This window comes from Natrinema sp. CGMCC1.2065, from assembly GCF_051225675.1.
Classification (GTDB): domain Archaea; phylum Halobacteriota; class Halobacteria; order Halobacteriales; family Natrialbaceae; genus Natrinema; species Natrinema thermotolerans.
Genome location: NZ_JBPJSJ010000008.1, coordinates 55161 through 109589, shown reverse-complemented (window position 1 = coordinate 109589; position 54429 = coordinate 55161). Strand labels below are relative to the sequence as shown.

Below are 54429 nucleotides of genomic sequence, written 5' to 3'. Positions count from 1 at the left end.
ACCAGCGTCCCGAACAGGATCAAGAGTGGGTTGTACGACAGCGCCGCCGGGAGCAGCCCTTCCGCGCTGGCGACCAGCGTCACCGCACCGATCACGGGGAAGACGACCGCGATGGTAAACCGGTTCTCGCGGATCAGCGCCTCGAGGCGGCGCTGGACGGTCGCCCGGGTCGAATCGTCGAGGGTCGCGTCGCCGGAACGCGGACTCGAGGTCTCGGCGTCCGACCCCGGCGGGGTCGGCTCGCCGCTATCCATACAGCAGCCTCCAGAGCCCGCCCATAGTCAACGCCGCGCCGACGACGGTGTTGATCGCCGGGAACCACCAGTACGCGCGGTCGACGGCGACGCTCGCGGTCGCGATGGCGGCCACGAGCGCGGGATAGACGAGGAGCAACGCGCCCAGTCGAACGTCGATCGCGCCGAAGGCGACGGCGCTGGCGAGCCAGCACGCGCCGCAGTAGGCGTAGGTCCGCGGTTCGCCGAGGATCGTCGCGGTCGTACGAATCCCCGTCTCGCGGTCCGGTTCGATGTCGGGGATCGCGGAGAAGGTGTGCATTCCCATGGCCCAGAGCCAGCCGCCGCCGATCGCGAGGAGGGGCGGTCCGGTGCCGGCGACAGCCGCGTACGCGGCGATCCCGGGCGTGACGTAGAGCCCGTTCGAGACCGAATCGAGCAGCGGCGTCGTCTTGAGTCGCGCCGGCGGGGCGCTGTAGGCCGCCCCGAGGACGAGGAAGGCCGCGAGCCAGGGCACCGCGGCCGCCCCGACTAGCGGGACGAGCAGGATCGCCAGCGCCGCACAGAGCCCGACGGCCGCCGGGACGTACCCCTGTCCTCGATAGCGCGTCTCCCGATCCTCCTTTTTCGGGTTCGCGGCGTCGATCTCCCGGTCGTAGAGGTCGTTGATGCCGTAGAGGAAGACGTTGGCCGGCAGGAGAAAGTAGACGAACAGCGCGACCGTGGCCGGCGTGAACAGCTCGTCGGGGGCGTCGGCGGCGTAGGCGACGCCGACGACGACCGGCCCCGCGAGATAGAGCCAGAACCGCGGCCGCGAAAGCGACAGCAGGTACGACAGCTGCTCGCCGCGGTCGGTCTCGCCCGCTGCGGTCGGTTCCGAGGTCATCGATGCGGTCTCGAGGCTGTCCCGCGCCGACGTCCGCGGCGCGGTCGGTCGTCTCGCTCCGGGGAGCGTCGGTCGCGTCGCCCGGTGCGTTCGGTCCGCCGGACCGCTCGAGCGGCCGTCACGGCGTGTGTGCGGTCCCGTGATCGTCGAGGACCGCGTCGGCGGTCAGTTCGCCGCTGATGAGACACATGGGCATGCCGATTCCGGGCGTGGTATCGCCGCCGACGAAGTAGAGTCCGTCGACTTCTTTCGAGCGGTGTGGCGGCCTGAAAAGCGCCGTCTGGCGGAGGGTGTGGGCCATCCCCAGTGCCGTCCCGTCGTGGCTGTTGTACCGGTTCGCGAAGTCGGAGACGGTGAACCGTTCCTCGAGGACGATCCGGTCCCGGAGGTCGGTGCCCGTGTTCGCGGCGATGTCCGCGAGGACCCGATCGCGGTACTCGTCGCGGATTTCGGGTGTGTCCTCGAGGCCGGGTGCGATCGGGACGAGGGCAAAGAGGGTGCTATGGCCCTCGGGCGCGACGGTGTCGTCCGTTTCGGAGGGGACACACAGGTAGTAGGCGGGGTCGTCGGGCCACTGTGGGTCCTCGAAGATCTTGTCGAAGTGGTCCTGCCAGTCGGTCGGCAGCACGAGCGTGTGATGTGCGAGTTCGTCGACCTCACCCTCGACGCCCAGATAGAGCAGGAAGGCGGAGGGCGCGTAGGTCCGGTCCTCCCAGTAGTCGGCGTCGTAGCCGCGCCGTTCGGGGGTGAGAAGCTCCTGTTCGGTGTGAGCGTAGTCGGCGTTGCTGACGACCAGATCCGCCGGGATCGGTCCCGAGGCGGTCTCGACCTCGAACCCGCCCGTACGTCCCTTGATCTCCGTCGCCGGGCGACCTGTCTCGTACTCGACGCCGAGTTCCCGGCCGAGGTCCGTGATCCCGTCGATGACCGCGCCGATCCCGCCCTCGGGGTACCAGACGCCGAGGTTGAAATCGACGTGGCTCATCAGGTTGTACAGCGCCGGCGTGTTCGTCGGCGAACCGCCCAGAAACACCAGCGTGTACTGCATGATCTGCTGGAGTTTCGGGTGGTCGAAGTAGCCCTCGACGTGGCCCTGCATCGAACCCAGCAGGGAGAGGCCGCGAGCCTGTCGGGCGACGTCGAGATCGAGGTAGTCCCGCAGCCGCGGCCGGTCCTCGTAGACGAAGTGTTCCATCCCGACCTCGTAGTTCTCTTTGGACTTCTCGAGGTATCGCTCCAGGGCCTCGCCCGCCCCCCGTTCGTACTCCTCGAAGACGTCTTTCGTCCGCTCCAAGTCCGGCGTGACGTCGACCCGGTCTCCGTCCTTGAAGAAGATCCGATAGTGTGGATCGAGGTGTTCGAGGTCGTAATACTCACTCGGCGTCCGGCCGAACTCGGCGAAAAAGCGCTCGAAGACGTCGGGCATCAGATACCACGAGGGCCCCATATCGAACCGGAACCCGTCTTTCTCGAGTCGGCTCGCCCGGCCGCCGAGCTGTTCGTTCTTTTCGATGACGCGTACGTCGGCACCCGCATCGGCGAGATAACAGGCCGTCGAGAGCCCACCGATCCCGCTCCCGATCACGACGACCGACTCACCGGCCAGCGATTGCATGGTCGACATGAGTAGCTGACCTGTGTTAAACGTGGTTCACACATAGGTAGGGAACCCGACCGGTTATCGGGGAGGGTGAGCGATGGACGGCTTCCGTCCGCCGGCAGCCGTGCGTTCCCCGGGGATTCCTGTGGCTGGCTCGCGTAGCGGACGTATGGACGGAACGACAGCCGTCGTGACCGGCGGTACGCGCGGCATCGGCCGTGCCGTCGCCGAAGCGTTCACGACCGAGGGAGCGACCGTCGTCGTCGGCGCTCGAGACGCCGACGGCGTCGCGGCGACCATCGACGACCTCGAGCGGGCGGGCGGGACCGCCGACGGGCACCGGACCGACGTCCGGGACGAGTACGACGTGGAACGGCTGACCGAGACCGCCGCGCGAGCGGGCTCGGAGGGCGGAATCGATGTCGTCGTTCCCGCGGCAGGGGTCTATCACGGCGAACCGGGGCGGACGCCGATGGACGACGAGTCGTACTCGGCGTTCGACGACCACTGGCGGACGAACGGGCGCGGCGCGTACGCGACCATCCGCGAGTCGCTGCCCCATCTGAACGACGGCGCGCGGACCCTCGTTCCGACGGGTGCGATCGCTCGAGACGGGGACGCGGGCTACGGCTCCTATGCGGTCTCGAAGGCGACGGCGGAGGCGGTAGCTCGCGGGTTCGCCGCGGACACCGAGTACGTCGTCGGCTGTCTGGATCCCGGTACCGTCGCGACGGACCTCTCGGGCGGGACCGGCCGCGATCCGGACTCCGTCGCGCCGATGTTCGTCTGGGCGGCGACCGAGGCGGACCCGACGGCGCTCGACGGGGAGACCGTCGGGCTCCGAGAGTGGAAACAGGCGACCCGGTGACACGGGGCCTCGGTCGGCGATTCGAGGTGGAACCGATCTCAATGTGAGTAGCGAACGTCCCGCTCAGATCCCGCCGGAGGCCATCAGGAACAGCGCGACGGCGATGATCGCGAACAGGCCGCCGACGCCTTTCTTGATGGTACTCGTATCGAGCGCCGCCGAGACGTAGGGGGCGATCTGTCCGCCCAGCGTCGTCGCGGGAACCGTCCAGACGACCATATTCCACGGCGTCGAGGCGAGGTCCATCGTGTGTCCGCCGGGCACGAGCCCGCCGCCGAAGACGTGAACGAGCGAGGCCAACACGGCCGTCGTTGCGACGACGATGTGGTTGGTCCCGATCGCGACGCGAACGGGAACGTCGGTCCGGAGCATCGAGATAATGCCCAGTTCACCGATTCCGAACCCGGCGAGGCCCTGAAAGACGCCGCCGACGCTGTAGTTGGCGAACCGCTCGAGGTAGCCGCTCCGGGAGTAGCGGTAGTCGTTGCCGTCGCGGTCGACCCGCGTCACGGTCCCCGCGTCGTTCGTTTCGACCCCCGCGGGACCGAGCTTGTTCGCGTCGTTTGGCAACTCGGCGGCGCCACCGTCGGCCGCCACCGCCTCGTCGCCGCCGCCACCGCCGGGCTCCTCGTGACTGAGGTTCGCCTTGAGCAGGAGGTACGCCGCGGCCAGGAGCGCGACCCCGAGCAGGGCGTGAAACAGCGGTTCCGGGATGACGAACGACAGCAGGGCTCCGGCGACGACGAACGGAACGCCACCGAGGATCAGCGCCGTCCCGAGCCGTCGATCGACCAGCCCGTACTGGATAAACGCCAGCGCGGAACTCGAGAGGCCAAAGGACTCGCTGATGAGGCCGATCTTCACCAGTGTGTTCGGCTCGAGCGGATACGCGACCAGCGGGAAGACGAAGATGAGGAAGGGAACGAACAGCGCGGAGCCGCTGATCCCGACGGTGTTGACGATGGTCGCGCCGATGAGAAATGCGACGAACAGCCACCAGTACTCGAGCCAGTAGCCAGTCCCGGCATCCGCCGGGGTCGGTGCGACAAAGTAGACGCCGACGACGAACAAAAGCGGCGCGAGAAACACGAACACGTGTTGGTACTTGAGGAGCGTCTTTTGGATGCTCGGCGACGTTGACGTATCGGTCATTGAGGCGTGAACGCTGCTATCGGAGGTCCGAAACAAGAGTATTTTCGTCTGTCCCGTCCATGTGACCCGTTCATATGGCGGCAAGTGCGGCTGAAGACAGTGGAGCGCGCTCGTGGGCTCCCGCGTGGCGGAAATATCCTCAATCTTTATCACACTAACTACGGTACGTACTAGCACGATGAGTTTTCCAGAAGGGCCACGGAAGCCGGGCGAGCAGTCCGCACTCGAGGACGACGCCGATCACGTCGATCACGCCCCGACGGACGGACTCATCTCGACCGTCCGCGAGTCCATCCGGCGGCACGTCCGGACGTGGGCGGATCGGTACGTCGAAATGCGCGTCGAGGCACGGACCGACGGTCGAACGTAACGGCGTTCGCCGTCCGGTAGATCAGTTTCGCCGCGACACGCGTCGACCGCGAGCGATCGGACCGCGACGAACAGTTATGCTCCCTCGTGCCATACTATACCACGGGGAACGACAATGCAAGCAATCGCGACGAAAGCGGTCACCTGTCCGCACTGCGGGGAGAGCGCGACGGTCTCCCTTCCACGTGAGGAGGTCGATGTGAAGATACGGCAGTCGGTCGCGGCGTTTGGCGACCACACGACGGTTACCTGTTCGGACGGCCACACCTACTGGGTGTACTTCTGTTAACACAGTCGGCCTCGTCGTCCGATTTTTCACGGCTCGAGGAGGAGCTGTTGCTAGGTAGGTCGTCGTCTCGAGAGAAAGCTAGTAGTTGTCGGACCCGGTCGCGTGGTTCAATCGATGTGGCCTTCGCGACGCAGTTGATCCGCGTCCTGGCCGGTGTAGCGCCACTCGATCGTGGCCTTCTCGTCCTGCCAGTCCCACGGCTCGGCGACGACGATGTCGTCTGGCTCGATCCAGGTGCGGTATTTCATGCGCCCGGGGATGCGGCCGAGCCGTTCCTTGCCGTCTTCACACCGCAGTTGGACGTGATTGCCACCGAGGTGTTCGGTTACGACGGCGAATACTTCGTCGCTGTTGGGCATACGGAGGTTCCGCCGCCCGGAGTCTTCTGTCACAGTTTAACTACGTGCGGCAGCCCTTTAAACGCTTGGAGAGTCGTGGTATCTCCCCCCACGATACTGTTCATCTATTTATCTGTCACGGGAAAATAGCTGACGGCCGTTTGCCATTTACGGGAGGTTCGGTGGGGGCACCGCTACAGTTCCCGGTCCGAGTCGGGGTTCTCGAGGTCCCACAGCACTTCCGGGAGGAACGCATCGAGGTTGTCGATGACCGACCGCTCGCTGACGTTCAGTCCCTCGCAGTGGTCGTGGGCCGAGTCCCGAATGTCGACGTGGAGGTCACCGTCCTCGAGCCGGACGGCGAGTGGAAAGACCGAACACCGGGTGGGTTTCCAGTCCTCCTCGAGATGGAGCGTACAGAGGCCGTCCTCGCGCAGGAAGGCACAGGCGTGGCCGTCCTCGGCGACGTGGTCGTCGCGCTCTTTGGGCTCGCGGGTGACGAACTTCTCGCCGCGGAAGTCGGTCGTCGTCTCCGAGAGGTTCGCCCGCTGGGCCAACTCGAGGAGGTCCCGATCGTACAGCAACACGCCATGGTGACAGCACCACGTGCAGTCGTCGACGCACTCGAAGGTGAGTTCGGGGTCGAACTCGACGACGACCTCGCGGCCGGGGTAGACCTCGACGCGTCGGGTGTCGGCGCTCACGTGTCGTCGGTGGGCGGTCGCCGTGAAGTGCCTTTCTACCCGGCGGTTCGGTCTCTCGTCGAGCGGCGGTCGACCGGTCACGTCCCGTCACGCACGCCGTTCGGCGCTGCGGAGTGTCACTCTAGAACGCGACTTTTTCGGACCCGACGCCCGTAATCACATTCGAGTCGCTTCCTTCGCTTCTTCGGCGTGTTCGAGTGCGAACTCCAGTTGCCGGCGGTGAACCGCTTCCAGTTCGTCCGCATCCGCATCGGTGAGTTTCGTCGTCACGACCACGCCGGGGAGACTCGTCTTCAGTTGTGACCCGCCTGTCTCGAGCAGTTCCTCTAGGTCGAATTCGTCCATCGACATCGGTCCAATTAGGGGCGCTTGAGGCATCCGTGTTTGCCCTTCGATGATAGGGGTTCGGGGAGACGGTCGTAGGACCGGCCGGTGCGTTCGCGCGACGAACTATGCTCGAACGGACTCTCCCTCGAGCGGCAGGGTCTCGCGCTCGCTCGAGTTCACGACGGTATTCCGGAGCGTGCCGACGCCCTCGTAGGTAATCTCGACGGTGTCGCCGGGGTCGACGAGGCCGGGGTTGGCCGGACTGCCGAACGAGACCACGTCGCCGGGCCGGAAGGTGACCCGTTGGGAGAGATACGCGATGATCTCGTCGGGATCGAACAGCATCAGTTCGGTGTTGGCCTCCTGGCGGCGCTCGCCGGCCACGTCGGTGTACATGTCGATCCCGGTCGGGTCGACGGCGGTTTCGATCCACGGGCCCAGCGGGCCAGAGGCGTCGAAGGCCTTCCTGGGTGTGCGCCCACCCTGATCGAGCGCGTCCACATCGTTCATGATCGTGTAGCCCCGGACGACTTCGGGGACCTCGTCCTCGGAGAGGTTCCGGCAGGGTTCGTCAATGACGGCCGCGAGTTCGCCGGCGTAGGTCACCTCGTCGCTGAACGACGGATAGGGAACCGGATCCCGGTGGCCGACCAGCGACGCCGGCGGCTTGATGAAGAAGTCCGGTTCCTCGGGGCGTTCGTACTCCATCTGGTCGATGGTCGCCGCGAAGTTTCGGCCGATACAGTACAGCGCCGAGGGCTCGCAGGGCGGCAGGAAGTCGGCGTCCGTCCCCACCTCGTAGACCCCGTCGTCGGCGTGAACGACGCCGTCCTCGTACCGTCCCGATACCGGTCCGTCGTCGGTCGCGATCCGCGCGAGTTTCATTACCGGCGGTGTCGGTTCCTGCCGATTAGTCGTACCGGTTCCATTGCGGAGCGGGTCGGGTCGATCGACTCGGCGAGGCCCGGGGTCAGCGCTCCCGGGCCGGAACTGCGGACTCGAGCGCAGTTCCCGGCCGAGAATCCACCGCCGGCGAGTTCGCCGCGACCGCCGGGCAGATGCAGGGCCAGTCTATACCCTTCCCCCCGGCGGAGGGGAACGTGCATGTCCGCACACTTCACCGACGACGACGAGGGAAAACGGGTCGTCAACGCCAACGGCGACGAGATCGGGATCGTCCAGTCCGTCAGCGGCGGGACCGCCCACATCGACCCCGATCCGGGAATGACCGACACGATCAAATCGAAACTCGGTTGGGGCGACCGCGACGAGGACACCTACCCGCTCGACGACGACCACGTCGAGTCGATTTCCGACGACGAGGTCCGCCTGCAGCGCCTCTAAGGAGTCTTCTTCCGGTCACGCCGAGACTATTTATACGGGGCGACAGCGGCCGCTCGAGCGACGCGGGTCGCGACTCCCCGAGGTCAGTCCTCGAGCAGCAGGTAGGTCCGACCGCCGCGGTGTTCGAGCGAGACGGCGTCGGTGTCGACGTTCGTCCGGACGAACTCCTCGAGGCCCGCCGCGCGGCGGTCGGTGACGTCGATGCGCCGTCGCTGCCGGCCGGCCGGGTCCGCGGCCGCAGTGACGGCGGTGTCGGCCTCGCTGCGCTCGGTTCGGTCGTCGGTCCGCTCGAGTGTCAGTTGCATACCGTACAGTGAGACCGACTGTTCATCAAACCGATCCGTCCGGAGTGGAAGTGAAAGTGCGGGACGGAGCGACGCTCGAGGCCGAAGGCCGCGCCTCGAGTCGGACCGGTCGGCGGACGCGGTCGCGCCGCGTCACCCCACCGTCTTGATCTCGACCCGCCGCGACCCCTCGTCGGTCTCGAGGGCGACCGTCTCGACGATCGCCTCGCGGGCGCGCTCTCGCCACGCCGCGACCGACTCGGCGTGTCGCTTTCGGATCCGCTCGGCCGCGTCGGAGTCGGGGTCGGCGTCCGCGTCGGCGAGCGCCGACTCGAGGTCTGGGTAGTCGGCGACGACGTCGTCGGCGATGACGGCGGCCGGCGAGAGGTGTACTGCACCGGTCAGTTCGGCGTCGTCGCGGCGGTAGACGTGAATTCGGGCCCGCATCCGGCCGTGGAACGGCGGCGTGACTCGGAGGACGGCGTCACCGGGGTTCTCCCGGCCGTAGACGTAGGCATCGACGGCGTCCTCCGGCGACAGCGCGATCGACCGGATGGCCCTCGGGTCGTCCTCGCCCGGTTGGTCGTCGGTCCCTGACGGATCGTCCATCGGCCGACGGTTGGGCTCGAGACGGGTTAACTGTCGGGTTGGAACCGCCGCGGTGTGGCGAACCGACGTCGTGGGTTCGCGCTCGGAACCCGACCGAAGATTGTTGTGACTAGAATCACATTTTCCTGCATGGACTGGGCCCTCCGAATCCGGAAGGACGTTCCGCCCTGGCTGTTCAAACTCGTCTTAGTCGTCGCGATCGTGCTGATCGCGGGCCTGCAGTACGTCGGCGTTCTGTAGCCGTCGCCGAACCGTCGATGACCGTCGCTCGAGAGGTCACTCGAGCGGGGGCCGAAAGACCGCGGCACGGCCGTCGGTGGAGACGCCGTAGGTGGCGTCGATGACCGAGTCCGGGGCGTCCGCGTCGCGGTCGGCGTAGTGGGCCCGGAGCGACGCCCGAACGGCGTCTCGAACGCAGGCGCGGGTCGCGGCGCCGACCTCGGTCCCGCTGCCGGAGAACTCGGCCGGCCGGCCTTCGGGGTCGTGGCCGACGACGATCGCGTCGGTCGTAGTCCCCGGAAACCCGGTTTCTGCTAGCAAGGTCGCGGCCTTGGCCTCCGCGGCGACGGCGATCAGGTTCTCGAGCGCGCCCGGCGCGAGCGACCGGGTCGTACCGACGACGACGTTGACGGTCCCCCGACCCTGTCCCTGGGCCGCCTCGTCGGGTGCGAGGGGGTCTGCATCGCCCCCGTCGGTTCGGTCCGCCGCCTCGCGTGACCGCTCGATCGGTAACGCGGCTGGGTTCGAGATCCCGGCAGTCGCGTAGACCGTGACCGGCCCGCGGCACGCGCCGCGCGCGTCGTCGATATCGACGCCGGTCAGCAGAGCCGGCCCGCGGCGCATCGTACCCGCCGGGTCAAAGCCCGCTCGCTCGAGGCGTTCCCCGACGTAGGCGGCCAGATCCGTCCGTTCCCAGCCCTCGGGCACCGAGATGTTGTAGGCGTGATCGGCCGTTTGACGCCCGCCGTTCGGCCCGGTCGAGAGCCACTCGGTGGCCGGCCGCCCCACGCGGAGGACGCCGTCGCGTCGGATCGCGCCGTAGGCCGGGTCGGGGTCGGACATCGTCAGTCGTCGCCGCCCTCGTCGGCGTCGCGAACGCCCAGCGCGGAGAGCAGTTGGTCGTTCGCCGCGCGGTCCTTGACGGCGACGCGGACGTGTGAATCCAGCCCACGGAACGTCGTCGCGTCCCGGACGGCGACGCCGGCGGCCCGCGCGTCGGCGATCACCGTCGCCACGTCGCGGTCGCCGACATCACACAGCAGGTACGGGGCCTCCGAGGGGTGGACGTCGAACCGAGTCTCGAGGGCCTCACGAAGCCGATCACGCTCGTCCGCGACCCGCTCGCGCGTGTCTCGGACGAAGTCGTCCTGTCGAAGGCAATGCGTCCCGACGCGAGCCGCCGGCGTGCCGAGCGACCACGATCGGCGGGCGGTCTCGAGCGCGTCGCGTCGGTCCCCGCTCGCCACGGCGAACCCGGCTCGTAGCCCCGGCAGGCCGAAGAGCTTGGTGAGCGAGCGGGCGACGACGACGTTTGCGCGGTCCAGCCGACCCATCGACGGCCGGTCGGTGAAGCCGAGGAACGCCTCGTCGACGAGCAGCGTCGTGTTCGCGTCGGCACAGCGGGCCGCGAACGCCTCGAGCGCGTCCGGGTCGACGGCGTCGCCGGTCGGGTTGTTCGGCGTACAGACGACCGCCAGCGCGCACGGCTCGAGGGTGGTCGGTCCGAGGTCGAGCAGGTCGTCGTAGCGGACGAACCGCGGCGTGGCCCCCTGCAGCCGGATCTCCCGGGCGTACTCGCCGAAGCTCGGGTACGGCACCAGCGCCTCGTCGCCCGACTCGAGGACGGACTCCATGGCCAGCCGGATCGCGGCGAGCCCGCCGGGGGACGGGATCACCCGCTCGGGGGCACAGCCGACGAATTCGGCCGCGGCGGCCCGGAACTCGGGATAGTCGTCGTCCGGATAGCGTCTGGAGTCCTCGAGCGCGGCCGTGTAGACGTCCGCGACCCCGTCGGGAGTCCGCGGGTTGGTGTTGGCCGAGAAGTCGAGCAGGTCCCGGTCGGTCTCGCCGCCGTGAGGGACCCGCTCCCCGCGTCGGATCGCGTCAGGCTCCACGGGGCTCCTCCGTCGCTTGACGCTCTTCACCCGACCCGTCGATTCCGAGCCGGGCACAGACCGCCTCGAGCCGGTCCCTGACCGCAGCCATCTCATCGTCGGGGACCAGCGAGAGCGCGCCGCCCATGGCGACGCCCTCCTTGGCCTCGCCGGCGCAGTAGCGTTCCATCGCGACGTGGTCGCGTCCGTCGAAGCCGGGATCGGTGACGGTGAGATCGCACCCGACCTGCTCACAGGCCGCCTCGAGCCGGTCGCCCTGCTCGTCGGCCACGAACGACGTGGTCGCGATCGATAGCGGGGCGTCGATCCCGGCGTGACGCAGGACGGCGGCGACGGCGATCATCTGCGTGCCGCCGGCCAGCGTCACCGCGGTGCCGGCCTCGAGCGCGCCGGCGGCGATCCCGGCCACCGTCGGCTGGACGGGGTCCCCGACCGCTTCGATCGCCGCGAGCGGGCGGCCCTCGCAGTCGCCGGGCTCGAGGTCGCTCGCGGCCAGTGCCTCGTCGACGACGCGGCGCTTGCGCTCGATCGGATTCTCCGGCAGCGACGATGAGACGGCGGTCGGCTCGCCGAGCGCGGTGAGGACGCCGAGCGCGGTCGTCGTGCCGCCGGGGACCGTCTCGCCGATCAGCAGTTCGTCGTCGGGGAGGCTCACGCCGTAGTCGTAGGCGCGGTCGAAGACCGCGTCCGCCGACGGCACGGCGACGGCCTCACGTACGTCGGTCCCGGGTTCGACGCCCAGATCGACCGTCGGCGCGGCCGTCGACTGGGTGAGCCCCGCGTCGACGACCGCGACGTCGAAGTCGATGACCTCGCGAACGGCGCGGGTCACGGCCGCGGGCGTCGGACAGCCGTTCGGGCTCACCGGCGTCACCGGCGACATGACGGGTTCCCCGTACGCGAGGATCTCGACGTCCGCGGAGGGCGTGTGTTCCATCAGCTCCGGGGCGGCCCCGGCGGCGCTGATGCCGTCGATCAGGGCAGTCTCGGTCGTTCCGGCGGGGAGGACCACACGCATGGTCAGCGACCCTCTCCGTCCCGGGTCCGCAGCCGGCCGGCCGCGAGCCGTGCGTCTTCGCGTCGGTTCACGTTCACTGCGAGTCGTGGATCGTAGTGGATGTCGGTCATGGATGGTGAATCGTCGGTCGCGCCGACCACGTTGACGCCGGTCGGCGAGAGGTGGTCCTCGGGCTCGAGCCGCGAGTCGATGCTGACGCCCAGCCGGCGCTTGAGCGCCGCGGGGACGCAGACGGTCCGCGAACCGCAGTCGTCGCCGTGGGCCGCGAGGACCCGGTCGAGGACCGGTGGCTCGAGCAGCGGCAGATCGGCGGCGACGGTCAGGATCGGCGCCTCGAGGGCGGGTCGATCGAGGACGGTCATCAAATCAGCCACGTAGCCGTCGCCGGCCGTCTCGATCGTCCGGATGCCATCGCGGTTCTCGAGGTGTGCCCGGGTTTCGGGTGCGTTCGGCGAGACGGCGGCGTAGACGGTCTCTATCCGGCTCCCGCTAAGCGCCGACAGGACGCGATCGATCATGGGAGTCCCGGCGATCGGGTGCAGGGGCTTCTCGTGGGGGCTCTCGAGGCGGGTCCCCTTCCCGCCACACATCACGACAGCGTCCACGCGATCACCCCCAGATGGACGCCGGCGACGCGGCCGATCTCGTTGGCCGCGCCGAAGATATCGCCGTTGATGCCGCCGAGGTGGCGATCGGCCCAGTACCACGGGAGCGCGAGGCCGGCGACGGCACCGGCCAGCGCGACCGCGACGGGGAGCGGCCGGGCGAGCGCAGTGCCGACGCCGGCGGCCGCTGCGACGGCGATCGTGAGGGGAAGCAGGAACGATCCCGGCGCGGCGGCGTCAGTGAACCCCTTGCCCATCCCCTCGTACGCGGCACGGCCGAAACAGGCCATCGCGGCCATCCCGAGTTTCGTGCCGATCTCCGCACCGATCGCGACGCCGACCGCCGCGGGGACCGACAGTCCGGCCAGCCCGAGACCGCCGAGCGCCAGTACAGCGACGGTGATCGCGACCGCGAGCAGCGCGCCCACGCCAGTCGTCGTGTCCTTCAGCACCTCGCGGCGGCGCTCGGCATCGCCGTGGACGACCAGCGCGTCGCCCAGGTCCGCGATCCCGTCGAGGTGATGGATCCCCGTCACGGCGTAGACCGAGAGCAGATACCCCACCGCGACGGTCGGTGCCGCGAGCGTCCCAACGGCAAGCAGCGGCAGCGCCGCGAGCGTTCCGGCCACGAGGCCGACGACCGGGAACGCCGCCGGCGTCGTCCGGAAGGCCGTCCAGTCCCCGTCGCGGTAGCCGACCGGCAACCGGGTCAGAAAGCCCAGCCCGCCACGGAGGGCACCGATCCAACGACCGATCAGGCCCATCGGACCACCTCCGCCGGGGCGGCGTCGCCGGTCGTCAGTATCGCTCGCAGCGGCTCGAGTCCGGGGGCAAACGGTGTCAGCACAGTCGTGACGATGGCCGCCAGCGCGACCGCGACGGCGATCGCGACGACGGCCGCGCGGCCGACGACGGCGACGGCCCGCTCGCCCTCGGCCAGCGTCGGGAGGTCGGCGTCGGGGTTGAGGTCGTAGACACCGACCTTCTCGAGGCGAACGCCGAGCGCACAGGCTAGCGTCGCCATCGGCCAGCCGGAGTTGGGCGACGGCGGAGTTTGCGCCCACGCTCGAGCGCGGGCGAGCGAGAGCGGGTCGACCGCGGCGACGGCGATCGAGACGGCCGCGAGACGTGCGGGAAGGAACATGACGAGATCGTCCAGTCGGGCGCTCGCGGTCCCGATCGGCTTCGAGGGATAGCCAAGCATCGAGTCGAGCGTGTTGATGCCCTTGACCCACGCGGCGGCCGCCGCGGCGGCCGGCAGCGACACCGGCGCGAGGACGGCGAAGGGGACCAGCGTCGCGACCAGCCCGTCGGCGAGGTTCTCGGCCGCGCTCTCGACGGCCGCGCTACGGAGCCCCGCCGGCGAGAGGGTGGACGTGTCCCGGCCCACCAGCCCGCGGACCCGCTCGCGGGCTCGATCAGGGTCCCCGTCGGTCGCCGCCACCACGTCCCGGGTCAGCTCGAGCAGCGAGCGCAGGCTGGTCGTCAGAAAGAGGACGAGCGCGGCGGTGACGGGACCGGCCATCGGATGCAGCGGCGTCGCCACGAGGACGAGACCGCCCGCGACGGCGGCGGGGACCAGCGGTGTGAGGACGGCGACGGCGACTCCGACCAGCCGCTGTCCCCGCTCGCTGCCGGCCCAGTTCCGGTCCGCGACGTCGACGAGTCGGCCGAACCAGGCCACCGGGTGGACGGCCGTCGGCGGCTCCCCGATCAGCAGGTCGAGGCTGAACGCCAGCCCGAGGACCGCAAGCGTCGTCAGCACACCGGCGTCGCCTCCATGCTAGTCGGAGCGGGGCAGCGTTCAGTCATTACTGCTGTGTTCGTCGGCCGACACCGTGGCCAGCCGGTCGGGAACGTCCGCGAGCGACACTTCCTCGAGGAGCAACGCCATGCCGCCGACGGCCTCGACCCCGCCGTCGGTGCCGGGGTCGTCGCCGACGTGGACGAGGTCGGCAGGCGCGACGCCCAGTTCGTCGGCGGTCAACTCGAAGATCTCGGGGGCTGGCTTGCGCCAGCCACAGCCCACGCTCGAGACGACGGCGTCGAAATCGTCGCGGTCGAACGCCGAGCGGACGAGCGTGCGACCGACGAGTTCCGGGACGCTGCAGTTCGAACAGATCGCGACGGGACCGCGCTCGCGGGCGGCCGCGACCGCCTCGCGTGCGCCGGGTCTGGTCTCGACGTCCGGATCGAACGCCGCGACGACGGCCCGTCTGGCCGCGTTCCCCTCGTAGTCGACGCCGCGGCTTGCAAGCGCCCGCGAGACGTGGGCCGGTAACGGGATCTCCGCACCCTCGGGTGCATCGATGTGTGGCTCCGCGTAGGCGTCGGCCCAGTCGTCGGGCACTCGAACGTCCCGCTTCTCGAGTTCGGCCGCGACCGCGGCGGCCGGGTCGGTCGGTCTGTCGGCGTCTACCAAGGTCCCGAAGAGGTCGAACGATACTCCCACAGTGGTGTGACTAGCACAATCTGACTTTAATTTCGCGGTCCGTCGGTGATGGGTCACGACCTTTTGGATGGTTTTGTGCATACCCCTTTGAAACCGTCGCGGCCAGTCGGACGTACGATGTCCCAACGACATGTGCCGATCCGATCCCAGATCACGACGGCCGTGGGCCGGACCGTTCGAGCCTGTACCGACGCGTTCAGTGCGACCGGGATCGTCGACCCCGACGATGGGCCGACCAGCAGGGGCGACCTCGTCGCGTACGGTCTCACGCCCGCCGAATACGTCAGGGCGGTGCTGGTCGAACACGGCGGTCGGATCAAACAGCACCGATTCGCCGACCGGTACGGCTGGTCGGCGGCGTCGCTCAGCCGCCTCCTGACCGAACTCGAGGACGAAGGCGTGATCGCCCGCTACCGGGTCGGCCGCGAAAAGGTCGTCTGTCTGCCGGAGGCGGTCCCCGAGTCGGCCCGCTGACTATCGTCACGCTGGGTCGTGTCGTCGAAACCGCGAGTGCGGCGAAAAAGGGGTACTCAGTCGAGCCGAGCGAACGCGAGGTTCCCGGAGATGTTCTTGATGTAGATATCGACCACGTCGCCCTCCTCGGCACCGGGGACGAAGATGGTGTACTCGCCTTTCTCCGCGACGCCGTCGCCCTTGCGGCCGGTGCCGGTGATCTCGACGGTGTAGGTCTTGCCCTCCTCGACTGCCTCCTGTTGTTGTTGCTGCTGGCTGGCCGTCGAGCGCTTGGTCACCGGCCGGAAGGCACCACAGGCGTCACAGCGCAGCATCGGCGTGCGGTCCTCGCGGACGAGGCGGGTGTCCGGCAGGCCACACTCCGAACAGAGGACGTACTCGTCGACGTAGGCGTCGATGGCCGCATCGAAGTCCTGCTGGGAGAAGGTGCCGTTGTACCGGCCTCGGCCGTCGTCGAGCTTGCCGCTGGTACCGAGTTCGCGCTGGATGAACCGGTGGACGTGTTCGGTGTCCCGCGAGAGGACGTCCGCGATCTCGTCGAGGTTCGTGACGCGGGTGAACGCACCGTCTTTCTGTGGCTCGGGATCGGGGATCTGCAGTCGCTGTTCGTCGCCCCCGATATCGGGGACGTCCTCCATCGCGCGGTCGAGGCTCGATTCGTAATCCATACGCGAAAACAGGCGACGCGAACGTAAATCCGTTCTGCTATCGCAGCCACTGACCGTCAGTGGACACCCTGATCGCACGACCGTATCGCGGTCGGCGTGTCCATCCTTTCAGCGGCTACTATCTCTCATGATCCGACCGACGGCGCGGCGGTCCGTCGATCGGCCCGCGACGGGGCACGATCCCGCCGTCGGGTCAGTGGTCGTCCCCGCCGCTCTCGGTCAGCGAGTCCCCCTTCCCCTCGTCGAGTTCTCGGAGGTCGCGTTCGGGGTTGGCTTCGTTCGGGCCGCCGGCCTCGCCGGTGATCTCGCCGTAGGCCGCCTCCCGGACCGCTTCGGGGGAGTCGAACTGCTCGCCCGCCAGCCGGTCGAAGACGCTCCCCAGCGACTCCGTCTCGTTTGGCATGTCGATCGGCTCGTCGGCGTACTCCGTCGCCAACTCCTCGCTGGTGACCGGATACTCCAGCTCCCCGAGATCGCGTTCGACGGCCTCGAGGATCGACTCCGTGTTGTCGGCCCGCTCGGCTTTCCGTCGTTCCGCGCTGTCCTGTGCCCGGTCGCGGCTGGGTCCGTCGCTCATGGCTCGAGCTATCGCTACCCGACCCAAAAGCGGCGGGCCGGCGATGGCGTGGCGGACGTGTGTGATCCGTACTCATTACTGACCGTCTATAGTGCTGTATTGGTCACTTATACACGGCTAAGTCGTCCCGTTCCCGACGATCAATCGGCGTGTCACTCACCCCTCGTGCCAACTCTACAGCCACCCGGGCACGCCCCCGTTCCTTTCGGTCGACGCCGTCGGCTCAGGCGGCCGTCTCGAGCGCGGCACGGAGTTCGTCGACGGCGTACTGCAACTGGTCGCGCGAGATGGTCAGCGGCGGCTGGAACCGCATGACGTTCTTGTAGTAGCCGCCGACCCCCATCACGACGTTCGATTCGTCGCGGAGGTAGTCGCTGACGGCGGCCGCGAGGTCGCTGTCCGGGGCCGGCGACACGTTCTGTGGTCCCGTCGTTTCCGGATCGACGAGTTCGACGCCCCACATCAGCCCGAGCCCGCGGGTCTGACCGACGACGTCGTACTCGTCCTCGAGCGCGCCGAGTTCGTCGGCGAGCCACTGGCCCTGCTCGCGGGCGTCGTCGACGATCCCGTCCTGCAGTTCGTCGATCGTCGCCAGCGCGGCCGCACAGGCGACCGGATTCCCGCCGAACGTCGAGAGGTGGTCGCCGGACTCGAAGGCGTCCGCGATCTCCGCGGTGGCGGTAAAGGCCCCGAGCGGCAGCCCGTTCGCGATCCCCTTGGCCTGGGTCAGGATATCGGGTTCGACGTCGAAGTGGCTGCTCGCGAACAGTTCGCCGGTCCGACCGTAGCCGGTCTGGACCTCGTCGGCGATCAGCAACGCGCCGTGGTCGTGAGCGATCTCTTGGACCCGCTCGAGCCAGCCCTCCGGCGGCACGACGATCCCAGCTTCGCCCATGACCGGCTCGACGACGATCGCCGCGAGGTCGCCGCTCGTATGCGAGCCGATCACGCGCTCGAGTTCGTCGGCACACCCCGAGTTACACTCCCCGCCCTCACAGCGTGGACACCGGTAGCCGTAGGGCGGCGCGGTGTGGGCGACGTCGTTGAGCGTCGGGGCCATCCCCTGCTTGTAGGACTTGTTGCCCGTCAGTGCCAGACTACCAAGCGTCCGGCCGTGAAAGCCCATCTCGAGGGAAATGACCTCCTTCGATCCGGTGTACTTCCGCGCGAGCTTGACCGCGCCCTCGACGGCCTCCGTCCCGGAGTTACAGAAGAACGTCTTCTCGAGATCGCCCGGCGTTACGTCGGCGATCCGCTCTGCGAGATCGGCGACCGGCTCGTTGGGATGAACGTACGAACAGCCGTGGACGAACTCCTCGAGCTGGTCTTTGGCGGCGTCGACGACGGCCTCGTTCCCGTGGCCGACGTTCGTCACCGCGATCCCCGCGAAGACGTCCAGATACTCGTTGCCCTCGACGTCCTCGAGCGTACAGCCCGAGGCCCGTTTGACGGGGACATCGAGCGACTTCCAGATCGGCATCATGTGGTCTTCGTAGGCCGAAACGACGGCCGCGTTCGATTCGCGATTGGCCGCTCTCCTGGGCTCTTGTTCGGACATACTACATACTTCTAGACTGGGTCCTAATAAACTATAGTATCTAGAACTCAATACACAGATCTGGCCCCGCCTCCGCGACGCCGTCGGAGCGATCGGACTCTGCGCCGGGCCGAGCCATCGAACGCCATCCGATTTTCGTCCGGTGACGGACCCGATATTCGAATGTTGTTTATCGGAGTGGACGAATATCCGTGACATGGACGAGCGAAACGTTCGCATTCTACAGGCCGTCGCGGAACTCGGAACGGGAAGCCCCGACGAGATCTCGGAGTACACCGATATCCCGAAATCGACCGTCCACTACCGGCTCACGAAACTCAAGGAGGACGGCGTCGTGACCAACGACCTGTTGGACGTCAACCTCGAGGCGTTGGGACTGGAGATCACGGTCGTCACGGAAGTCATCGCGGAGTACGACGAACAGTATCACGAGGACGTCGGGGAGCAACTCGCCGCCATCGAAGGGGCCAATCAGGTGTATTTCACGATGGGGGACACCGATTTCATCGTCATCGCACATCTGGCGGACCGGGAGATGGTCAACCGTCTCATCAGCGATTACGAGGCGATCGACGAGGTCGTTCGCACGAGTTCGCAGTTCGTGGTCGAAACGGTCAAGGACGAACCGCATCCGCTGAACGACTTCGAACTCGAGACGTTAGTCGAGTCGACCGCGGACGAGGACTGACTCCCGACGGACTGTCGCAGCACTCACTCGAGTTCGCTCGGCTCCAGATCGGCCAGTTCGATCTCCGAGTCCGTCGAGGTGATTCCATACAGCACCACGCCGAGCAGCGTCCAGCAGAGGACGATCGCCCACTCGTAGGGCCAGACGAGCGCCGACGGCCCGCCCGGGAGATAGAGGCCGATGAAGCCGAGCGTCAGGACCAGCCCCGCGGCCCCGAACGCGTATCCGAACGGGAGCTTCAGCGGGCGGTTCAGGCCGGGCTCTCGGTAGCGGAGAACGAGGAACGAGACGACGACGAGGAACCAGGCGACGACGAGGCCGAGCCCGCTCGCGTTGACGATCCAGACCAGCATCTGTTCGCCGAACAGCGGCGCGAAGATCGAGAGTCCGCCGATGAGGACGATCGCCGTCGAGGGCGTGTTGTACTCGGGGTGGAGCGCGTTGATCCGTCGCGGGATCATCCCCGAATCGGCGAGCGCGAAGACGGCGCGACTGGCCCCCAGCAGGAAGGAGTTCCAGCTCGTGAGGATACCCGCGATGCCGGCCAGTGCCATGATGCGGCCGATCAACTGACTGCTGAAGATCGTTTCCATGGCCGCGGCAGCCGGCAGCGGGCTCTCGACGAGTTCGACGCCGGGCATGGCCTGCCCGGACGCCCAGATCACGCCGACGTAGAACAGCGCGGCCAGCGAGACCGCCGCCGGAATGAGAAGCCCGATGACACGGGGCGGGACGTCCGCTTCCTCGGCGGATTGGGGAATGACGTCGAAGCCGACGAACATGAACGGCGTCATGATCGCGACCGTGGCGACGCCTGCCGTCCCGACGTCCGACAGCGGCGGGTTCGGCTGGGTCTGTCCGTTGAACAGGGACCCAATGACGAGCATGACGCCCGCGAGGGCGATGACGAGCGTTAGCAGCGTCTGGAACTGTGCCGCGGGTTTCACGCCGCGGTAGTTGAGCCCCGTCATCACGATCGCGCCGATCCCGCCGACGAGGATCCAGGACGCGTACACCGGTTCGCCGGCGACCGTCCAGAGTTCGAGGACGTTGAACCCGGGCACGATAAACGCCATTGCGGACGGCAGCGCCACGACCTCGAAGACGACGACGCCGACGTAGCCGAGGACGAGCGACCACGTACACACGAACGACCAGAGCGGGCCGAGCGCCCGGAAACTGTACACGTGTTCGCCGCCGACGAACGGCATCGCGGACGTGAGTTCACCGTAGATCAGTCCGACGACGCATACCATGACCGCGCCCACGACGAAGCCGAGTACCGACCCGGCCACACCCGCTTCGTCGATCCAGAACCCGGTCTGGATGATCCATCCCCAGCCGATCATCGCGCCGAACGCGAGGACGAAGAGGTCTTTTTTCGTCAGGATCCGCTCGAAGTCACTGTCGTTTCCTGCCATACCACGCAGTGCCAAATGATGGGTGTTAAGTCTAACCATTCAAAAACGATCAAAATAATATCCTATATGATCACCAAATATTGGCTAATCTATGACTTCTATCGATCGTACCGGCAATCGAAGGCGACGGACCGGCCGTCGTCTCGCCAGCAAAGTCGTGGCCGTCCGGCTCGGGTGTCGGAGCCAGCAGTAGGTGTCGGTTTCGACGGCCACCGATCATTCAAACGACCGCCTACGCCTCGTAACGACCTGCTACCGCTCGAGTACGCGGCTCATATATAGGATAGCCGATCCGGTACGGCAGGTCGATGACATATAGAAGTAAACGACAGTCGTCGACGCTGATCGATCGCCCGCTCGACGCCCGGAGAATCGAGCCGGAGAGGGGTGCATAACCATGGCCGACGCACGCGGTACGGACGGCCCGAAGCGGTGGCAAACGCTCCTCGCGCTCGGGCTCGGATTGGCCGTGATCGGCAGCCTCGTCGCGGCGGGTTCCGGGGCGGTCGCCGCGCAGGCCGATCCGGACGACAACGGGACCGTTTCGGAGGCGGCATACGTCGACCCCGCACCCGAGAAGGGAGATCCCTACTTCGAGGCGGCGGCCGACGACGGCAGCTGGGTCAGTTACGAGAACCCGCGCGACGAGTACCGGAGCCCCTATCTCGGGGACGGCTCCGGGAAAGTCTGCGTCTCGCTGGTCAACGAAAACGGCGAGCCGGTCATCGGCGAGTCGGTGCCGAACACGTCCGTGACCGTCCCGACCGGCGGCGCGACGACGTGGCACTCCGACGCCGATCCGATGACCGTCCAGTTCCCCATGGACGACCACTACGAGTTCCCGCTCGACGGCGATCAGTTCGGAACCAGTCCGGACGTCGCACAGGGCGACGGCTATATGGACTCCCACTGCCTCGAGTTCCACGGGAACCCCGAAGACGCGACCCTCACCTACGGCGAAGCCGAGATCAGCGGCGAATACGCCGACCGAATCGACGTCGCCGGCTATATCCAACAGGAACCGGCGGGCGACGGCTGGGACACCGATATCGACCCGGTCGCCGCCGCGGAGTCCTACGAAGAGGCGGGCGGCGGCTGGACATACAACGCGGCCGAGAACTCGACCCACGGCCAGGTGGTCGTCGTCCTGCAACTCGACGCCCCCGCCGACGAGCGGTTCGACCCCGACAACTCGAGCGATCCACCGAACGGGTCCGACCCGGCATCGGACGGCGAAACTGGTGACGACAACGGGGATGCCGAGAGCAATGACAGGATGCCCGGCTTCGGCGTCGTCAGTGCGCTCGTCGCGCTGTCCGTTGCCGTCCTCGCTCGCCGTCGCGGTTAAGGCGGGCGGTTACCGGGATGCGTCGCTTTCGAACCCGAGGAGACGAAAGACAGGGAACGGCTACCGGATGTAGCCGGGAACCATGGAGCTCCGTTGTGTGACGACGGGGTGACGATCGAGTGGGTGGCCCCACCGACAGACTGTCGTACCCCCGTCTATCGGACGATTGGTTCGAACCACAATAATTCTGCTGGCCAACGCGTCGGGAACGACGCGAAAATCGCCGGTAGAATCCGTCGAACGGCCGATATGGTATGGTATTCCATGACGGTCGACTACCCGATCCCGACGCCTGTCGTTTCGGGGTGGCGGCCTCGCGACGCAGTCGGTCCCGAGTGACGGGTTATAGTCGGCCGCCGGAACCAATTAGGTTTTGACGGTCGACGCGAGACACCCGGGAAATGACGACCGCGAACGATTCGGACGAGACCCCCCGCGTTCCCATCGTCTGTCCCGACTGCGAGACGACCTCCCGCGTCCCGCTCTCGGACGTGGCCGACGCGATCGAACGACACAACGACCAACTTCACGACGGCGATGCCGTCGCGGAAGTCGACCCGGAAATCGCCGATCGGATCGCGGACCTGGTCGCGGACGAACTCGGACTGCTCGAGAACACGGAGTGACGGCCGGTGTCGTCACCGGCCGAAGAATCGGCGGAGTCTGTCGACGAGTGAACCGGACGATCCCTCGTGTTTCCGTGCGGTAACGCGTCCTTCTTCGTCGGGCGCGTCGTCGAGTCGAACGTCGGGTCGTTTCGAGTCCATCCCTCTCGAGTACGGCGGCTGGTATCACAGTCGTTCCCCCTGCACGTTCACCCCGATGCGCCGACCGCCGACGGCGTCCCGTTCCGGTAGCCACACCGACGCGCCCGATCACAAAACGCCGCTCGTTTCCGGCTCGAGCGGTTATATTTCGTCTTTGCTTACCGTTAGTTCAGTGGGAAGGTTTATGCGTCCATCCTCGACTGCGTTCACTAGATGACACGCCAGAACGCGACGGTCGACCAAGAGGGACGTCCCACCGAGACGGACGAGGGAACGCGGCTGCCGGCCGAAACCGAACCGGCCGCGACGATCGCGGCGACGCGAACGCCGTCGGACGCCGGCGCAGTCGGTCATCCGAACACGCTGACGATCATCGGGCAGGGAACCCCCTCGAGTTTCGAGATCACCGTCGACGGCGGGATCGAACTGGCCGCCGAATCCGGAACGGCGGACGTGACCGTCCGCTCCGGCACGAGCGTCGAAGGGACCGTCGAGTCCGAGACGGTGACGGTTCGGTTCTCCGGCGACCTGACCGACGTCACGTTCGTCGATCGCGGGATCACGGGCCGGGAACCGGCGGCGACCCCGAACGTCCACGTCGATTACGGCGTGCCCGACGGGCGCGGGTCGTAGCCTGCGGTCCGTCGATCCCGTCGCCGATGCGGACGGACCGGCGGGGCCGATCCCGTCCGAACCGGTGGGACGGCGCGATCCGGTCGATCGATACGCAAACATACTCCCGGACTGGAACCGTCACGTACGCACATGGACGACGCAACTCCCGACGCCGACGCCGACCCGTCGGTCGAGACCGAGAGTGACGCGTCCGGCGCGGCCGACGAGGAGACCGAGCCGGACGAGGCGGAAACCGACGCCGAGTGGATGGACCCCGCCGACGAGCGGATCCTCGAGTTCATGCAGTCCGAAGACGTGTTCGAACCGAACCAGTTCGACGAGGCAGGGATCTGTCCGGCGAACTTCGCCGCCTATCGGTGCCGGGAACTGGCCAAATACGGCCTCCTGAAGCGGCACATGCCCGGTGTCTACGAGGTTACCGACGCCGGTGAACGCTACCTCGCGGGCGAACTCGACCCCAGCGAGTTAGCGCCCGAGGAGTAGCCGCTACGAGATCGACGCGGGCGGGCGGCGCTCGTCGCGGTCCTCGTCCGCGAGGTCGGAGCGGTAGTCGGCGCTGCCCTCGTCCAGCAGCGCCTCGAACACGTCCCGCGCGGCGGGGCCGTACAGGGGCCGGTTGTCGTTCCCACAGCGATCGCTCATGAGACAGGCGGGACAGCCCTCGTCGCGACCGCAGTCGCAGTCGACCCAGAGATCGCGGGCCCGCCGTGCGACCGCCTCGTACTCCTCGTAGATGCGCCGGGAAAAGCCCAGCCCGCCCTCGATCCCGTCGTAGATGAACCAGCCGCTCGCGTCGGTCCCATCGGGGAGCCGGTTGGTCGCGAGCCCGCCGAGATCCGCCGCATCGACGGTCAACTCGAGCGGGGTCACGGCGATCATCGCGTGTTCGACGGCGTGGATCCCCCCGAGGTAGCCGTGGAGCCGCGGGGGCAGCTCCTCGCACTCATCGTTGTGATAGTCGCTGTGGGCGGCCGTCACCGCTCGTTCCACGTCCGCGGGGACTTCGGCCCAGCACAGCTGGGTGCGCATCTCCAGGGGTGGAACGCCGGTCTCGAGGCCGACCGCGCGGACGTCGCCCGACTCGAGGTCGCGTTTCGAGAACGTCTCGTGGTGGACCGTGACCGTCCCGTACCCCCAGTTGAGCCGGAAGTCCCCAACGTCGCGGGATTCCCGAATCTCCGTGTCGTAGATCGTCGTCCGGCGCTGGGACTGGGTGTAGTAGTCGAGGTCGGCTGCCTCGAGTTCCACGTACGGCCGGGGGCGGTCCTCGCGGAGTTCGACCACCTCGTACTGGTCGCCACGGTATAGCACCGTCGCGCCTTCGTGATAGTCCCGGTACGCGCGTGCGCGGCCGATCGGCTGATGGTCGATCGAGCCCTCGCCGGCCAGTCGGACCTCGAAGGAATCCCCGCCCGAGGCGTAGAGGCTGATCTCGTCCTGTGGCCGGTCGCGGTGGGCGTAGGTGATCCCACCCGCGAGCGAGCCCTCGAAGTCGCCCGTCCGGCGGCCGTACTCGACGGCCTGCTCGAGCCGATCGCGCCCGCCGAACCGGGCCGCGTCCGCGCGGCGCAGGGGTAGCTCCTGGGCCGAACACCGCAGGTGCTGCAGGTAGACCGGGTTGTTCTCGAGGTCGACGACCGCGCTTTCCGGTTCCTCCTCGAGCAGGTATTCGGGGTGATTGCGAACGTACTGATCGAGCGTCGAGTGGCTCGGGACGAACACGGACAGGGCCTCGCGCTCGCCACGTCCCGAGCGGCCGATCCGCTGCCAGAACGACTGTCTCGAGCCGGGATACCCCAGCAGGACGGTGCCGTCGATCCCGCCGACGTCGATGCCGACCTCGAGCGCGCTGGTCGTCGCGACGCCGTCGAGGTCACCGCTCTTGAGGCGGTTTTCGGTACCTCGCCGCGATCGTTTGCCGTGGCCGGCGTTGTACGCGGCGAAATCGGCGATGCCGCTGTAGGGAAGCGACGGCGTCTCGAGGAACTCCTGTGCGCGACCGACGGCGAGTTCCGTCCCCTTCCGCGAGTCACAGAACAGCAGCGAGGGAACGCCGTGATAACAGCAGTGGGCCCACACCTCGGGGGCCTCGACGGTGGCGGGGCGTTTGCTCGGTCGCCGGGCGGCCCCCTCGTCGTTCCCGTCGCCACTGCCCTCGCTGGCGTCGTCGGCCGGCGGATCCCAGAAGACGAGGTGGCGGCGGCCGCTCGGGGAGCCGTCCTCGTCGATCACCGTCGCCGGCTCGCCCGTCAGCGCCTCGGCGTGGTCGGCCGGGTTGCCGATCGTCGCGCTCGTCAGGACGTACTGGGGGTCGCCGCCGTACCATTCGATCACCCGCTGGGCCCGCCGAAGGATCCAGGCGGCGTGCATCCCGCTGATCCCGGTCCACGCGTGGGCTTCGTCGACGACGAGCAGGTCGCAGTCCGCGTGAAACGCGGCCCAGCGGTGGTGGCCCTCGAGGTACTGGTTCAGCCCCGCGAAGTTCGTGATGACGACGTTCGCCTCCTCGCGGATGCGGGACTTCTCCCGCTGTTTGGTGTCGCCGTCGTAGACGCCGACCGTGACGTCCAGCCCGAGGTCGTCGAACAGGTCGTTGAGTTCCCGCTCCTGATCGCGGCTGAGCGCCTTCGTCGGGTAGACCAGCAGCGCACGCACGTCCGGGTCCTTCCGGAACCGCCGCGCGATGTCCAGCGCGTAGACGTAGGTCTTCCCCGAGGACGTCGAGGTCGTGACACAGACGCTCTCGCCGCGCTCGAGCGCCGCGAGCGCGTCGGCCTGATGGCGCCAGGGATCGACGGCGAGCTTTGCGGCGAGGTCGGGCGGCAGTACCTCCCTCGCGGGGACGTGATCGGCGGATTCGGCCGGCAGTATGAACCGTTCGCGGCACTGTCCGCCGTAGCGGGCGTCGGGATACGTCTCGCGGAGTTGCGCGGCGGTGAGCGCGAGGCCGTCCGAGCCGGTGTCGTCCCGGCCGTCGATCGGTCCGTCGGTGTCTCTTGGCATGTTAGAAGTCGGTGAGTCCGGTCTGTGTCGTTTCCGCTGTGGATCCGTCCGCATCCGGCGATGCAGTCGCAGTCGGGGCCGCCGCGATCGCCTCGTAGACCGCGGCCAGTTCGCGAACGTCCGCCTCGCAGTACCGGCGGGCGGCCGTCCAGTCGATGGTCGCCCCCTCCGATCCGGATCCCCCGTCCGCACTACTCGAGCCCTCGAGCAGCCGCCGGATCCGCTCGGCCAGCGTTTTGCCGTCGAGCGCGGCCGCGGCCCCCGTTCGGTCCCGACCCAGTGCGGCGGCCACGTCCTCGAGCCGGTTCGTTCGGCCCGGCAGGACGGCATTGTCCCGGCGGACCGCCCAGTCGTAGGGGTCGTACGTCGAGACGTGATCGCGCCAGTACGCGCGGTACTCGGGCGCGTAGCGGGCGATAAAGCGCTCGAGGTGGTCGTAATCGAACCCGTGGCCGTTCCACGCGACCAGCGAGGGGGCATCGTACTCGGCGGCCAGCCACGAGACGAACTCGCGGGTCGCTTGCCCCGGGTCCTCGCGGGACGGCTCGGTGTCCACGAAGTCGACGTACGCCTCCCGGTCGGGGTCGTAGACGCCGATCAACCAGACGATCGTCGGCCGGAGCCCGTCGGTTTCGATGTCGACGAACAGCGGCGTCGCGTCGTCGGTCGGCGGGAGCGGATCCGCCGTCGTCCGGACGACGCGGCCGTCGGCGAGCGCTCGCGCGCTGTGGACGATCTCGCGGGCGGTCGACGGGCCGATCCCGTCGATCGAGGACAGTTCCGTCGCGGACGCCGTGGCGACGGCTGCGCGCGTCCCGTAGCCGGTGTCCCGGAGCCGCCGGGCTATCGTCGGACCGACGCCCGACAGCGCCCCCAGTCCGAACCTGTCGGCCGGGACCGACGACACCGCGACCGAGCCGGTTCGGCCGCAGGTGAGGCAAGCGAGTTCGACCGCTCCCGACCGTTCCAGCGGAGCGACCCCGCGGATCGGCAACCGGACCGGATCACCGTCGACCGTCGTTTCCCAGACGTGGTCGTAGCTCGCTGTGAGCGCGCCGGTTAGAAACGTCGTCTCTCGGCTCGAGCGAGCGCGATAGCGGCCGATCGTCTCACGGCCGGCGAGCGTTGCCTCGAGCGCGACGGCGTCGGTCGTCGGCTCGAGGTCGTCACAGACGACGTAGTCGGCGGGTGGCGCGTCCGCCAGCAGGGACGCCGACGATGCGAAGACGAACGAGGTCCCCGCGACGGTTTCGGCCCGGATCTCCGCGGGGCCGGCAGCGGCGACGACGGGACAGTCGGCGGCCCGTCGGACCCGGCTCACGACGCGGACGTCAGACGACTCCCGAACGACGTAGACGAGGTCCGGACCGAAGTACGCGAGGGCGTCGCGGACCGCCGCCTGGTCCAGTTCGGCGACGGCGTTACAGCGGAGCGCGAGCAGATCTGCCCCCTCGTCGTCGGGCATAGGAAAGGCATGCGAGCGAGCGGGCATAAGGGTTCTCGGACGTGCGGCGGACCTTGGGAGCCGGTCAGTCGGCGTCGACTGCTTCGGGAACGTTCGACTCGAGGAAGTCGGTGACTGCATCGCCGCCCTGGAATCCGTCGGCCAGCCGCGCGACCTCCTCGCCGTCCTCGAACAGGATCAGAGTCGGTACCGACCGGATGTCGAACCGGTCGACGAGGCCGATGTCGTCGCCGGGATTGACCATCCCGATCGAGACATCGGTTGCGCGAGCGACGTTGCCGAGGACCGGTTCCATCGCCTGACACAGCGCACAGCCGCTCGTGTAGAACTCCACGAGCGCGACGTCGTGACTCGCCACGAACTCGTCTACGTCGTCGCCGGTCTCGAGCTGACGCGGTTTACTGGTCGCGGCCATATCCCAGGTACGACTCGGTCGCTGAAACCCCTGACGGACGGTGACCCTCGAGCGACGGTCGCGTCGGATGGCCACGCGATTGTCCGGTGTGAACGCGTCTCATTTCGAACATGTGGAGACGTTGTCGCGGACCGGATTCACCGTTTCGCTGTATTGTGTGAACGCTGCACGGAGTGTAACTTTATGCGTCGGTCCTGTACCCACGCTCGATGACCCGGCCCACAACTGCCCACGACGACGGCACGTCGACACTGAGAAAGGTGACGCTGTTTTGCTGGGAGTGTGATCACTCGAGTCCGATCGACGGCGACTGGGTGTTCCAGTCGCGAAAGCGTTGCGTCGCGTACGTCTGTCCGGAGTGTGAGACGACGCTCACGAAGCGCCCGCGCCGGACGGAACGGTCACGTGAGCGGCCGTCGTCCGAACCAGTGGCAGCGTGGGAGCGGGCGGTTCGAACGCCGGTGACGGTCCGGCACCTGCTCGAATCCAAGCAATCTACCTTCTGATATTTCTCGATCCAGGTACCCGATCTCGGTGCTGATTGCCGGCGGCTGGGACGCGGCCGCTCCACAACTATTCAATTTCATCGCCGTCTTCCTGCCGATGTCAGCCACCCACCGAATATTACCTATTATAATCGACGTACGGCCACTTTTTGCTACATTTGCGTATATTCGCCCACAACAGTAGAGCTTTAATAGTAGAATCCGTTGGCATAGGCGAGCAGAAGATGACGAACGGGAACCTAACCGCTACCGAAGAGGAGGTACTGGACGAAATCGAGGCGAAAGACATCGACTTCCTTCGCCTGCAGTTCACGGACATTCTGGGAACGGTCAAGAACGTCTCCGTGCCGGCTCGACAGGCCGAGAAGGCCTTCACCGAGGGAATCTACTTCGACGGCTCCTCGATCGAGGGGTTCGTCCGCATTCAGGAATCGGACATGCGGCTCAAGCCCGACCCTGAGACGTTCGCGGTCCTGCCGTGGCAAAACCGCGAGGACGGGGCCTCGGCCCGGATGATCTGTGACGTCATCGACACCTCGACGGGCGAACCCTTCGAGGGCGACCCGCGCCGCGTCCTCAAGAACACTCTCGAGCGCGCCGACGAGATGGGATATACCGTCAACGCTGCGCCCGAGCCGGAGTTCTTCCTGTTCGAGGAAGACGAGGACGGCCGCGCCACGACCGAGACCGGCGATCACGGCGGCTACTTCGACCTCGCGCCGAAGGACCTCGCCAGCGACGTTCGCCGCGACATCATCTACGGCCTCGAGGAGATGGGCTTCGAGATCGAAGCGAGCCACCACGAAGTCGCTAAGGGCCAACACGAGATCAACTTCGAGTACGACGACGCGCTCGCGACGGCCGACAACGTCGGGACCTTCCGCACAGTAGTCCGCGCGATCGCCGCTCAGCACGGCCAGCACGCCACCTTCATGCCCAAGCCGATCCCGCGCATCAACGGCTCGGGAATGCACACCCACCTCTCGCTGTTCGAGGACGGCGAGAACGCCTTCCACGACGAGGACGGCCAGTTCGACCTCTCGGAGACCGCACAGTCATTTATCGCCGGGATCCTCGAACACGCACCGGCGATCACGGCCGTCTCGAACCCCACCGTCAACAGCTACAAGCGACTGGTGCCCGGCTACGAAGCACCGGTCTACGTGGCGTGGTCCGACCGCAACCGCTCCGCACTGATCCGCAAGCCGGCCGCGCGGGTCCCGGCGGCCTCCCGCATCGAGGCCCGCTTCCCCGACCCGTCCTGTAACCCCTATCTCGCGCTCGCCGCGCTCATCAGCGCCGGCCTCGACGGGATCGAACGCGACCTCGAGTGTCCCGACCCGATCCGGGAGAACATCTACGAGTTCGACGAGGCAAAACGCGAGGAGTACGGCATCGACACGCTGCCGACCAACCTCGGCGAAGCCGTCGAGGCCCTCGAGGAGGACGAGGTCATCTACGAGACGCTCGGCGACCACGTCGGGCCGAAGTTCGTCGAGGCCAAGAGCCAGGAGTTCGAGGACTACCTCGTCGACGTCTCCCAGTGGGAGATCGACCGCTACCTCGAGACCTTCTGAGACGGTTTGCTGTCCCGATGTCCCGGTGGGACCGCGACCGTCCTGCGGTCCCACCAGTACTGACGGACAGGAGACCGTATGAACCGGCGACCGCGACGGCACGCCGAGAAACCGATTTCCGTCCCGCCAGTCGTCAGTCAGCCGACGCTCCCGTCTCCGCGGCTCGTCGTCGCCCGCTCAGTTCGCAACGATGTAGGCCGACTCCCGTTTTTCGACGTGGCCGGCGTCGACCAGCGAGTGCAACACGCTCAGGACGTTGATCTTCTTCATCGCCAGTATCTCTCCAACTTCCTCGATCGTCGCGCCTTCCGCCACCTCGAGGTAGAGGTACACCAACTTCGCACGGGCCGACTCGAGGTCGTCCGGAACCGGATCGAACGCTTTTTGCTGTTGCTTCTGTGAAACCATTGTCACTCCCAGCCACCCCGTTCGTGTATATAAATTCACACGTAGTTGGGGTACTAATGGATACTAGGACCTGATATGGCCCGTGATACCGCGTCACTGAACGGTCCGTGACCCGCTCGAGCGGAACGACGAGTTTTAGGGACCGTCGGTTCCCAGCAGCGAGTATGACCGCGGACGAGCGACCGAGCCCCCCGACGGAGCTAGACCGCGTTGGCCACGAGGCGCTCGACGAACTCGCGACCCGGGAGCCGGCGGCGCTCCGCGCGGCGAGCGAGTACCTCGAGGAACTGGCGGCGTGGAAAGCGGGCGGGACCGACGGGGAAGACGAACCGTCCCCGGCGGACGGCGAGCCGGCCGCGTATCCCGACGGCGTCCCCGAGCGGGCGAGCGTCTCGGTGACCGAGATCGCCGGCACCGAGTACTACTACTTCCAGTGGCGCGAGGGCGACGAGATCAGATCGGAGACGGTCCGACGGTAGGCGGCGTCCGCCGCCCGACACGGTGGAAGGGCGTCAGTCGGCCGCCGGTGCGGACTCGAGGACTCGCCCGAGCGCGTCCGCGACCCGCTCCGGGCGGGCCATCGTCGCCGTGGCACACCGGATCGGGAGCGGCCACGGAAGCCCGCGTCCGATCTCGAGTCGGTCGGCGGCGAGATCGACCGCCCGTAACTGCGATCGGGGAACGAACTGATAGTTGATCGTCCCCGACCGGTGGACGCACAGCCCGCTCTCGAACAGCGTGTAGGTTCGCGGTCGGCCGGCGGTGATCGCCTGTCCGATCAGGGCACCGCCGAACGCGGGCAGCGGATTGACGCTCGGCTCGAGGACGAAGACGAGCGCGAACCCGACGACGAGGAGGCTGCAGCCGAGAACGAGCCCGCCAGCGCGAAGCAGCCACCGATACCGACGGTCCGGCCGCGCATGCCACTCGGCCAGTACCGACCCCCGTTCGCGGAGCGCGGTGACGTGGCGGTTTACCGTGACCAGATAGACGGCCGCGCCGCCGAAACTGAAGACGACGATCTCCACGAACCACGACCCGAGCCACGGCTCGAGGCCGCGCACGCCGACCGCCGGGAGGACCGGGACGACGGCGGCTCCGGCGACGATCACCGCGACCGGGAGGGCGTACAACCGCGTTCGGACGAGTGTCGTCGCGAGTGCGGACCGCGTATGGCACCAGCCGGCCGCGATCAGCCCGGCACACGCACCGATCGCGACGGGCCACAACGCCGTGTACGCCGCGCCGAGGACGCGGCTGGTCGCACACAGCGTGAGTGCCCCGACGTATCCGCCGAGGACGATCGAAAAGAACGCAGCCGATGGCTTCCGGAGGGACATATCCCTCGTTGGGCCTCTCTCGCCAAAATAGTTTTTAATTGAAACGTTTCGATCGGATCGTAGGGGTCCCGCCGTCGAATCAGACCGACTCGTAGGGACCGAGCCGGGTCCCGTCGAGCAGGTACGCCTCGCCGTCGGCCAGCCCCGTGGGAAGGAACGGCGAGAGAAACGACTGGCCGGCGACGTTGGTCCACGTCCCGCCGACCAGTTCGTTGAACGCGGGGATCACTACGGCTCGCGGCGGCTCGGCCGCCCCTTCGAGCCACGACACGCCCTTGTATTCCGACCGGTCGCGAAACGGCTCCGGAGCGAGTCGCCCCCGCAGCCACGCTCGCTCGACGCGGCTCCCGCCGACCTCGTCCTCGAGTCTGACACAGGGGTGTTCGTGTCCCAGACAGACCACGTCGCTCTCGAGGACGGCCCGCGAGGGCCAGGTGTGGCCGTGACAGACGCCGACGTCGCCGCGGGCAACACCCGCGCCGGCGACAACCTCGACCGTCGCACTGATATCGTCGCTCTCGCCGAGCCACGTCTCGATCCGGCCGTCGTGGTTGCCCTTGACGACGGTGACCGCGAGGTCGCTCGGGAACGACTCGAACAGCACCTCGAGTTCGCCGCGTTCGGCCCCGCCCGGATCGCCGATCGAGTGCATCAGGTCGCCACAGACGACCAGTCGGTCGGGTCGGATCCGCTCGAGCAGGGCAGCGAGGCGCTCCCGGCGGTCCGGGGCCTGACTGGGGACGTCGACACCGCGCTCGTACCGCAACGCCGCCTCGTAGCCGGCGTGGTAGTCGGCGACGAGCAGGGCGCGGTCACGGCCGATCGTCGCGGTCGCGGCCGGTTCGTTGGGGACGGGTTCGACCAGCGGCTGCCTCGACGGTGCGGCCCCGTCGCGCCGGCGGGAATCGTCGCGCATCCGTTCGCGATCAGATCGCTTTCAGCGTCTCGTCGTCGGGTTCGTAACACTGCCCGCCCATCAGTGCGTCCTGAATAGCCTCCTCGACGTCCTCGGGGGCGGCTCCGGTGTCGTCGGCGACTGCCTCGACCAGTTCCGTCCGGTCGGCCCCGTCGCCGTCGTCGAGTTCCTCCATCGTCTCCACGACGTAGTCCTCGAGGTCGACGTCGTCGGCCGGTTCCGCGTCGCTCTCGGTGTCGTCCGTCTCGGCTGCCGCCTCGTCGGCCGACTCGTCCGCCGTCACCGCCGCCTCCGGCTCGGCGTCGGGCTCCGACGCGTCGCTCGCGCTGTCGGCCTCGAGACCGGATTCTGGCGGTTCCCCGAGCCCGTCGTCGTCGGAGTCGCCCGCAGCGGCGGCCGCGGACTCCGTATCGGCGTCGTCGGGTTCCGGCGCGTCCGCGGGGTCGTCGGCCGGTTCGTCCGGCTCGGGAACATCGATCTCTGCCTCGCCGGGCTCCTCGACCTGGCTACCGGTCGTAAACTCCGCGCCGAACTCCTCCTCGAGCTGTTCACGCTCCTCGTCGTCCATCTCGTACATCCCGCCGTCGTCCATCTCGCCGGCGTCGAAGTCGCCGAGGTCGTCGTCGGCGTCACCGTCGTTGGATTCGGGGCTCGTCGACTCGCCGGTGTCGTCGGGAGTCGGGGCCGCGGTATCAGCGGCCGCCGTCTCGGTTTCGGGTTCGTCGGCCTCGAGGGACGCGGTCTCGGATTCGGCGTCCTCGACTGACGAGTCCTCGGTGACCACACCCGCGGTCTCTCCCTGATCGGTCGTCGTCCCGTCGGCGTCGACGTCGATCGCGGCGTCTTCGGTCCCGGAATCGGTCTCGGTGGCCGTCCCCGCCGCGGAGCCCGAGTGTGCGTCGTCGGGATCGGTTGCCGCCCCGCTCCCGCCGGCCGTCGCCGCCATCGGTTCCGCCGGCTCGGACTCGAGCGCGTCGGCGTCGATGCCGTCGAGATCGGCCAGCGACGCGAACGAGACGTCGTACTCGGGACTCGTGGCGTCGGGCGCGAGGTCGAGCCCGCTCACCTGATCGCGCTCGCCGGCGACGACCTCGCAGGCCTCGCGGGCGCACTCACGCAGCGCCGCCAGATACGCCGGCGTCGTGCCGTAGTGATCCTGTGCGAGCGGGATCCCCGCTGCCAGCCCGGATTCGACGCCGGCCTCGAGCAGCGCGTCGGTCAGGTCCTCGCCGTCCGCGTCTAGGTCCGCCGCGCCGGCGTAGGTACCGATCCGTTCGAGGGTCTGTTCGGCCGCGCTGACGACCCAGCGGTCCCGAGTGTCGGCGTCGACCGTGGCGATGCTCTCGGGGCGCAGGGAGGTGTAAACCTGGTCGCCGTCCTCGGGCTGGAAGGTCCGTGCTTTGCCGGTTACCGCGACGAATTCGGGCGGCTCGACTCCCTCGAGGAAGGCCAGTTCGTCGGGCTGGTACTGGCCGGCGTAGACGACGAACGCGCCGGTCGGGTCGACGACGCGGGCCCGGACCATCTCCTCGTTGACCGACGTGACCTCCGTGAGAGTGCCGACCGCGAAGACGCGGTTGAGCCGCGCGCCGGTCGGCGAGATCACGTAGTTCGGAGCCCGTTCCTCGTCGCTCTCGGCGTAGGACAGCGAGGCGTCGTCGTACTCGGCCGCGAACAGGCGGTAGGCGATCTCCCGTCCGGGGACCTCCTCGTCGTCGTTCGCACTCATGCGTCCACCTCCTCGAGGAAGGCCGTCGCACGCGCGGCCGGATCGTCGTCGCTCTCCTCGAACGTCTCGGCGTCTAAGTTCGCGCCGTACTCGTCGACCGAGAGGTGGCCGCGTACCCGATACTCGCGGCCGACGATGTGTTCACGGATCCGGTCGGCCACGACTTCCTGATCCATGGCTTCGCGGGCCTGTTCGAGGGCGTCCTCGAGGGTGCCGCCGTAGACCCGCTCGGTGAGTTCGTCGTCGAGAACGACGGTGACGGTACCGGTTCCGTCGTCGAGGATCGCCTTGACGCGCAGATCGTCGATCCCGTCGACGTCGCCGTGGGTCCGGCACTGTCCCTTCTGGACGACCCGATAGCATTCGGGACAGCGCTGGATGAGCCCGGAGCCGTCACGGACCGCGAGCAGGTTCCCCACGACCTCGACGTCGTAGATACCGCCGGTTCCGACGGCGTCGGCGACGTCCATCGTCGAGGTATCGCTCCCGACCTCGATCCGCCGGTCGAGTGCGGTGACCGTCGAGAACTCCGAGACGTTGACTTCGGGGACGCCGCGGAACTCCTGAACGTAGGCGTTCTCGATACGAACCGTCCCGCCGTCCTCGATCTCCGGCGCAGGGTCCCAGTTCGTGAACGGGAGGCGGCCACTCTCGTCGCCGAAGACGCCGCTTAGGATATCGGTCTCGCCGTCGCGGCCGTCGATCGTCTTGCGCTCGCACTCGAGGACGTCGACCTCGATACTGACTGCGCGATCGCCGGTCCGGAGGTCGGCCAGTTGTGCCTCGCCGCCGACCTCGTAGGGGACGTCGAGCGACTCCGAATCGACCGACAGCGAGGTACTCTCGCCGAGGTTGAGTTCGGGTTCGCCGTCCCACTCACGGACCCCGGCGTTGCCCGCCGTGATCGTCTCGCCCGGCTCGAGGCCGAAGTCCTCCCAGGCGGTGTAGTCGATGACGCCGGACTCGTCGGCCAGTCGCCCCTCTACGATGACGTGGTCGTCACCCTGATAGCGGATCGACCGCTCGCCGGCCGTCAGGACGACGCCCGTGACGGTGACGTTGCTGTCGTCGGGCGTGATGTCGGCGATGTCCTTCGCCGATGGCGTCCCGCCGCCGCCGCTCTGCCCGTCGCCGTACTTCCGCCGGAGGCTCTGTTTGGCCTCGTCGACCGGCACGCTGTACTCCACCAAGTTCTGCAGGTCGTCTTTGACCTCCTCTTTGTCGACACCGAGGTCGGAGGCGAGATCCTCGGCATGATCGTCGAGTTCCATCGTTTTCCTTTGGAGGTGGGGCTTAAAAAGCGTTCCCGGAGGAGGGCGGAAGTGAACGAGCCGGACGCCGAATCGAGCCGTTCGTGAGTGTCGAATAACTCCCGAAATGGACGGTCAGTACGGGAGATGCTGTCTCACTTCGAACCAAGCAACCGGCATGCGGTGGCGCGCGCTGTCGGCCGACCGAACGATAGTGAGGGCGGTCGATAACACTGTGCGAGGGATGAGCGAGTGCCGGAGGCACGAGCGAATCGGCTGGGGAGGGCGTGGCGACTCCCCGTTGCCACAGTAGCGGGACGCTTCTCTTCTCGCCTACTCTCCCGTCAAACCACTTCAGGAAATGGGCGCACGCGGTATAATCGTTTCATCAGGGCCGCGGAGCGGCCTTCTGCAGCGCCGTCTCGGCGATGTTCCCGCCGTAGTCGGCGCTCCGCGAGAGCGAGTCGACGATCAGCCCCAGCGACTGGGCCTGTACCGGTTCCAGATCCCGTAGCATGTCGTCGATCTGGCGGGTGTGTTCGTCGATCTCGAGGACGGCCTCGCGGGCGTCGTGGCCCAGTCGGTTCGCCTCCTCGGTTCCCTCGGCGAACAGCGCGTCCATCGCCTTCTCCAACACCGTCGCGGCGTCGGTTCGCAGTTCCTCGAGCGCCTCGGCGACCGGTTCGGGGATCTCACCGAGTTTGAGCGCGATGTTGCTGATCTTGGCCGCGTGGTCGGCGACGCGCTCGAGTTGCCGGGCGCTCGAGTGGAAATCGAAGCAGTCCTCGCGGGGGACGCCGAGTTCCTCGGCGGCCCGCGGCGATCGCAGGGTGGCACGGAAGATCCGCGAGACGACCAGCCAGAGCCGGTCGACGTCGTCGTCCCGTTCGATGACGTCGCGGGCGATGTCGTCGTCGTTTTCCGTCAGCGCCGTCACCGCGTCCTCGAGCATCGACTGGGCGATCAGCCGCATTCGGGTCACGGCGTTGACGATCGAGAGTTCCGAGGAGTCGAGCAGGTCCTGAATGACCACACTGTCGGTCGTCTCCTCCAAAACCTCGACGCCGACCAGCCCCTGCGTGGCGTCCCGGATCGCCCGCCGCTGGTCGGTCGTGATCCGACCGGCCTCGAGCCTGATGATGTCGAAGCCACTGACGTACATCGTCATCACGGCCCGGGTCAGCCGCTCGCCCTCGAGACTCGAAATGTCGAGGCTCCCCTCCTGTCGTTCAGTGTCGCTCTGAGGGGTCAACAAGAGCGCGTCGTCTTCGGGGTAGAACTCGACGGTCGTCCCGGCGCTGACGTCGTTTTCCGTCGCCCACGTTTTGGGGAGCGAGACCGTGTACGTCGAGCCGCCGGTCACCTGGACCTTTCGCGTCTCCATACGGTGGGCTTCGGCCGCTCGGGCATAAATATACGCGGGTCTATAGAGCGCCGTTGGTTGCCCATAGAACGGCGATTCAGCGCCGTCTAATCCCGGGATACGAACGACATATGGACACGAACGGGACTACCCGGTAGTGAACGAGATCAGTATATAGATACAGGTGGCAGCCGGGTCGCCGCTCCGTGAACGGCGTACCCTCGAGCAGGTCGGTGGGATCGGTGGGGACACGAGTCGATCGCGGTGGTCCCAGCGGGCCGTCACACCGACCGTTGCCCGACGAATCCTGGACTGCTATTCTCCCGGTCCATATGCCCGCAGCGACGAATTCGCGTCGATGGCTGCGATCGTTCGATGACGTGATCGACTGCGGTTCGCCGCCTCGACACCGCGCTCCGACCCTCCCGCTGCCGACGAAATAGGACTATATAGAGATATGTGATCACTGACGCATATATATGATTCATAGCATCCCTTTTTTATACCCCTTCGAATCACTCACGTGATGGCAGACAACCAGTTCGGACGCGACGCAGTATCGCGACGGAAGTTCATCGCCGCAACCGGCGCCGCCGGGACGGCCGTGATCGCAGGGTGCAGCGACACGAGCAGCGGGAACGGCGACGACGAACTCTCGGGGGAAGTCATCGTCAAGGGGTCAAGTACCGTCTTCCCCATCTCCGACGCGATGGCCGAACGGTTCATGGAGGAGAACCCGAAGGTCAACGTCACGGTCGACCCGACCGGCAGCGGTGGCGGCTTCGAGAACCACTTCTGTCCCGGTGACGCCGACATCAACGGCGCATCGCGCCCGATCAAGGAAGCGGAGCAGAGTCACTGCGCCGACAACGACGTCACACCGATCGAGATGCACATCGCGGGCGACGCGCTCACGGTTGCGGTCAGCCCCGACAACGACTGGGTCGACAGCATGACCTTCGACGAGCTGGCGCAGATCTGGGGCGACGACAGCGCTACCACGTGGTCCGATATCAACTCCGACTGGCCCGACGAAGAACTCGAGCTCTACGGCCCCGACACCACCTCAGGGACCTACGACTGGTTCAGCGAGAACGTCAACGGCGGCGGCCACCGGACTGAGTACGAGGGCACCGAGGACGACAACACCATCATTCAGGGCCTCGAGAACAGCCAGTACGCGATGGGGTACTTCGGCTACGCCTACTACAGCGAAAACAAGGACCGCGTCAAGGCCCTCTCGATCGCGGAGAGCGAAAGCGACGAGCCGACCGCGCCGAGCCTGTCGGCGGCCCAGGACGGTTCGTACCCGCTGGCCCGACCGTTGTTCATCTACCCCGCCGAGGGCGCACTCCAGCGAGATCCGGTCTACGAGTTCGTCAACTACTACCTCGAGAACTCGAGTGCCGACTGGATCGCCGACGACGTCGGCTACGTCCCGTCGAACCAGGACATGGTCGATGAGAACATGAGCGCACTCGAGGACGCAGCGGGCGAGTAACGCGAACGCCGACCGATTTTTCGGGGAAACCGAATAGAAAATGAGTGACACATCAATGGAAGCCGATCTCACACGATCGGCGAACGGACGAATTGCAAAGGAGCGGTTGTACCACGGGTTGTTGTTCTGCTGTGCGGCACTGACGGTCTTCGTGACGCTCAGTATCGTCGCTACGCTGGCGATCGACGCCGTCGAGTTCTTTAGCCGCGTCGACCCCCTCGCCTTCTTCACCGGCACGGAGTGGGTTCTGCGGAGCGAAAATCCGATTCTCGGTATCCTGCCGCTGGTGTCTGCCACACTGACCGTGACGATCGTCTCGGCGCTCGTCGCGATCCCGATCGGCACGGCGGCCGCGGTCTATCTGAGCGAGTACGCGAGCGATCGGATGCGATCGGTGCTGAAACCGGCCCTCGAGATCCTCGCGGGGATCCCGACCGTCGTCTACGGCTTCTTCGCGCTGGTGTACCTGACGCCGTGGCTCCAGCAACTGGGGCTCGACGTGGACCTGTTCAACCTGCTGTCCGCGTCGATCATGGTCGGGATCATGATCATTCCGATGGTCTCCTCGATCAGCGAGGACGCGATGAGCGCGGTGCCGGACTCGCTACGCCAGGCGGGATACGGCCTCGGTGCCACGAAGTTCGAGGTCTCGACGAAGATCGTCATCCCGGCGTCGATCTCGGGGATCTTCTCCTCGTACATTCTGGCGCTCTCGCGGGCGATCGGCGAGACGATGATCGTCGTGGTCGCCGGCGGCAGTCAGGGCCGAATGTTCGACCCGTCCCAGCCGTTCGCGAACCTCCTCAATTCCGGGCAGACGATGACCGCTGCCATGGTGCAGGCGGTGACGACGGACCTGTCGGGCGGAACCGCCGGCTACTACTCGATGTTCGCGATCGGGCTGACGCTCTTCGCCATTACGTTCAGCATGAACCTACTCAGCAACCGCATCGCCGCTCGATACAGGGAGGAATACCAATGAACCGAACGATTACTGCGAACGCCACGGCCACACCGGGGGTGCGTCGCTGATGGCGACGACCGACGAGTCGACGGGTGCCTGGTTCGGCGCGGACGGACAAGTGAGTCAGCTCCGCGGGCTATTGTTCAAAGCCAGCTGCCTCGGGGCGACGGTACTCACGCTGTTCCTCGTGTTCGTCTTTCTCATCTACGTGGCGGTCGACGCGGTCGAACCGGGGACGGCCGATCCGGCCTGGTGGGCGACGGTCGTCGCGACCGTCGCGCTCCCGGCGGTCGTCCTCTCGCTCTACTACTACCGCTCCGATCCACGGGCGGGTGAAGTCGCGTACACGGCGCTCGGACTGCCCGTCGCCGCGGCGCTGCTCGCCGGCGGCGTCGGTATCGTCTTCAGACATGTCGTCAGCCCACACGAGTGGCTCGCGCTCGTGATCGCTGCGATCGTCGCCTACGGCGCGCTCGAGGTCCACGAGCGAACGCGGGACGCCGGTGCGCTCGAGCGGGCCGCGGTCGGCGTGGTCGTTCTCGGACTGACGATCGTCGGGGTTCCCGGACTCGTCCCGAGCCTCCGTGCGCTGATCCTGTCGCTCCCGGTTCTCCCGATGGCACCCCTGTCGCTGCTGGGAACGTTCGTGGTGCCGGTCGGGATAGCGGCCGGCTGGTACGTCCGTCGCGCCCGCGAGAACGAGCGTGCGGGGTCGATCGCCGGCGGGGCCACGATCGCCGCGGCCGCGCTCGGCGTCGTCGCCGGGCCGCTCGCGGGCGTCTCCTGGACGACGTGGCTCATCCTGACGACGGTCGTCGGCGTTCCCGTCGGGCTATACGTCGAACGGGTTTTCAGAGGCGGCGAGGGCGTCTCCGGACTCGCGCTGCCGCTCGTCATCGCGGCCGGCGTAGTCGTCTGTGCCGTCGTCGTTGACGCGGCCGGGTTCGCCGGCCCGAACGTCTGGCTCGACTGGGAGTTCCTGACCGCCGCGCACAGTCGGACACCGCGGGAGGCCGGCATCTATCCCGCGCTCGTCGGGTCGGTGATGATGATCATCGTCGTCGCGATCGCGGCGTTCCCGGTCGGCGTCGGCGCGGCGATCTACCTCGAGGAGTACGCGCCGAGCGGCGGACTACTCGGGTCGGTCGTCGAACTCATCGAGATCAACATCGCGAACCTCGCCGGGGTCCCGTCGGTGGTCTACGGACTGCTCGGCCTGGCGCTGTTCGTCAAGGCTGGCGCCCTGCAGCCCGGGATCGTCGTCGTCGGCGGATTGACGGTCGCGCTGCTGATCCTCCCGATCGTCATCGTCTCCGCACAGGAGGCGATCCGGGGGGTACCCGACTCCCAGCGACAGGCGGCCTACGGGATGGGCGCGACGAAGTGGCAGACGGTCCGGACCGTCGTTCTGCCGCGGGCGATGCCCGGGATCCTCACTGGGACGATCCTCGCGCTCGGCCGCGCCATCGGCGAAACGGCACCGTTGTTGATGGTCGGCGTCGCGGCGGTCGTCCGGATCTCGCCGACCTCGTTCTTCGGACTGTTCAGCGCGATGCCACGACAGCTCTACTCGTGGGCACAGTTAGCCAAACCGGACTTCTACCACGGCGTCCTCGCGGCCGGGGTCCTCGTGTTGCTCATCGTCTTGCTGATGATGAACGGCACCGCGATCCTGCTGCGAAACAAGTACCAGCGACGCGATTGAAATGACTCGAAACGATACACGAAACGCCGACGACGGTGACGAACAGCGAACGAACAGCAGCGGAACGGCGGTCTCCGAACCGACCGCGGGATCAGAGGCGACAAGCGGATCACTACTCGATTCCTCGCTCGACGTCGAGGGTGGCTCCGTTCCTGCGGGCGCCGATACGGTGATCGAGGCGCGGGATATCGACGTCTTCTACGACGACGCCCAGGCGTTACAGGGCGTCGACATCGAAATCCCCGAAAACGGCGTCACGGCGCTCATCGGTCCATCGGGCTGCGGGAAATCGACGTTCCTGCGCACCATCAATCGAATGAACGACCTCATCGACGCCGCTCGCGTCGAGGGCGAACTCCGCTTCGAGGGGAAGAACGTCTACGACGACGACGTCGACCCCGTCGCGCTGCGCCGGAAGATCGGCATGGTCTTTCAGACGCCGAACCCCTTCCCCAAATCGATCCGGGACAACGTCGCGTTCGGACTGGACGTACAGGAGAAGGACGTCGACGTCGACGAGACGGTCCGAACCGCCCTCGAGCGGGCCGCGTTGCTCGAGGAAGTCGAGGACCAGTTGGACTCGAGCGGGCTGGACCTCTCGGGTGGGCAACAACAGCGGCTCTGTATCGCGCGGGCGATCGCACCGGACCCGGACGTGATCCTGATGGACGAGCCGGCCTCGGCGCTCGATCCGATCGCGACCTCGAAGATCGAGGACTTGATCGAGGATCTGGCCGAGGAGTACACGGTCGTCATCGTCACGCACAACATGCAGCAGGCGGCCCGTATCTCCGATAAGACCGCGGTCTTCCTGACCGGCGGCGAACTCGTCGAGTTCGACGACACGGACAAGATCTTCCAGAACCCCGAGCACGAGCGCGTCGAGGACTACATCACCGGCAAGTTCGGGTGATGACCCGCGAGGACTACCGGCACCGCCTCGAGCGGCTCCGCGAGACGGTCGTCTCGATGGGTGATCTCGTTCGCGAGCAACTCGCCGACGGGTTTTCCGCGCTGTTTACGAGCGATCGCGACCTCGCCCGCGAGGTGATCGAGCGGGACCACGCGGTCAACGACCGGTATCTCGAAATCGAACGGGAGTGTCTCGACCTGCTGGCGCTGTACCAGCCCGTCGCCGGTGACCTCCGGACCGTCGTCGCCGCGTTCACGATCGTCACCGACCTCGAGCGGGTGGGCGATCTGGCGACCAATCTGGCCGAGTACACGCTCGACGCAACCGGCTCGGATCCGGCGTTGCCGGACGTGGACTTCGAGCGGATCGCCGCGCTGGCACTCGAGCAACTCGAGACCGCGGTCGAGGCGTTCGTCGACGAGGAACCGGCGGCCTGCCGGGCGGTCGCCGAGCGCGACGCGGAACTCGATCGCCGCTGTGTGGCGGTCGCCGAGCGCGTCGTCCGGCGGCTCATCGAGTTGCGTCGCGACGCCGACGACTGCGTCGGGGGCCGATCGTCCGGGGCCGGAAGCGGCGGTCGCCCCGCCGGCCCCCTTCTCGCGGACGTCTCACGAACCCTCGTTGTCGTCCGCGATATCGAACGCGTCGGCGACCACGCGGTCAACGTCGCCGCTCGAACGCTGTATGCCCTCGAGAACGACGCGTCGCTGCTTGCCTGACGGTCGTCTCTATACGGCGATCGACCGAGAGACACGTCACGTCGCGTCTGATTTTGTCCGCTGTGGGCTCCCTGCTGACGTAGTTTGCGCAATTCGAACGAATTCATGGGGAATACCGCGACAACGCCACGGCCGACCGGATCGCCGCCGACATCGGCACCAGCGGCCCCGAGACTGCCCACCATCTCTCGCTCGGTTCTCGGCATGACTCGTCTATATATGTCACCTCGTCTTCAGCCGAATAGTGGACGGACCGAAGTACCTTCAGACACCACTAGATTGGTGGGTGACAACTGTTGCCATATGTATGCGTTCGAGACGCCGTCGCCGGCCCTGGGCTGGGACCCAGTGAATCGCCGCAGTAGTATATAGTGCTATATAGATCTCATAGTAGTATACTTACCTACTCTGTGACTTCGATCCGGTGATGTCGAGAGATTCCACGGCGTCTTTGCCGGCCGGACTCGGTCGGCGTGACTTTCTCGCCGCGGCGGGCGTTGGCCTCTCCGGCGGGTTGGCCGGTTGTACCGGTGTCTTCGCCGCGGAGGGCAACAACGTAAACATCGCGGGGAGCAGTACCGTCTTCCCCGTGACCGAGGCGATCGCCTCCTCGTTTTCCGAGGAAAATCCGACCGTTAACCTCTCGCTCAGTAAGACCGGAACCGGCGGTGGGTTCGGGAACTTCTTCTGTGCGGGACGGACCGACATTAACAACGCGAGTCGGACGATCGCTGACGCCGAGGTTGAACAGTGTGGGAACAACGATGTGACGCCGATCGAGTTTCCGATCGCGACCGACGCGCTGACGGTCGTCGTCAACCCAAACGCCGACTGGATCGACTGTCTTACCGTCGAACAGCTCCGAGAAATCTGGCGTGCTGACGGCGCGACCCACTGGAGCGATATCAACGACGAGTGGCCCGACGAACCGTTCGAACTGTACGGGGCCGCGACGACCTCCGGCACGTTCGACTACTTCAACGAGGCCATCATCGGCGAGGAAGCGAACCACCGCAGCGATTACCACGCGACCGAGCGCGACCGAACGATCGTACAAGGAGTGCAGGGCTCGGAGTACGCGATGGGGTACTTCGGCTTCTCGTTCTACAGCGAGAATCCGGACTCGATCAAGGCGATCTCGGTCGACGACGGTGACGGCTGTGTCAAGCCGTCGATCGAGACGGCGATGAACGGCGAGTACACGCCCCTCTCGCGACCCCTGTTCATCTACGTCGCCAAGGAGTCGCTCGAGAAGTCGGCCGTCCGTGACTTCGTCCGGTTCTACATGAAGCGAGCCGCGACGGACTTGGTCTCGGAGGTCGGCTACGTGCCGCTCACCGAAGACAAACGCGACGAGAACCTCGAGAAACTCGAGGCTGCGATCGAGGAGGTAACGGCATGAGCCAGCCGGACTTCTCCCACGACGGGATCCGCACGGCACGGGGCACCGCCTTTCGTTATCTCTTCATGCTGTGTGCGCTCCTGTCGATCCTGACGACCGTCGCGATCATTCTGACGCTGTTGCTCGACGCGATCGACTTCTTCGCACAGATCCCGCTCGTCGACTTCCTCACCGGCACGCGCTGGAGTCCGACGAACGAACCGATCGCATTCGGCGTCCTCCCGCTGATTTCGGGAACGCTGGTCATCACGATCGGGTCGGCGATGGTCGCGCTCCCGATCGGATTGTTGACCGCGATCTATCTCAGCGAGTACGCCTCCGATCGACAGCGGGCATATCTCAAACCGGCGCTCGAGGTACTCGCCGGCGTCCCGACGGTCGTCTACGGCTACTTCGCGCTGGTCTATGTCACGCCGGCGATCGACACGATCTTGCCGGTCGATCTCTCGACGTTCAACGCGCTGTCGGCCTCGATCATGGTCGGTATCATGATCATCCCGATGGTGTCCTCGATCAGCGAGGACGCGATGAGCGCCGTCCCGGACTCGCTGCGGCAGGCCAGTTACGGGCTCGGCGCGACGAAGTTTACCGTCTCAACGTCGGTCGTCGTGCCGGCGGCGCTGTCGGGGATCTTCTCCTCGTTTATCCTCGCGCTCTCGCGGGCGATCGGCGAGACGATGATCGTCGCCATCGCCGCGGGCCAGACGCCGCGGATGATCGACCTGACCGACCCGGCAGGGATGTTCCTCGACTCGATCCAGCCGATGACCTCCGCGATGGTCCAGATCGGCACCGGCGACATCGTCGGGCAGGGACCGGCGTACAAGAGCCTCTTCGCGGTCGGTCTGACCCTGTTCGTCATCACCTTCGTCATGAACCTGATCAGTGAACTCGTCGCGTCGCGGTATCGGGAGGTGTATCGCTGATGGCGGCCGACACCGGAGAGACGCCCGCCGACGGCTTCGGACGCATCAGCCGGACGAAAGACGTCGCGTTCCGACTGCTCGCGCTCGCGGCGACGCTCGTCGGCATCGTGTCGCTCGCGGCGTTGCTGCTGAACGTCGCCGTCGACGCCGTCGGCTGGCTCGACTGGCAGTTCCTCACGAACCCGCCACACCCCAACCCCTACGAGGCCGGATTCCTGCCCGCGCTCGTCGGCTCCATCGCGATCATGCTGATGATCGCGCTGGTCACCTTCCCGCTCGGCGTCGGCGCCGCGGTCTACCTCGAGGAGTACGCCGACGACGGCTATCTCACCCGCTTTATCCAGCTCAACATCGCGAACCTCGCGGGCGTCCCCTCGGTCGTCTACGGCCTGTTGGGACTTGGCCTGTTCGTGGGCCTGTTCAACATCGGCTACGGGACGGTACTGGCGGCCGCGTTCACCATCGCCTTGCTCATCCTGCCGATCGTGATCATCTCCGCCCAGGAGGCGATTCGGGCCGTCCCCGATTCGCAGCGACAGGCGTCCTACGGGATGGGCGCGACGAAGTGGCAGACGATCCGCAACGTCGTCCTGCCGCGGGCGATGCCCGGCATCATGACCGGGACGATCCTCGCGCTGGGGCGAGCGATCGGCGAGACGGCACCGCTGATCATGATCGCCGCGCCGACGACGGTGTTCGGACTGCCGAACAGCTTCTTCAGCAAAGTCAGCGCCATGCCGCTCCAGATCTACAACTGGGCGTCCTATCCCCAGACGGAGTTCCAGTACGGCGTCGTCGCCGCCGGCGTCGTCACCCTGCTGGTCGTCCTGTTAACGATCAACTCGATCGCGATCATCATCCGCAACCGCTATCAACAGCGCACCTGACAATGACTAACGAACAGATGACTTCCTCGGAAACGGAACCGACCGACGACCAACCGGCCCCGACGCCGGGCACCGACGGCCTCACCGACACCGCCGATTCCGGCGGGGAAACGACGACCGACCGAACGCTGCTCGAGGCCCGAGACCTGAACGTCTACTACGGGGAGGAACAGGCGCTCTCCGACGTCGACATCGAGATCCCCGAAAAGCAGGTCACGGCGGTCATCGGCCCGTCGGGCTGTGGGAAATCGACGTTCCTCCGGTGTATCAACCGGATGAACGACCTCGTCGACAGCGCCCGCGTCGAGGGCGAACTCCGCTTCGACGGGAAGAACGTCTACGACGATGACGTCGATCCCGTCGCCTTGCGCCGGAAGATCGGCATGGTCTTCCAGTCGCCGAACCCGTTCCCGAAGTCGATCCGCGACAACGTCGCCTACGGCCTGAAAGTTCAGGGGAAAGACGACGGCGACGTCGACGCGAAGGTCCGGACCGCCCTCGAGCGGGCCGCGCTGCTCGAGGAAGTCGAGGACCAACTGGACGCGAGCGGGCTGGACCTCTCGGGTGGGCAACAACAGCGGCTCTGTATCGCGCGGGCCATCGCGCCGGACCCGGACGTGATCCTGATGGACGAGCCGGCCTCGGCGCTGGACCCGGTCGCGACCTCGAAGATCGAGGACCTGATCGAGGACCTGGCCGAGGAGTACACGGTCGTCATCGTCACGCACAACATGCAGCAGGCGGCTCGGATCTCCGACAAGACGGCGGTCTTCCTGACCGGCGGCGAACTCGTCGAGTTCGACGACACGGACAAGATCTTCGAGAACCCCGAACACGAGCGCGTCGAGGACTACATCACCGGCAAGTTCGGATAGTCGGTGTCACCGGTCGACGACGGCGTTTCCCGTTGCTCACCGCGTTCGATCCGACGCTACCGCTCTCACTCGAGCGAGTAATCCTGCCGAAACACACCGTCAGACGAGGGAATGTGTCCTCCGCGCTGAGAATGCTATTTATTGTCTCACACGGTGTGGTACCGAGCGGAATGGTCGCAACCGGGGTCCACATCCTGTGCAGTTTGGCGCTGGTCGCGCTAGTCGTCCGGTCCCGGCGCGCGGCCCCGTACCTCGTGGCCGCGCTCGCCGCCGCCGCTCCGGACGCCGACACGTTCCTCTTTCGGCCGCTGGTCGAACTCGGTGCCGTCCACGGAGCGCTGTGGAGCCACCGGGCGCTGACCCACTCGCTGCTCGGCGGCCTCGTCCTGATCGGGGTCCTCTCGGCCGTCGGCCCCTGGCGGGCCGCCGTCCTCGGTGTCAGTTCGCATCTCGCGCTCGATCTCGTCAGCGGCGGCGTCCGGCTGCTTGCCCCCATCGACGATACGGTGTATGGCACGTCAGTCGACTGGCTGCTGCTGAACGCCGCCGTCTCGGCCGTCGCGGTCACCGTCGTCCTCGGCGGCTTGCTCGCGATGAAATACGACGTCCGACGCCCGGAGCCACTTCGTTTCCCGGCGACACCGCTCGAGTGGCTCCGGTAACGCGTCCACGATCGCCGACCCGGTCGCAGTGCCTCCGCGACCGGCAGCCGCCGACCCGTAGCAGTACTTCGCACACAGTATTTATGAAGGACGGACCGGCTTTGACTACTATGGCCAGAAAATCCTACCAGGAGAAGCTCACGGAACTCCGTGAGGACGTCCTCTACATGAGTGAGGTCGTCATGGAACGGCTGCGCATGGGACTGGACGCGTTAGAACAGAAAGACGAGGACCTCGCACAGGAAGTGATCGAGGGCGACGGCGAGATCAACCGGATGTATCTCGATCTGGAACAGGACTGTATCGACTTGCTCGCGCTGCAGCAGCCGGTCGCGAGCGATCTCCGCTTTATCGCCGCCTCGTTCAAGATCATCACCGACTTGGAGCGGATCGCCGATCTGGCGACGAACCTCGGCGAGTACACCATGGACGCCGAGCGGGACCTGTTCCCCGACGTCGACGTCCAGGAGATGGGCGAACTGACCCTCGACATGCTCGAGGACGCGATGATGGCCTACGACACCGAAGACACCGACCGCTGTCGGGAACTCGCCGGCCGCGACGACGATCTCGACGAGTTCGCCGAACGGGCCAGCGAGATCGTCGTTCGCGACCTCATCGAGCGCGAACTCGACTCGACCGAGGAGGTCGAGCGCATTCTGCAGGACGTCTCCCGACTCCTGTTGACGATCCGCGACCTCGAGCGGGTCGGTGACCACACGGTCAACATCGCTGCGCGGACGCTGTACATGGTCGAGAACGACGACGAACTCATCTACTGAACGCCCCGCTCGAGAACCGAGTTACTCGGACTCGTTGTCTTCCGTCTCGTTACTCTCGGTCTCGTTTTCCATCGACTCGTTACCGTCCGTTTCGTTGCCCTCCGTCTCGTTCCCCATCGACTCGTTGCCCTCGCTTTCGTTTTCAGCCCCGCCGTTACCGCCGCCACCGCCGCCGCTTTCGACTTCGATATCGGCGACCATCGTCGTCGGATGGACCTCACAGATGTACGTGACCATCTCGCTGCTGGCCTCGAACTCGAGCCACTGGTCTTCGGGTTCGGTGACCCGCTCGGTCGCGAGGTCGTCGACGACCTCGTCGTTCTCGTCGTAGATCGCGATGTTGTGTTCGGCGCCGTCGCCGGTCGTCCAGCCGATCTCGTAGGTTTCCCCCTCCTGGAGGGTGATCGTCGGGTTCTCCTCGTCAGCGATCGAGTCGGGCGCGATACCGACCCAGCCGGCCGTCTGTCCGTCGAACTCGATCTGGGTACCGGGTTCGATCGTCTCGCCCCCACCGCCCCCGTTACCGTTGCCGTTACCGTCGTCACCGTTACCACCGCCACCACAGCCCGCAACGACTGCCGTCGAAGCCGCGACACCTGTCAACTGAAGCATTCGCCGTCGGGATAACCGATCGTCTCGTGCCATCGGGCTGACTTTGCGCTCAACGGGAATAGTCGAATACCCGTCTACTGCGTGGGACTCATATACGAGCCGGTCTGCGCGGGATTTGTGGCTGTTTCCCGACTATAGTAGCCACTGAAAGTCATTGCACACCTGATCGAACGACGGCGTTGCGATCAGTGTGTGAATCGTTTCAGCGGCTACTATAGCTCCCGTTCGGGAGTACTGGCTCGGGTCACTACCCGGTCGGCGGCGACGCCCGGTCGCGTTCCGGAACGCGGGTCAGCAACTGGGCCGTGTCGACGACGTTTCGCGTCTCGAGCAGTAGTTCCGCCGCCTCCCGGACCGTAAACGCCGCCTCAAGGTCGACGCCGTGACACCGCGTATAACACTCGAGCCAGCGGTTCATCGCGGTCTCGAGGGCGGCCAGTTCGGCCTCGGTAAACGGGACCGTGCGGCCGCCAGTCCGGCCCTCGACGTAGAGCCAGACGGCCGGGCCCACGCCATCCCGAAGATAGGCGTCGGCATCGCCGGGGGCCGGAGAGCGGTTCGACGCCGTCGGGGAACGGTCGTCCCCGTCGAGCGCCGCCCGCTCGCGCTCGGCCCGGCGTGCGAGCGCGGCGATCCGCGGTCCGTACCGGCTCACGTCACCCCTCCCTGTATTCGACGCCCTTGCCACCGCGGGGGTGTTCCCACTCCGTGTCGGCGACGACCGCACAGGTGCCACACTCGACGCAGGGCTGGGTGTCGAGACTGACCAGCGTCTCCTCGGTGCCGTTGGTCTTGACCGCCTCCGAGCGGTAGCAGCCGCCGCCGAAGTCCTCGGCGCTGACCGGACAGGCGGTGACCGCCGCGCCGCTGGCGTCGAGCGACTGATCCAGCAACTCGATGTGTGGGTTGCCCACGTCGGTATCGTAGGTCAGGTCGCCGATGCGCTCCTCGAGCGTCGGCGGCTCGATCTCGCTCTCCCAGTGGATCGTCTTGCCGTGTTGCTCGGCGATCAGCGTCGGCAGGGAGACGTAGCCGGTCTTCGTATCCGGCAGCATCGACACCAGGAACGGCGAGTTGTACGCCCGCTCGAGCAGCCGGTCCGCGATCGGGTTGCCGACCGCCAGCGAACCGAGCGGTGAGTCGAGGACCCGCTCGATGGCCCCAGTCACGGCGTCGCGCTCGCCGACGGTCCGGGCGAGGTCGTACCGGCGGGGCCGGAGCTTGGCCATGGTGCCGGAGTCCTCGAGCAGTTTTGTGTATCGCCGCCCGGCGGCCGCCGGGTCGGCGTTGCCCCGAGTAACGGCGAAGGCGTCGGCCGCGAGCGCGCCAGCGGTGACGGCGTGGTTCATCCCCTTGATGATCGGCCCCTGGGCCTGCATCTGGCCGGCGGCGTCGCCGACGAGGACGAGCCGGTCGCGGTACGGCTCCCGGTGGGCGGCCTTCTTCGAGTCGGGGACGAGTTTCGCCGCGTACTCGCGTTCGTCGTACTCGTTGCCGAACCAGCCGGCGAGCAGCGGATGCGTGAGCAACGCGTCGAGCAGTTCGTGCGGTTCGGCCTCCCGCTCGAGGAGGCTATCGAGGTGGAAGACGGTCCCGATCGAGAGCGAATCCTCGTTGGTATACAGGAAGCCACCGCCCCGGACGTCGTCGAAGAGATCGCCGGAAAACAGGTGGGCAGCGCCCTCGTCGGGACCGATATCGAAGCGGTCGTCGATCGCGTCGGGATCGACGTCGACGACGGCCTTGACCCCCTGGAACCACTCCTCGGGCTCCTCCCAGTCCATCAGGCCAGCCTCGCGGGCGAGTTCGGAGTTGACGCCATCGGCCGCGACGATCAGGTCGGCCGTGATCGGCTCGAGTTCGTCGCAGGTGACGCCGACGATCTCGCCGTCGTCTTCGAGCAGGCCGTTCACCCGAACGTTCGTCAGCACGCCGCCGCCCGTCTCGCTTGTCTTCTCGTGGACGCGGCGCTCGAGCCACGAGTCCATCTCCCGGCGGAGGACGGCGTCACACCAGTCGGTGTCGTGTTCGTGGAGGTCGGTCAGATCGTACGTTTTGACCTTGTTACCGGCCACGTTGTGGATGTAGTAGTCCGTCACCGGCCGTTCGGTCGCTTCTTCGCGGAAGCCATCGAAGAGGTCCGCGAGCGTGTAGGGGGCGGACTCCTCGCCGTAAATCAGGCCGCCGGAGACGTTCTTCGAGCCCGCCTCGGTGCCGCGCTCCAAGACGAGCGTCTCGACGCCGTGGTCGGCCAGCCGCGCCGCGGCCGCGGCCCCACCGGGGCCACAGCCGACGACGATCGCCTCGTAGTGTTCGTACTCGTCAGTCATCGTCCTCACCCCCGTCGGCGACGGCTTCGGCCTCGAGCGCCGTCTCACCGGCCTCGACGGCCTCGGTCAGGCGCGGCAGTACCTCGAAGAGGTCGCCTTCGATGAAGTAGTCCGAGAAGTCCCGGATCCGGGCGTCGGTGTCGGTGTTGACGGCGACGATGGTGTCGGACTCGTCCATGCCGACCTTGTGCTGGACCGCGCCCGACACGCCGGCCGCGATGTAGACGTCCGGCGCGACGACCTGGCCGGTTTCGCCGATCTGGCGTTCTTCCGTCGCGTAGCTCTCGACGTGGCCCTCGAACTCGTAGGAGGAAGTGACGATGCCCCGCGTGATGCCGAGTTCGGCGTCCGCGAAGGCGTCGACCAGCTCGAGCCCCAGTTCCATCCCGCGGGTCGGATCGTCCGCGATCCCGCGCCCGAGACAGACCATCACGTCGTGGCCCGTGAGATCGATCCCGGCCTCGAGTTGATCGTACTCGGTGATCTCGACGCGGAACCAGTCATCGTCCAGTTCCATGTCGTGTTCGACGACGAGCCCGTTGCGGTCGTGGTCGGGCTCCATGGGCTCGAAGCTGCCCGGAATGACCGAACAACCCTGTGGGTGAAACTCCCGACCGGGGTTGTCGAGACAGAGGATCGTCGAGTACTCGAAGCCCGAGAAGTCCGGCCGCTTCATGTGCAGGACTTTCTCGAAGGTCTTCTTGACGCCCGGTTCGCCGGTCTTGACCGGGTTCGAGACCTCGTTCTCCTCGATGAAGAGGTCCGAACAGTCCGAGGCCAGCCCGGAGTCGAGTTCGGCCTGGACCTTCGCCGAGAGGTCGCGGCCGTTGTTCGTCGCCGGGAACAGGACGTACCGGGGCTTGTCGTAGTCGCGCCAGTCGGTACTCTCGATCGAGCCCTCGCCGCGGGCCATGTGTGAGGCGATCTCGGTGTAGGGCTTGTGTAGGAACCGTTCCAACCTGTGGTCGTCGTGATAGACCGCCACGTCGGCCCCGTAGGCGATCGACTCCTCGGCCAGTCCCTCGCAGTCCTCGCCCATCAGGAACGCGACGACCCGCTCCTCGTCACCGTACTCCTCGGCGAAGTCGTCCATCAGTTCGCGGGCCTTCCCCAGCATCTCCGTCGAGACCTCGAGCAACTCGCCGCCCTGGGTCTCACAGAACACCCACATGTCGGCGTAGTCGCCGTCCGCGAGCGCTCGGACGTGTCGCTTGTCGCGGGTGGGGTGGGAGAGGCCGTCGTCTTCCTCGGCCTCGGTCTCGGGTTCGTCGGCATCCGTCTCTGCGTCGTCGGATTCGGCGTCCGACTCGTCTTCCGGCTCGGCGCCCGCCTCGACGCCGTCGCTCTCGGCCCCGACCGCCTCGAGCCGGCCGTGGACCGCGTCGCGGGCCGTGTCGCGATCCTGGCCAGCCCGCTCGGCCTCGAGGATCGCCCGTAGCTCGTCCGCGTCGTCGACGGTCTCGAGTTCGTCGGTCAGTTCCGCTACCGTGTGGTCGTCCGGATCGATGGCCGGCATCTCAATCACCCGCCTCCGCGGCGTAGGGTTGGATCTCCTCGAGTACCTCGCCCATGCCGTCGCCGGCGTCGGGATCGAGCATCGTCGCCTCGCGCTCGGAGGGTGCTTTGGGGATCGGATCCACCGAGGAGACGATCGTCGGCGAGCCGTCGAGCCCGATGTAGTCGGGATCGAGGTTCAGGTCGGCGTGGTCCCACGTCGTCAGGTACTCCTCGTGGTCGGTGGCCCGCTCCTCGGTCTCGGCCCGGAGCCGCTTGCGGGTCAACCGCTGGGACGCCGTCCGGTAGGTCGGCTCGAACTCGGGATCGGTGACGACGAAACACGGCAGGGGCGCTTCGACCGTCTCGATCTCGTCGACGTCGCCCTCGACGAGTCGCTTCGCGCGCAGGAGCCGCTCGTCGGGATCGATGTCGAGCGCGACGACGTGGGTGACGATCGGCCAGTCCATCGCCCAGCAGGTCTGTGGGCCGGTCTGGCCGGTCTCCCCGTCGGCCGTCTTGAACCCCGCGAAGACGATGTCGATGTCGGCGACTTCCTCCTGGTAGGTCTCGAGGCCGGCCGAGAGCGTGATCGCCGTCGCCCACGTGTCGGAGGCTGCAAGCTCACGGTCGGACAGCAGGTAGCTGTCGTCGGTGTAGACCGTCTCCATCGCCCCCTGCAGGACCTCGGCATACCCCGGCGGCCCCATGCTCATCCCGCTGACGTGGCCGCCGTGGCGGATCTTCGTCTGGAGCGCGGCCTGCAGCGCGAACTCGTCGTTGGGGTTCATCACCGTCGGCGTCTTCCCCCGCTCTAAGTGGCCCTCCTCGTCGAACGAGACGGCCCCCTCGGAGAAGTCGGGGACGCCTTTCGTCAGTACGATCGATCGCATGAATACCCCCGTCGGTATATGACCATTGTTGACATGGCTGTGGCCTTCTATCATAGTATCAGTATTAAGAATAGGGGTGAAAATCGCCGATAGAGAGCGCTGATCGGCGGGTCGGCGCTGTCGGCCGCCCGTCGAGACGCTCCGAGGTTCCGTCCGTAGCGTCCGCTCGAGCGGAGACAATCAGTACTGCGAGGAGCGATCGGCCGTCCGCTTCATTCGCGATCGCGCTCGGTCGTCCGCATCGTGATCTCGCCGTCAGCGCGGATCGTCCCGTCGATCTCGGCGTCGGGGCCGAGTTCGAGGTCCGCACAGACGACGTCACCGAGGACCCGCGCGTCGGCGGCGACGTCGACGTCGCCCTCGCGCGTGGTCACGTCGCCGTGGATGCGGGTCCCCTCGCCGACGGTGATGTCGCCGCGCGCACGGAGGCTCCCGAAAATGTTGCAGTCCGCGCCGACGGCGA

The 54429-nt window shown here is 66.9% G+C and carries 60 protein-coding genes (2 of these 60 running past the window's edge); 24 read left to right on the top strand and 36 right to left on the bottom strand.

The features are described from left to right. The 3 genes from cruF to ACSBP4_RS10475 all read right to left on the bottom strand — a co-directional run. Positions 1 to 254: the start of a bisanhydrobacterioruberin hydratase gene (gene cruF / locus ACSBP4_RS10485; protein ID WP_435552167.1), read on the bottom strand. It extends 646 nt beyond the left edge of the window; 254 of the gene's 900 nt are visible here — the first part of the coding sequence; it begins with the start codon at positions 252 to 254; its stop codon lies beyond the left edge, outside the window. Then, on the bottom strand, positions 247 to 1119 hold the full coding sequence (locus ACSBP4_RS10480) for a prenyltransferase (RefSeq protein WP_435552166.1): 873 nt from the start codon (positions 1117 to 1119) through the stop codon (positions 247 to 249). Before ACSBP4_RS10480 ends, cruF begins: the two co-directional genes overlap by 8 nt. Before the next feature lie 118 nt (positions 1120 to 1237). Continuing rightward, on the bottom strand, positions 1238 to 2734 hold the full coding sequence (locus ACSBP4_RS10475) for a phytoene desaturase family protein (RefSeq protein WP_435552165.1): 1497 nt from the start codon (positions 2732 to 2734) through the stop codon (positions 1238 to 1240). A 154-nt stretch (positions 2735 to 2888) separates the two neighbouring features. Between ACSBP4_RS10475 and ACSBP4_RS10470 the strand changes: the two genes are divergently transcribed. Continuing rightward, on the top strand, positions 2889 to 3587 hold the full coding sequence (locus ACSBP4_RS10470) for an SDR family NAD(P)-dependent oxidoreductase (RefSeq protein ID WP_435552164.1): 699 nt from the start codon (positions 2889 to 2891) through the stop codon (positions 3585 to 3587). Between the two features lie 63 nt (positions 3588 to 3650). Here the strand turns inward: ACSBP4_RS10470 and ACSBP4_RS10465 are convergent, their stop codons facing one another. Next, positions 3651 to 4739, bottom strand: coding sequence for a sulfite exporter TauE/SafE family protein (locus ACSBP4_RS10465; protein WP_049966212.1), 1089 nt, complete (start codon positions 4737 to 4739; stop codon positions 3651 to 3653). Between the two features lie 178 nt (positions 4740 to 4917). Here ACSBP4_RS10465 and ACSBP4_RS10460 point away from each other — a divergent pair, with 178 nt between their 5' ends. Together ACSBP4_RS10460 and ACSBP4_RS10455 are read left to right on the top strand one after the other, a co-directional pair. After that, positions 4918 to 5109: a hypothetical protein gene (locus ACSBP4_RS10460; RefSeq protein WP_006649522.1), complete on the top strand. Its 192-nt coding sequence runs from the start codon at positions 4918 to 4920 to the stop codon at positions 5107 to 5109. A gap of 114 nt (positions 5110 to 5223) precedes the next feature. Further along, positions 5224 to 5397 (top strand): hypothetical protein, encoded by a 174-nt coding sequence (locus ACSBP4_RS10455; protein ID WP_162834897.1) that lies wholly within the window; start codon positions 5224 to 5226, stop codon positions 5395 to 5397. A 107-nt stretch (positions 5398 to 5504) separates the two neighbouring features. On the opposite strand, the gene ACSBP4_RS10450 is transcribed toward ACSBP4_RS10455, so the two are convergent. The 4 genes from ACSBP4_RS10450 to ACSBP4_RS10435 all read right to left on the bottom strand — a co-directional run bounded on the left by ACSBP4_RS10450 (position 5505) and on the right by ACSBP4_RS10435 (position 7651). Continuing rightward, positions 5505 to 5789, bottom strand: coding sequence for a translation initiation factor eIF-1A (locus ACSBP4_RS10450; RefSeq protein WP_084158299.1), 285 nt, complete (start codon positions 5787 to 5789; stop codon positions 5505 to 5507). Between the two features lie 140 nt (positions 5790 to 5929). After that, a complete protein-coding gene (locus tag ACSBP4_RS10445) occupies positions 5930 to 6439 on the bottom strand; it encodes a YkgJ family cysteine cluster protein (RefSeq protein ID WP_049966213.1) in 510 nt (169 codons plus the stop codon). 156 nt (positions 6440 to 6595) lie between these two features. Next, complete coding sequence (locus ACSBP4_RS10440; protein WP_435552163.1) at positions 6596 to 6790, bottom strand: hypothetical protein; 195 nt, start codon at positions 6788 to 6790, stop codon at positions 6596 to 6598. Positions 6791 to 6889: 99 nt separating this feature from the next. Next, on the bottom strand, positions 6890 to 7651 hold the full coding sequence (locus tag ACSBP4_RS10435; protein WP_049966215.1) for a fumarylacetoacetate hydrolase family protein: 762 nt from the start codon (positions 7649 to 7651) through the stop codon (positions 6890 to 6892). 219 nt (positions 7652 to 7870) lie between these two features. Between ACSBP4_RS10435 and ACSBP4_RS10430 the strand changes: the two genes are divergently transcribed. Further along, entirely contained in the window at positions 7871 to 8110 is a 240-nt protein-coding gene (locus ACSBP4_RS10430) for a hypothetical protein (RefSeq protein WP_006179801.1), read from the top strand. Positions 8111 to 8193: 83 nt separating this feature from the next. Here ACSBP4_RS10430 and ACSBP4_RS10425 read toward each other — a convergent pair whose 3' ends face one another. The 9 genes from ACSBP4_RS10425 to ACSBP4_RS10385 all read right to left on the bottom strand — a co-directional run bounded on the left by ACSBP4_RS10425 (position 8194) and on the right by ACSBP4_RS10385 (position 15192). Further along, complete coding sequence (locus ACSBP4_RS10425; protein WP_435552162.1) at positions 8194 to 8415, bottom strand: hypothetical protein; 222 nt, start codon at positions 8413 to 8415, stop codon at positions 8194 to 8196. A 132-nt stretch (positions 8416 to 8547) separates the two neighbouring features. Continuing rightward, the gene (locus ACSBP4_RS10420) at positions 8548 to 9003 is read right to left on the bottom strand and encodes a hypothetical protein (RefSeq protein ID WP_435552161.1); all 456 of its coding nucleotides are present in this window, start codon (positions 9001 to 9003) and stop codon (positions 8548 to 8550) included. Between the two features lie 276 nt (positions 9004 to 9279). Further along, complete coding sequence (locus ACSBP4_RS10415) at positions 9280 to 10065, bottom strand: adenosylcobinamide amidohydrolase (protein ID WP_049966219.1); 786 nt, start codon at positions 10063 to 10065, stop codon at positions 9280 to 9282. A gap of 2 nt (positions 10066 to 10067) precedes the next feature. After that, positions 10068 to 11117: a threonine-phosphate decarboxylase CobD gene (cobD, locus tag ACSBP4_RS10410; protein WP_435552160.1), complete on the bottom strand. Its 1050-nt coding sequence runs from the start codon at positions 11115 to 11117 to the stop codon at positions 10068 to 10070. Continuing rightward, the gene (gene cobT, locus ACSBP4_RS10405) at positions 11107 to 12135 is read right to left on the bottom strand and encodes a nicotinate mononucleotide-dependent phosphoribosyltransferase CobT (RefSeq protein ID WP_435552159.1); all 1029 of its coding nucleotides are present in this window, start codon (positions 12133 to 12135) and stop codon (positions 11107 to 11109) included. Before cobT ends, cobD begins: the two co-directional genes overlap by 11 nt. Positions 12136 to 12137: 2 nt before the next feature. Continuing rightward, the gene (locus tag ACSBP4_RS10400) at positions 12138 to 12725 is read right to left on the bottom strand and encodes an NTP transferase domain-containing protein (protein ID WP_435552202.1); all 588 of its coding nucleotides are present in this window, start codon (positions 12723 to 12725) and stop codon (positions 12138 to 12140) included. After that, positions 12725 to 13504, bottom strand: a complete 780-nt coding sequence (gene cobS / locus ACSBP4_RS10395) for an adenosylcobinamide-GDP ribazoletransferase (protein WP_006649510.1) — start codon at positions 13502 to 13504, stop codon at positions 12725 to 12727. The genes ACSBP4_RS10400 and cobS overlap by 1 nt, the downstream gene beginning before the upstream one ends. Next, positions 13495 to 14505 carry an adenosylcobinamide-phosphate synthase CbiB gene (gene cbiB, locus ACSBP4_RS10390; protein ID WP_435552158.1) on the bottom strand — a complete coding sequence of 337 codons (1011 nt, stop codon included), beginning with the start codon at positions 14503 to 14505 and terminating at the stop codon, positions 13495 to 13497. Before cbiB ends, cobS begins: the two co-directional genes overlap by 10 nt. Positions 14506 to 14544: 39 nt before the next feature. Beyond that, a complete protein-coding gene (locus tag ACSBP4_RS10385; protein WP_435552157.1) occupies positions 14545 to 15192 on the bottom strand; it encodes an HAD family hydrolase in 648 nt (215 codons plus the stop codon). A 117-nt stretch (positions 15193 to 15309) separates the two neighbouring features. On the opposite strand from ACSBP4_RS10385, the gene ACSBP4_RS10380 reads away from it, so the two are divergent. Further along, positions 15310 to 15666 carry a helix-turn-helix transcriptional regulator gene (locus tag ACSBP4_RS10380; protein WP_435552156.1) on the top strand — a complete coding sequence of 119 codons (357 nt, stop codon included), beginning with the start codon at positions 15310 to 15312 and terminating at the stop codon, positions 15664 to 15666. Positions 15667 to 15722: 56 nt separating this feature from the next. On the opposite strand, the gene ACSBP4_RS10375 is transcribed toward ACSBP4_RS10380, so the two are convergent. The 3 genes from ACSBP4_RS10375 to ACSBP4_RS10365 form a co-directional block, all read right to left on the bottom strand. Continuing rightward, positions 15723 to 16334, bottom strand: a complete 612-nt coding sequence (locus tag ACSBP4_RS10375) for a translation initiation factor IF-2 subunit beta (RefSeq protein WP_006179789.1) — start codon at positions 16332 to 16334, stop codon at positions 15723 to 15725. A gap of 193 nt (positions 16335 to 16527) precedes the next feature. Continuing rightward, positions 16528 to 16911 (bottom strand): DUF5789 family protein, encoded by a 384-nt coding sequence (locus ACSBP4_RS10370; protein ID WP_049966226.1) that lies wholly within the window; start codon positions 16909 to 16911, stop codon positions 16528 to 16530. 223 nt (positions 16912 to 17134) lie between these two features. Beyond that, complete coding sequence (locus tag ACSBP4_RS10365) at positions 17135 to 18469, bottom strand: aspartate aminotransferase family protein (protein WP_435552155.1); 1335 nt, start codon at positions 18467 to 18469, stop codon at positions 17135 to 17137. Between the two features lie 196 nt (positions 18470 to 18665). On the opposite strand from ACSBP4_RS10365, the gene ACSBP4_RS10360 reads away from it, so the two are divergent. Then, the gene (locus tag ACSBP4_RS10360) at positions 18666 to 19157 is read left to right on the top strand and encodes an Lrp/AsnC family transcriptional regulator (protein ID WP_006179786.1); all 492 of its coding nucleotides are present in this window, start codon (positions 18666 to 18668) and stop codon (positions 19155 to 19157) included. 23 nt (positions 19158 to 19180) lie between these two features. Here ACSBP4_RS10360 and ACSBP4_RS10355 read toward each other — a convergent pair whose 3' ends face one another. Continuing rightward, complete coding sequence (locus ACSBP4_RS10355; protein WP_049966228.1) at positions 19181 to 20578, bottom strand: APC family permease; 1398 nt, start codon at positions 20576 to 20578, stop codon at positions 19181 to 19183. A gap of 397 nt (positions 20579 to 20975) precedes the next feature. On the opposite strand from ACSBP4_RS10355, the gene ACSBP4_RS10350 reads away from it, so the two are divergent. The 4 genes from ACSBP4_RS10350 to ACSBP4_RS10335 all read left to right on the top strand — a co-directional run bounded on the left by ACSBP4_RS10350 (position 20976) and on the right by ACSBP4_RS10335 (position 23812). Further along, entirely contained in the window at positions 20976 to 21926 is a 951-nt protein-coding gene (locus ACSBP4_RS10350) for a PGF-CTERM sorting domain-containing protein (protein ID WP_435552154.1), read from the top strand. Positions 21927 to 22327: 401 nt separating this feature from the next. Next, complete coding sequence (locus ACSBP4_RS10345; RefSeq protein WP_006649500.1) at positions 22328 to 22552, top strand: hypothetical protein; 225 nt, start codon at positions 22328 to 22330, stop codon at positions 22550 to 22552. 354 nt (positions 22553 to 22906) lie between these two features. Then, positions 22907 to 23326, top strand: coding sequence for a hypothetical protein (locus ACSBP4_RS10340; protein ID WP_049966230.1), 420 nt, complete (start codon positions 22907 to 22909; stop codon positions 23324 to 23326). A 132-nt stretch (positions 23327 to 23458) separates the two neighbouring features. Beyond that, entirely contained in the window at positions 23459 to 23812 is a 354-nt protein-coding gene (locus ACSBP4_RS10335) for a hypothetical protein (protein WP_049966231.1), read from the top strand. Positions 23813 to 23815: 3 nt separating this feature from the next. Here ACSBP4_RS10335 and ACSBP4_RS10330 read toward each other — a convergent pair whose 3' ends face one another. The 3 genes from ACSBP4_RS10330 to ACSBP4_RS10320 form a co-directional block, all read right to left on the bottom strand. After that, complete coding sequence (locus ACSBP4_RS10330) at positions 23816 to 26332, bottom strand: DEAD/DEAH box helicase (protein WP_435552153.1); 2517 nt, start codon at positions 26330 to 26332, stop codon at positions 23816 to 23818. A gap of 1 nt (position 26333) precedes the next feature. Next, positions 26334 to 27797, bottom strand: coding sequence for a ribonuclease H-like domain-containing protein (locus ACSBP4_RS10325; protein ID WP_435552152.1), 1464 nt, complete (start codon positions 27795 to 27797; stop codon positions 26334 to 26336). Between the two features lie 64 nt (positions 27798 to 27861). Further along, a complete protein-coding gene (locus ACSBP4_RS10320; RefSeq protein ID WP_006649495.1) occupies positions 27862 to 28212 on the bottom strand; it encodes a thioredoxin family protein in 351 nt (116 codons plus the stop codon). 209 nt (positions 28213 to 28421) lie between these two features. On the opposite strand from ACSBP4_RS10320, the gene ACSBP4_RS10315 reads away from it, so the two are divergent. Both ACSBP4_RS10315 and glnA read left to right on the top strand, forming a co-directional pair. Next, positions 28422 to 28718 (top strand): hypothetical protein, encoded by a 297-nt coding sequence (locus ACSBP4_RS10315; protein WP_435552151.1) that lies wholly within the window; start codon positions 28422 to 28424, stop codon positions 28716 to 28718. A 224-nt stretch (positions 28719 to 28942) separates the two neighbouring features. Beyond that, positions 28943 to 30295 (top strand): type I glutamate--ammonia ligase, encoded by a 1353-nt coding sequence (glnA, locus tag ACSBP4_RS10310; RefSeq protein ID WP_006179776.1) that lies wholly within the window; start codon positions 28943 to 28945, stop codon positions 30293 to 30295. A 177-nt stretch (positions 30296 to 30472) separates the two neighbouring features. On the opposite strand, the gene ACSBP4_RS10305 is transcribed toward glnA, so the two are convergent. Continuing rightward, on the bottom strand, positions 30473 to 30703 hold the full coding sequence (locus tag ACSBP4_RS10305; protein ID WP_435552150.1) for a MarR family transcriptional regulator: 231 nt from the start codon (positions 30701 to 30703) through the stop codon (positions 30473 to 30475). Between the two features lie 164 nt (positions 30704 to 30867). Between ACSBP4_RS10305 and ACSBP4_RS10300 the strand changes: the two genes are divergently transcribed. After that, the gene (locus ACSBP4_RS10300; RefSeq protein ID WP_435552149.1) at positions 30868 to 31182 is read left to right on the top strand and encodes a hypothetical protein; all 315 of its coding nucleotides are present in this window, start codon (positions 30868 to 30870) and stop codon (positions 31180 to 31182) included. Between the two features lie 33 nt (positions 31183 to 31215). On the opposite strand, the gene ACSBP4_RS10295 is transcribed toward ACSBP4_RS10300, so the two are convergent. The 5 genes from ACSBP4_RS10295 to ACSBP4_RS10275 all read right to left on the bottom strand — a co-directional run bounded on the left by ACSBP4_RS10295 (position 31216) and on the right by ACSBP4_RS10275 (position 37322). Beyond that, positions 31216 to 32043, bottom strand: a complete 828-nt coding sequence (locus tag ACSBP4_RS10295; RefSeq protein ID WP_435552148.1) for a hypothetical protein — start codon at positions 32041 to 32043, stop codon at positions 31216 to 31218. Between the two features lie 79 nt (positions 32044 to 32122). Then, entirely contained in the window at positions 32123 to 32959 is an 837-nt protein-coding gene (locus tag ACSBP4_RS10290; protein WP_435552147.1) for a metallophosphoesterase, read from the bottom strand. Between the two features lie 10 nt (positions 32960 to 32969). Continuing rightward, the gene (locus tag ACSBP4_RS10285) at positions 32970 to 34688 is read right to left on the bottom strand and encodes a hypothetical protein (protein WP_435552146.1); all 1719 of its coding nucleotides are present in this window, start codon (positions 34686 to 34688) and stop codon (positions 32970 to 32972) included. Further along, positions 34685 to 35959 (bottom strand): Single-stranded DNA binding protein, encoded by a 1275-nt coding sequence (locus tag ACSBP4_RS10280; RefSeq protein WP_435552145.1) that lies wholly within the window; start codon positions 35957 to 35959, stop codon positions 34685 to 34687. Before ACSBP4_RS10280 ends, ACSBP4_RS10285 begins: the two co-directional genes overlap by 4 nt. Before the next feature lie 367 nt (positions 35960 to 36326). Continuing rightward, on the bottom strand, positions 36327 to 37322 hold the full coding sequence (locus tag ACSBP4_RS10275) for a PhoU domain-containing protein (protein WP_435552144.1): 996 nt from the start codon (positions 37320 to 37322) through the stop codon (positions 36327 to 36329). 505 nt (positions 37323 to 37827) lie between these two features. Here ACSBP4_RS10275 and ACSBP4_RS10270 point away from each other — a divergent pair. From ACSBP4_RS10270 to phoU (ACSBP4_RS10220), 11 genes are all read left to right on the top strand, one after another. After that, positions 37828 to 38802 (top strand): PstS family phosphate ABC transporter substrate-binding protein, encoded by a 975-nt coding sequence (locus ACSBP4_RS10270; protein WP_049966240.1) that lies wholly within the window; start codon positions 37828 to 37830, stop codon positions 38800 to 38802. Between the two features lie 40 nt (positions 38803 to 38842). Next, positions 38843 to 39784: a phosphate ABC transporter permease subunit PstC gene (gene pstC, locus ACSBP4_RS10265; protein ID WP_049966241.1), complete on the top strand. Its 942-nt coding sequence runs from the start codon at positions 38843 to 38845 to the stop codon at positions 39782 to 39784. Positions 39785 to 39833: 49 nt separating this feature from the next. Beyond that, on the top strand, positions 39834 to 41471 hold the full coding sequence (gene pstA, locus ACSBP4_RS10260; protein ID WP_049966242.1) for a phosphate ABC transporter permease PstA: 1638 nt from the start codon (positions 39834 to 39836) through the stop codon (positions 41469 to 41471). 1 nt (position 41472) lies between these two features. Further along, positions 41473 to 42384, top strand: a complete 912-nt coding sequence (gene pstB / locus ACSBP4_RS10255; RefSeq protein ID WP_049966243.1) for a phosphate ABC transporter ATP-binding protein PstB — start codon at positions 41473 to 41475, stop codon at positions 42382 to 42384. After that, the gene (phoU, locus tag ACSBP4_RS10250; RefSeq protein WP_435552143.1) at positions 42384 to 43103 is read left to right on the top strand and encodes a phosphate signaling complex protein PhoU; all 720 of its coding nucleotides are present in this window, start codon (positions 42384 to 42386) and stop codon (positions 43101 to 43103) included. The genes pstB (ACSBP4_RS10255) and phoU (ACSBP4_RS10250) overlap by 1 nt, the downstream gene beginning before the upstream one ends. Positions 43104 to 43530: 427 nt before the next feature. Next, positions 43531 to 44505 (top strand): PstS family phosphate ABC transporter substrate-binding protein, encoded by a 975-nt coding sequence (locus tag ACSBP4_RS10245; protein ID WP_049905684.1) that lies wholly within the window; start codon positions 43531 to 43533, stop codon positions 44503 to 44505. Beyond that, on the top strand, positions 44502 to 45431 hold the full coding sequence (gene pstC / locus ACSBP4_RS10240; protein WP_006649479.1) for a phosphate ABC transporter permease subunit PstC: 930 nt from the start codon (positions 44502 to 44504) through the stop codon (positions 45429 to 45431). The genes ACSBP4_RS10245 and pstC (ACSBP4_RS10240) overlap by 4 nt, the downstream gene beginning before the upstream one ends. Continuing rightward, positions 45431 to 46318, top strand: coding sequence for a phosphate ABC transporter permease PstA (gene pstA / locus ACSBP4_RS10235; protein ID WP_006649478.1), 888 nt, complete (start codon positions 45431 to 45433; stop codon positions 46316 to 46318). The genes pstC (ACSBP4_RS10240) and pstA (ACSBP4_RS10235) overlap by 1 nt, the downstream gene beginning before the upstream one ends. 2 nt (positions 46319 to 46320) lie before the next feature. Next, on the top strand, positions 46321 to 47193 hold the full coding sequence (pstB, locus tag ACSBP4_RS10230) for a phosphate ABC transporter ATP-binding protein PstB (protein ID WP_049905674.1): 873 nt from the start codon (positions 46321 to 46323) through the stop codon (positions 47191 to 47193). A 170-nt stretch (positions 47194 to 47363) separates the two neighbouring features. Beyond that, positions 47364 to 47855 carry a metal-dependent hydrolase gene (locus ACSBP4_RS10225; protein WP_435552142.1) on the top strand — a complete coding sequence of 164 codons (492 nt, stop codon included), beginning with the start codon at positions 47364 to 47366 and terminating at the stop codon, positions 47853 to 47855. Positions 47856 to 47965: 110 nt separating this feature from the next. Further along, positions 47966 to 48637 carry a phosphate signaling complex protein PhoU gene (gene phoU / locus ACSBP4_RS10220; protein WP_006649475.1) on the top strand — a complete coding sequence of 224 codons (672 nt, stop codon included), beginning with the start codon at positions 47966 to 47968 and terminating at the stop codon, positions 48635 to 48637. A gap of 21 nt (positions 48638 to 48658) precedes the next feature. Here phoU (ACSBP4_RS10220) and ACSBP4_RS10215 read toward each other — a convergent pair whose 3' ends face one another. The 6 genes from ACSBP4_RS10215 to ACSBP4_RS10190 all read right to left on the bottom strand — a co-directional run. Further along, complete coding sequence (locus ACSBP4_RS10215) at positions 48659 to 49249, bottom strand: cupredoxin domain-containing protein (protein ID WP_435552141.1); 591 nt, start codon at positions 49247 to 49249, stop codon at positions 48659 to 48661. Positions 49250 to 49496: 247 nt separating this feature from the next. Then, positions 49497 to 49904, bottom strand: a complete 408-nt coding sequence (locus ACSBP4_RS10210; protein ID WP_006649322.1) for a hypothetical protein — start codon at positions 49902 to 49904, stop codon at positions 49497 to 49499. A 1-nt stretch (position 49905) separates the two neighbouring features. Next, positions 49906 to 51579, bottom strand: a complete 1674-nt coding sequence (locus ACSBP4_RS10205; RefSeq protein ID WP_435552140.1) for an FAD-dependent monooxygenase — start codon at positions 51577 to 51579, stop codon at positions 49906 to 49908. Then, entirely contained in the window at positions 51572 to 53095 is a 1524-nt protein-coding gene (locus tag ACSBP4_RS10200) for an FAD-binding protein (protein ID WP_435552139.1), read from the bottom strand. Before ACSBP4_RS10200 ends, ACSBP4_RS10205 begins: the two co-directional genes overlap by 8 nt. 1 nt (position 53096) lies before the next feature. Beyond that, the gene (locus ACSBP4_RS10195) at positions 53097 to 53966 is read right to left on the bottom strand and encodes an electron transfer flavoprotein subunit beta/FixA family protein (protein WP_435552138.1); all 870 of its coding nucleotides are present in this window, start codon (positions 53964 to 53966) and stop codon (positions 53097 to 53099) included. Between the two features lie 212 nt (positions 53967 to 54178). Next, positions 54179 to 54429: the 3' portion of a polymer-forming cytoskeletal protein gene (locus tag ACSBP4_RS10190; RefSeq protein ID WP_006179754.1), read on the bottom strand. The gene runs 607 nt beyond the window's last position; only the last 251 of its 858 coding nucleotides appear in the window; its start codon lies off the right edge, out of view; its stop codon occupies positions 54179 to 54181.

Excerpts from the sequence above, each read along its gene's own strand:
- ACSBP4_RS10440 (WP_435552163.1), bottom strand. The coding sequence starts at position 6,790 with ATGTCGATGGACGAATTCGACCTAGAGGAACTGCTCGAGACAGGCGGG.
- ACSBP4_RS10415 (WP_049966219.1), bottom strand. The coding sequence starts at position 10,065 with ATGTCCGACCCCGACCCGGCCTACGGCGCGATCCGACGCGACGGCGTC.
- ACSBP4_RS10380 (WP_435552156.1), top strand. The coding sequence starts at position 15,310 with ATGTCCCAACGACATGTGCCGATCCGATCCCAGATCACGACGGCCGTG.
- ACSBP4_RS10480 (WP_435552166.1), bottom strand. The coding sequence starts at position 1,119 with ATGACCTCGGAACCGACCGCAGCGGGCGAGACCGACCGCGGCGAGCAG.
- ACSBP4_RS10245 (WP_049905684.1), top strand. The coding sequence starts at position 43,531 with ATGTCGAGAGATTCCACGGCGTCTTTGCCGGCCGGACTCGGTCGGCGT.
- ACSBP4_RS10465 (WP_049966212.1), bottom strand. The coding sequence starts at position 4,739 with ATGACCGATACGTCAACGTCGCCGAGCATCCAAAAGACGCTCCTCAAG.
- ACSBP4_RS10420 (WP_435552161.1), bottom strand. The coding sequence starts at position 9,003 with ATGGACGATCCGTCAGGGACCGACGACCAACCGGGCGAGGACGACCCG.
- cobT (WP_435552159.1), bottom strand. The coding sequence starts at position 12,135 with ATGCGTGTGGTCCTCCCCGCCGGAACGACCGAGACTGCCCTGATCGAC.
- pstB (WP_049905674.1), top strand. The coding sequence starts at position 46,321 with ATGACTAACGAACAGATGACTTCCTCGGAAACGGAACCGACCGACGAC.
- ACSBP4_RS10280 (WP_435552145.1), bottom strand. The coding sequence starts at position 35,959 with ATGGAACTCGACGATCATGCCGAGGATCTCGCCTCCGACCTCGGTGTC.
- ACSBP4_RS10345 (WP_006649500.1), top strand. The coding sequence starts at position 22,328 with ATGACGACCGCGAACGATTCGGACGAGACCCCCCGCGTTCCCATCGTC.
- ACSBP4_RS10215 (WP_435552141.1), bottom strand. The coding sequence starts at position 49,249 with ATGCTTCAGTTGACAGGTGTCGCGGCTTCGACGGCAGTCGTTGCGGGC.
- ACSBP4_RS10330 (WP_435552153.1), bottom strand. The coding sequence starts at position 26,332 with ATGCCAAGAGACACCGACGGACCGATCGACGGCCGGGACGACACCGGC.
- pstA (WP_049966242.1), top strand. The coding sequence starts at position 39,834 with ATGGCGACGACCGACGAGTCGACGGGTGCCTGGTTCGGCGCGGACGGA.
- ACSBP4_RS10360 (WP_006179786.1), top strand. The coding sequence starts at position 18,666 with ATGGACGAGCGAAACGTTCGCATTCTACAGGCCGTCGCGGAACTCGGA.
- ACSBP4_RS10275 (WP_435552144.1), bottom strand. The coding sequence starts at position 37,322 with ATGGAGACGCGAAAGGTCCAGGTGACCGGCGGCTCGACGTACACGGTC.
- ACSBP4_RS10340 (WP_049966230.1), top strand. The coding sequence starts at position 22,907 with ATGACACGCCAGAACGCGACGGTCGACCAAGAGGGACGTCCCACCGAG.
- ACSBP4_RS10325 (WP_435552152.1), bottom strand. The coding sequence starts at position 27,797 with ATGCCCGACGACGAGGGGGCAGATCTGCTCGCGCTCCGCTGTAACGCC.
- ACSBP4_RS10400 (WP_435552202.1), bottom strand. The coding sequence starts at position 12,725 with ATGTGTGGCGGGAAGGGGACCCGCCTCGAGAGCCCCCACGAGAAGCCC.
- ACSBP4_RS10290 (WP_435552147.1), bottom strand. The coding sequence starts at position 32,959 with ATGCGCGACGATTCCCGCCGGCGCGACGGGGCCGCACCGTCGAGGCAG.
- pstC (WP_049966241.1), top strand. The coding sequence starts at position 38,843 with ATGAGTGACACATCAATGGAAGCCGATCTCACACGATCGGCGAACGGA.
- ACSBP4_RS10455 (WP_162834897.1), top strand. The coding sequence starts at position 5,224 with ATGCAAGCAATCGCGACGAAAGCGGTCACCTGTCCGCACTGCGGGGAG.
- pstB (WP_049966243.1), top strand. The coding sequence starts at position 41,473 with ATGACTCGAAACGATACACGAAACGCCGACGACGGTGACGAACAGCGA.
- cobS (WP_006649510.1), bottom strand. The coding sequence starts at position 13,504 with ATGGGCCTGATCGGTCGTTGGATCGGTGCCCTCCGTGGCGGGCTGGGC.
- ACSBP4_RS10375 (WP_006179789.1), bottom strand. The coding sequence starts at position 16,334 with ATGGATTACGAATCGAGCCTCGACCGCGCGATGGAGGACGTCCCCGAT.
- ACSBP4_RS10430 (WP_006179801.1), top strand. The coding sequence starts at position 7,871 with ATGTCCGCACACTTCACCGACGACGACGAGGGAAAACGGGTCGTCAAC.
- ACSBP4_RS10335 (WP_049966231.1), top strand. The coding sequence starts at position 23,459 with ATGGACGACGCAACTCCCGACGCCGACGCCGACCCGTCGGTCGAGACC.
- pstA (WP_006649478.1), top strand. The coding sequence starts at position 45,431 with ATGGCGGCCGACACCGGAGAGACGCCCGCCGACGGCTTCGGACGCATC.
- ACSBP4_RS10470 (WP_435552164.1), top strand. The coding sequence starts at position 2,889 with ATGGACGGAACGACAGCCGTCGTGACCGGCGGTACGCGCGGCATCGGC.
- phoU (WP_435552143.1), top strand. The coding sequence starts at position 42,384 with ATGACCCGCGAGGACTACCGGCACCGCCTCGAGCGGCTCCGCGAGACG.
- ACSBP4_RS10320 (WP_006649495.1), bottom strand. The coding sequence starts at position 28,212 with ATGGCCGCGACCAGTAAACCGCGTCAGCTCGAGACCGGCGACGACGTA.
- ACSBP4_RS10355 (WP_049966228.1), bottom strand. The coding sequence starts at position 20,578 with ATGGCAGGAAACGACAGTGACTTCGAGCGGATCCTGACGAAAAAAGAC.
- pstC (WP_006649479.1), top strand. The coding sequence starts at position 44,502 with ATGAGCCAGCCGGACTTCTCCCACGACGGGATCCGCACGGCACGGGGC.
- ACSBP4_RS10350 (WP_435552154.1), top strand. The coding sequence starts at position 20,976 with ATGGCCGACGCACGCGGTACGGACGGCCCGAAGCGGTGGCAAACGCTC.
- ACSBP4_RS10365 (WP_435552155.1), bottom strand. The coding sequence starts at position 18,469 with ATGTCCGAACAAGAGCCCAGGAGAGCGGCCAATCGCGAATCGAACGCG.
- ACSBP4_RS10315 (WP_435552151.1), top strand. The coding sequence starts at position 28,422 with ATGACCCGGCCCACAACTGCCCACGACGACGGCACGTCGACACTGAGA.
- glnA (WP_006179776.1), top strand. The coding sequence starts at position 28,943 with ATGACGAACGGGAACCTAACCGCTACCGAAGAGGAGGTACTGGACGAA.
- ACSBP4_RS10285 (WP_435552146.1), bottom strand. The coding sequence starts at position 34,688 with ATGAGTGCGAACGACGACGAGGAGGTCCCCGGACGGGAGATCGCCTAC.
- ACSBP4_RS10475 (WP_435552165.1), bottom strand. The coding sequence starts at position 2,734 with ATGCAATCGCTGGCCGGTGAGTCGGTCGTCGTGATCGGGAGCGGGATC.
- ACSBP4_RS10295 (WP_435552148.1), bottom strand. The coding sequence starts at position 32,043 with ATGTCCCTCCGGAAGCCATCGGCTGCGTTCTTTTCGATCGTCCTCGGC.
- ACSBP4_RS10200 (WP_435552139.1), bottom strand. The coding sequence starts at position 53,095 with ATGCCGGCCATCGATCCGGACGACCACACGGTAGCGGAACTGACCGAC.
- ACSBP4_RS10460 (WP_006649522.1), top strand. The coding sequence starts at position 4,918 with ATGAGTTTTCCAGAAGGGCCACGGAAGCCGGGCGAGCAGTCCGCACTC.
- ACSBP4_RS10305 (WP_435552150.1), bottom strand. The coding sequence starts at position 30,703 with ATGGTTTCACAGAAGCAACAGCAAAAAGCGTTCGATCCGGTTCCGGAC.
- ACSBP4_RS10195 (WP_435552138.1), bottom strand. The coding sequence starts at position 53,966 with ATGCGATCGATCGTACTGACGAAAGGCGTCCCCGACTTCTCCGAGGGG.
- ACSBP4_RS10370 (WP_049966226.1), bottom strand. The coding sequence starts at position 16,911 with ATGAGCGACGGACCCAGCCGCGACCGGGCACAGGACAGCGCGGAACGA.
- phoU (WP_006649475.1), top strand. The coding sequence starts at position 47,966 with ATGGCCAGAAAATCCTACCAGGAGAAGCTCACGGAACTCCGTGAGGAC.
- ACSBP4_RS10435 (WP_049966215.1), bottom strand. The coding sequence starts at position 7,651 with ATGAAACTCGCGCGGATCGCGACCGACGACGGACCGGTATCGGGACGG.
- ACSBP4_RS10270 (WP_049966240.1), top strand. The coding sequence starts at position 37,828 with ATGGCAGACAACCAGTTCGGACGCGACGCAGTATCGCGACGGAAGTTC.
- ACSBP4_RS10205 (WP_435552140.1), bottom strand. The coding sequence starts at position 51,579 with ATGACTGACGAGTACGAACACTACGAGGCGATCGTCGTCGGCTGTGGC.
- ACSBP4_RS10225 (WP_435552142.1), top strand. The coding sequence starts at position 47,364 with ATGGTCGCAACCGGGGTCCACATCCTGTGCAGTTTGGCGCTGGTCGCG.
- ACSBP4_RS10300 (WP_435552149.1), top strand. The coding sequence starts at position 30,868 with ATGACCGCGGACGAGCGACCGAGCCCCCCGACGGAGCTAGACCGCGTT.
- ACSBP4_RS10425 (WP_435552162.1), bottom strand. The coding sequence starts at position 8,415 with ATGCAACTGACACTCGAGCGGACCGACGACCGAACCGAGCGCAGCGAG.